Origin of the sequence: Streptococcus sp. HMSC065H07, from assembly GCF_001837325.1 — a bacterium.
GTDB lineage: Bacteria > Bacillota > Bacilli > Lactobacillales > Streptococcaceae > Streptococcus > Streptococcus salivarius_H.
Genome location: NZ_KV832030.1, coordinates 1 through 48,917 on the forward strand (window position 1 = coordinate 1; position 48,917 = coordinate 48,917).

The 48,917-nt window shown below is 40.1% G+C and carries 45 protein-coding genes, 5 tRNA genes and 1 pseudogene; 7 read left to right on the forward strand and 44 right to left on the reverse strand.

Features of this window, described 5'->3' with window-relative positions:
• Nucleotides 1-223 precede the first annotated feature (223 nt).
• From HMPREF2637_RS04460 to HMPREF2637_RS04550, 19 genes are all read right to left on the reverse strand, one after another.
• Nucleotides 224-697 (reverse strand): ECF transporter S component, encoded by a 474-nt coding sequence (locus HMPREF2637_RS04460; protein WP_064524527.1) that lies wholly within the window; start codon nt 695-697, stop codon nt 224-226.
• Entirely contained in the window at nt 687-1,448 is a 762-nt protein-coding gene (locus HMPREF2637_RS04465) for a bifunctional hydroxymethylpyrimidine kinase/phosphomethylpyrimidine kinase (RefSeq protein ID WP_064524524.1), read from the reverse strand. Before HMPREF2637_RS04465 ends, HMPREF2637_RS04460 begins: the two co-directional genes overlap by 11 nt.
• Nucleotides 1,441-2,187 (reverse strand): tRNA pseudouridine(38-40) synthase TruA, encoded by a 747-nt coding sequence (gene truA, locus HMPREF2637_RS04470; RefSeq protein ID WP_064524522.1) that lies wholly within the window; start codon nt 2,185-2,187, stop codon nt 1,441-1,443. The genes HMPREF2637_RS04465 and truA overlap by 8 nt, the downstream gene beginning before the upstream one ends.
• A gap of 105 nt (nt 2,188-2,292) precedes the next feature.
• Nucleotides 2,293-3,426, reverse strand: a complete 1,134-nt coding sequence (gene dnaJ / locus HMPREF2637_RS04475) for a molecular chaperone DnaJ (protein WP_002886399.1) — start codon at nt 3,424-3,426, stop codon at nt 2,293-2,295.
• A gap of 154 nt (nt 3,427-3,580) precedes the next feature.
• Nucleotides 3,581-4,213: a DJ-1/PfpI family protein gene (locus tag HMPREF2637_RS04480; RefSeq protein ID WP_060973126.1), complete on the reverse strand. Its 633-nt coding sequence runs from the start codon at nt 4,211-4,213 to the stop codon at nt 3,581-3,583.
• Between the two features lie 191 nt (nt 4,214-4,404).
• The gene (dnaK, locus tag HMPREF2637_RS04485) at nt 4,405-6,228 is read right to left on the reverse strand and encodes a molecular chaperone DnaK (RefSeq protein WP_002886397.1); all 1,824 of its coding nucleotides are present in this window, start codon (nt 6,226-6,228) and stop codon (nt 4,405-4,407) included.
• Nucleotides 6,229-6,312: 84 nt separating this feature from the next.
• On the reverse strand, nt 6,313-6,837 hold the full coding sequence (grpE, locus tag HMPREF2637_RS04490; RefSeq protein WP_064525640.1) for a nucleotide exchange factor GrpE: 525 nt from the start codon (nt 6,835-6,837) through the stop codon (nt 6,313-6,315).
• A gap of 38 nt (nt 6,838-6,875) precedes the next feature.
• Nucleotides 6,876-7,910: a heat-inducible transcriptional repressor HrcA gene (gene hrcA / locus HMPREF2637_RS04495; RefSeq protein WP_064524517.1), complete on the reverse strand. Its 1,035-nt coding sequence runs from the start codon at nt 7,908-7,910 to the stop codon at nt 6,876-6,878.
• 193 nt (nt 7,911-8,103) lie between these two features.
• Nucleotides 8,104-8,685, reverse strand: a complete 582-nt coding sequence (locus tag HMPREF2637_RS04500; protein WP_064524514.1) for a glycoside hydrolase family 73 protein — start codon at nt 8,683-8,685, stop codon at nt 8,104-8,106.
• Nucleotides 8,682-9,479: a M15 family metallopeptidase gene (locus tag HMPREF2637_RS04505; RefSeq protein ID WP_064524512.1), complete on the reverse strand. Its 798-nt coding sequence runs from the start codon at nt 9,477-9,479 to the stop codon at nt 8,682-8,684. The genes HMPREF2637_RS04500 and HMPREF2637_RS04505 overlap by 4 nt, the downstream gene beginning before the upstream one ends.
• A complete protein-coding gene (locus HMPREF2637_RS04510) occupies nt 9,466-10,170 on the reverse strand; it encodes a histidine phosphatase family protein (protein ID WP_002886392.1) in 705 nt (234 codons plus the stop codon). Before HMPREF2637_RS04510 ends, HMPREF2637_RS04505 begins: the two co-directional genes overlap by 14 nt.
• Before the next feature lie 116 nt (nt 10,171-10,286).
• Nucleotides 10,287-11,624, reverse strand: a complete 1,338-nt coding sequence (locus tag HMPREF2637_RS04515) for a PFL family protein (RefSeq protein WP_064524510.1) — start codon at nt 11,622-11,624, stop codon at nt 10,287-10,289.
• Nucleotides 11,625-11,641: 17 nt separating this feature from the next.
• On the reverse strand, nt 11,642-11,908 hold the full coding sequence (locus HMPREF2637_RS04520) for an ACT domain-containing protein (protein ID WP_021143456.1): 267 nt from the start codon (nt 11,906-11,908) through the stop codon (nt 11,642-11,644).
• A gap of 321 nt (nt 11,909-12,229) precedes the next feature.
• Entirely contained in the window at nt 12,230-13,447 is a 1,218-nt protein-coding gene (locus tag HMPREF2637_RS04525; RefSeq protein WP_064524509.1) for a CapA family protein, read from the reverse strand.
• A 165-nt stretch (nt 13,448-13,612) separates the two neighbouring features.
• Nucleotides 13,613-14,449, reverse strand: coding sequence for a class B sortase, LPKTxAVK-specific (gene srtB, locus HMPREF2637_RS04530; RefSeq protein WP_049545168.1), 837 nt, complete (start codon nt 14,447-14,449; stop codon nt 13,613-13,615).
• An 86-nt stretch (nt 14,450-14,535) separates the two neighbouring features.
• Nucleotides 14,536-14,955: an LPKTxAVK-anchored surface protein gene (locus HMPREF2637_RS04535; RefSeq protein ID WP_049545169.1), complete on the reverse strand. Its 420-nt coding sequence runs from the start codon at nt 14,953-14,955 to the stop codon at nt 14,536-14,538.
• 673 nt (nt 14,956-15,628) lie between these two features.
• Nucleotides 15,629-15,838, reverse strand: a complete 210-nt coding sequence (locus tag HMPREF2637_RS04540) for a helix-turn-helix transcriptional regulator (protein ID WP_002886384.1) — start codon at nt 15,836-15,838, stop codon at nt 15,629-15,631.
• Nucleotides 15,839-15,841: 3 nt separating this feature from the next.
• Nucleotides 15,842-16,423 carry a hypothetical protein gene (locus HMPREF2637_RS04545; RefSeq protein WP_064524507.1) on the reverse strand — a complete coding sequence of 194 codons (582 nt, stop codon included), beginning with the start codon at nt 16,421-16,423 and terminating at the stop codon, nt 15,842-15,844.
• A gap of 565 nt (nt 16,424-16,988) precedes the next feature.
• The gene (locus tag HMPREF2637_RS04550; protein ID WP_049545171.1) at nt 16,989-17,501 is read right to left on the reverse strand and encodes a GNAT family N-acetyltransferase; all 513 of its coding nucleotides are present in this window, start codon (nt 17,499-17,501) and stop codon (nt 16,989-16,991) included.
• A 152-nt stretch (nt 17,502-17,653) separates the two neighbouring features.
• Between HMPREF2637_RS04550 and HMPREF2637_RS04555 the strand changes: the two are divergent.
• Nucleotides 17,654-17,818, forward strand: a pseudogene (locus HMPREF2637_RS04555) (site-specific integrase); the annotation flags it as partial.
• 110 nt (nt 17,819-17,928) lie between these two features.
• On the opposite strand, the gene rpsI reads toward HMPREF2637_RS04555, so the two are convergent.
• From rpsI to pnp, 12 genes are all read right to left on the reverse strand, one after another.
• The gene (gene rpsI, locus HMPREF2637_RS04560; RefSeq protein WP_002888293.1) at nt 17,929-18,321 is read right to left on the reverse strand and encodes a 30S ribosomal protein S9; all 393 of its coding nucleotides are present in this window, start codon (nt 18,319-18,321) and stop codon (nt 17,929-17,931) included.
• 27 nt (nt 18,322-18,348) lie between these two features.
• Nucleotides 18,349-18,795: a 50S ribosomal protein L13 gene (gene rplM / locus HMPREF2637_RS04565; RefSeq protein WP_002886374.1), complete on the reverse strand. Its 447-nt coding sequence runs from the start codon at nt 18,793-18,795 to the stop codon at nt 18,349-18,351.
• A 173-nt stretch (nt 18,796-18,968) separates the two neighbouring features.
• Nucleotides 18,969-19,862, reverse strand: coding sequence for an RCC1 domain-containing protein (locus HMPREF2637_RS04570; protein WP_014633790.1), 894 nt, complete (start codon nt 19,860-19,862; stop codon nt 18,969-18,971).
• A 35-nt stretch (nt 19,863-19,897) separates the two neighbouring features.
• Nucleotides 19,898-20,758 (reverse strand): DegV family protein, encoded by an 861-nt coding sequence (locus HMPREF2637_RS04575; protein ID WP_064524504.1) that lies wholly within the window; start codon nt 20,756-20,758, stop codon nt 19,898-19,900.
• Nucleotides 20,759-20,766: 8 nt separating this feature from the next.
• Nucleotides 20,767-21,282, reverse strand: a complete 516-nt coding sequence (locus tag HMPREF2637_RS04580) for an NYN domain-containing protein (protein ID WP_002889631.1) — start codon at nt 21,280-21,282, stop codon at nt 20,767-20,769.
• A gap of 2 nt (nt 21,283-21,284) precedes the next feature.
• On the reverse strand, nt 21,285-22,028 hold the full coding sequence (gene rlmB / locus HMPREF2637_RS04585) for a 23S rRNA (guanosine(2251)-2'-O)-methyltransferase RlmB (protein WP_002886369.1): 744 nt from the start codon (nt 22,026-22,028) through the stop codon (nt 21,285-21,287).
• A 47-nt stretch (nt 22,029-22,075) separates the two neighbouring features.
• Complete coding sequence (locus tag HMPREF2637_RS04590; RefSeq protein ID WP_048675192.1) at nt 22,076-23,752, reverse strand: hypothetical protein; 1,677 nt, start codon at nt 23,750-23,752, stop codon at nt 22,076-22,078.
• Between the two features lie 290 nt (nt 23,753-24,042).
• Complete coding sequence (locus tag HMPREF2637_RS04595) at nt 24,043-24,444, reverse strand: Mini-ribonuclease 3 (RefSeq protein ID WP_002886359.1); 402 nt, start codon at nt 24,442-24,444, stop codon at nt 24,043-24,045.
• The gene (gene cysS, locus HMPREF2637_RS04600) at nt 24,437-25,780 is read right to left on the reverse strand and encodes a cysteine--tRNA ligase (protein WP_064524501.1); all 1,344 of its coding nucleotides are present in this window, start codon (nt 25,778-25,780) and stop codon (nt 24,437-24,439) included. The genes HMPREF2637_RS04595 and cysS overlap by 8 nt, the downstream gene beginning before the upstream one ends.
• Before the next feature lie 376 nt (nt 25,781-26,156).
• Complete coding sequence (gene cysE, locus HMPREF2637_RS04605; protein WP_014633706.1) at nt 26,157-26,777, reverse strand: serine O-acetyltransferase; 621 nt, start codon at nt 26,775-26,777, stop codon at nt 26,157-26,159.
• An 86-nt stretch (nt 26,778-26,863) separates the two neighbouring features.
• Nucleotides 26,864-27,634, reverse strand: coding sequence for an SseB family protein (locus tag HMPREF2637_RS04610; protein WP_064524499.1), 771 nt, complete (start codon nt 27,632-27,634; stop codon nt 26,864-26,866).
• Complete coding sequence (gene pnp / locus HMPREF2637_RS04615; RefSeq protein WP_064524498.1) at nt 27,631-29,868, reverse strand: polyribonucleotide nucleotidyltransferase; 2,238 nt, start codon at nt 29,866-29,868, stop codon at nt 27,631-27,633. Before pnp ends, HMPREF2637_RS04610 begins: the two co-directional genes overlap by 4 nt.
• 209 nt (nt 29,869-30,077) lie before the next feature.
• Here pnp and pbp3 (HMPREF2637_RS04620) point away from each other — a divergent pair, with 209 nt between their 5' ends.
• Both pbp3 (HMPREF2637_RS04620) and pbp3 (HMPREF2637_RS04625) read left to right on the forward strand, forming a co-directional pair.
• Nucleotides 30,078-31,325: a D-alanyl-D-alanine carboxypeptidase PBP3 gene (gene pbp3, locus HMPREF2637_RS04620; RefSeq protein WP_048675180.1), complete on the forward strand. Its 1,248-nt coding sequence runs from the start codon at nt 30,078-30,080 to the stop codon at nt 31,323-31,325.
• 144 nt (nt 31,326-31,469) lie between these two features.
• Complete coding sequence (gene pbp3, locus HMPREF2637_RS04625) at nt 31,470-32,726, forward strand: D-alanyl-D-alanine carboxypeptidase PBP3 (RefSeq protein ID WP_070839246.1); 1,257 nt, start codon at nt 31,470-31,472, stop codon at nt 32,724-32,726.
• Nucleotides 32,727-32,855: 129 nt separating this feature from the next.
• On the opposite strand, the gene HMPREF2637_RS04630 is transcribed toward pbp3 (HMPREF2637_RS04625), so the two are convergent.
• Together HMPREF2637_RS04630 and HMPREF2637_RS04635 are read right to left on the reverse strand one after the other, a co-directional pair.
• A complete protein-coding gene (locus HMPREF2637_RS04630) occupies nt 32,856-35,306 on the reverse strand; it encodes an ATP-dependent Clp protease ATP-binding subunit (RefSeq protein ID WP_064524496.1) in 2,451 nt (816 codons plus the stop codon).
• Nucleotides 35,307-35,762 (reverse strand): CtsR family transcriptional regulator, encoded by a 456-nt coding sequence (locus HMPREF2637_RS04635; RefSeq protein WP_064524495.1) that lies wholly within the window; start codon nt 35,760-35,762, stop codon nt 35,307-35,309.
• Nucleotides 35,763-36,003: 241 nt separating this feature from the next.
• Between HMPREF2637_RS04635 and HMPREF2637_RS04640 the strand changes: the two genes are divergently transcribed.
• Nucleotides 36,004-36,474 carry a COG2426 family protein gene (locus HMPREF2637_RS04640; RefSeq protein ID WP_064524494.1) on the forward strand — a complete coding sequence of 157 codons (471 nt, stop codon included), beginning with the start codon at nt 36,004-36,006 and terminating at the stop codon, nt 36,472-36,474.
• A gap of 107 nt (nt 36,475-36,581) precedes the next feature.
• On the opposite strand, the gene tsf is transcribed toward HMPREF2637_RS04640, so the two are convergent.
• Together tsf and rpsB are read right to left on the reverse strand one after the other, a co-directional pair.
• Complete coding sequence (gene tsf, locus HMPREF2637_RS04645) at nt 36,582-37,622, reverse strand: translation elongation factor Ts (protein ID WP_002886343.1); 1,041 nt, start codon at nt 37,620-37,622, stop codon at nt 36,582-36,584.
• Between the two features lie 110 nt (nt 37,623-37,732).
• Nucleotides 37,733-38,500, reverse strand: a complete 768-nt coding sequence (rpsB, locus tag HMPREF2637_RS04650; RefSeq protein ID WP_002886342.1) for a 30S ribosomal protein S2 — start codon at nt 38,498-38,500, stop codon at nt 37,733-37,735.
• A gap of 272 nt (nt 38,501-38,772) precedes the next feature.
• On the opposite strand from rpsB, the gene ahpC reads away from it, so the two are divergent.
• The 3 genes from ahpC (at nt 38,773) to HMPREF2637_RS04665 (ending at nt 41,128) form a co-directional block, all read left to right on the forward strand.
• The gene (ahpC, locus tag HMPREF2637_RS04655) at nt 38,773-39,333 is read left to right on the forward strand and encodes an alkyl hydroperoxide reductase subunit C (protein ID WP_064524492.1); all 561 of its coding nucleotides are present in this window, start codon (nt 38,773-38,775) and stop codon (nt 39,331-39,333) included.
• A gap of 16 nt (nt 39,334-39,349) precedes the next feature.
• On the forward strand, nt 39,350-40,882 hold the full coding sequence (gene ahpF, locus HMPREF2637_RS04660) for an alkyl hydroperoxide reductase subunit F (protein ID WP_004182171.1): 1,533 nt from the start codon (nt 39,350-39,352) through the stop codon (nt 40,880-40,882).
• Nucleotides 40,883-41,057: 175 nt separating this feature from the next.
• Nucleotides 41,058-41,128, forward strand: a tRNA-Cys gene (locus HMPREF2637_RS04665).
• Between the two features lie 87 nt (nt 41,129-41,215).
• Here the strand turns inward: HMPREF2637_RS04665 and HMPREF2637_RS04670 are convergent.
• The 9 genes from HMPREF2637_RS04670 to HMPREF2637_RS04710 all read right to left on the reverse strand — a co-directional run bounded on the left by HMPREF2637_RS04670 (nt 41,216) and on the right by HMPREF2637_RS04710 (nt 48,838).
• Nucleotides 41,216-41,761 (reverse strand): NAD(P)H-dependent oxidoreductase, encoded by a 546-nt coding sequence (locus HMPREF2637_RS04670; RefSeq protein ID WP_064524491.1) that lies wholly within the window; start codon nt 41,759-41,761, stop codon nt 41,216-41,218.
• Between the two features lie 87 nt (nt 41,762-41,848).
• Complete coding sequence (locus HMPREF2637_RS04675; protein ID WP_064524490.1) at nt 41,849-42,277, reverse strand: MarR family winged helix-turn-helix transcriptional regulator; 429 nt, start codon at nt 42,275-42,277, stop codon at nt 41,849-41,851.
• Nucleotides 42,278-42,409: 132 nt separating this feature from the next.
• Complete coding sequence (locus HMPREF2637_RS04680) at nt 42,410-42,640, reverse strand: GlsB/YeaQ/YmgE family stress response membrane protein (RefSeq protein ID WP_002889604.1); 231 nt, start codon at nt 42,638-42,640, stop codon at nt 42,410-42,412.
• A 19-nt stretch (nt 42,641-42,659) separates the two neighbouring features.
• Nucleotides 42,660-43,901, reverse strand: a complete 1,242-nt coding sequence (locus tag HMPREF2637_RS04685; RefSeq protein ID WP_064524489.1) for an aminopeptidase — start codon at nt 43,899-43,901, stop codon at nt 42,660-42,662.
• A 163-nt stretch (nt 43,902-44,064) separates the two neighbouring features.
• On the reverse strand, nt 44,065-48,459 hold the full coding sequence (locus tag HMPREF2637_RS04690; RefSeq protein ID WP_064524486.1) for a PolC-type DNA polymerase III: 4,395 nt from the start codon (nt 48,457-48,459) through the stop codon (nt 44,065-44,067).
• Nucleotides 48,460-48,510: 51 nt separating this feature from the next.
• Nucleotides 48,511-48,594, reverse strand: a tRNA-Leu gene (locus tag HMPREF2637_RS04695).
• Between the two features lie 9 nt (nt 48,595-48,603).
• Nucleotides 48,604-48,675 (reverse strand) — tRNA-Gln (locus HMPREF2637_RS04700).
• A gap of 8 nt (nt 48,676-48,683) precedes the next feature.
• Nucleotides 48,684-48,756 (reverse strand) — tRNA-His (locus HMPREF2637_RS04705).
• An 11-nt stretch (nt 48,757-48,767) separates the two neighbouring features.
• A tRNA-Trp gene (locus HMPREF2637_RS04710) sits at nt 48,768-48,838 on the reverse strand.
• Nucleotides 48,839-48,917 lie beyond the last annotated feature (79 nt).

A 48,917-nucleotide genomic window follows, 5' to 3' on the forward strand; every position in this document is an offset into this window, starting at 1 on the left:
TAGCAAATCTAGAATAACTTGTCAACACTTTTTTGAAGTTTTTTTACTTCTCGTGTTCGCCGCCCCTTCCGAAACAGCTTATTTATAATATCATCTCTGACTTATCTTGTCAATAACTTTTTTAAAGTTTTGGAACCTTTTCAAGTTTGTGGCAAGTCTGTTAAGACAACTTTTATATCTTAACACCCAATTTAGTTCTTGTCAATAGGGTTTAGTAATGTTATTAACCTTTTTTAGACTGAACTTTTTTGAATCCTTGATACAATACCCATCCAACAACTACACCAAAAGCATTCTGGCAGAAATTAGGAATCACTTCTGCGATTGAAGCTCCTGTTCCATACATAAATACTGAAGCAAGTGCATAACCACCCACCATCACAACTGCTGCAATCAGAAGACCTAGGATACGATAGTTCCCTTTAAAGCCAGCAAAATAACCTTGTGCACCATGGATTAACAAACTGATAAACATCCATTGCGGAGCAGATGATAGCAAATCTATCAGAAAAGCAGACAATCCGCCCACAATTGCCCCCTCTTTCTTCCCAAGATAAAAGGCTGTGAAGTAGATTCCTGCATCTACCAAAGTTAAAAGCCCTGTTGGAGTTGGAATTTTAGCTACGAATCCAAAGGTCACTGATAAAGCTGTTAAGATCGCTAATAATGTTAGCTCTTTTGTTTTCTTATTTTGCATATTGAACTACTCCAAATTCATTTGATTGTTTAATTGATTCATAAACAAAGGCTTTAGCATTTGCCACAGCTTCAGTTTCTGAACATCCTTTAACTAATTCACTAGCTATACTTGAAGCAAATGTACATCCTGCACCGGTATTGTTTTTATCCAACACAACTTCCTCAAACAATTTGTAATCTGCTCCATCATAAAAGACATCTATCGCTTTATTACCATCCAAGCGGTTTCCACCTTTGACAACGACAGTCTTAGCTCCTAATTCATTGAGATAGCTAGCCGCATGCTTCATATCATCAAGAGTCTTGACCTTTCTATCTATAAGCAGTTCGACTTCAGGTAAGTTCGGAGTGATAACCGTGATATAAGGGAAAATTTTAACCAATTCATCACGTAGTTGAGAAACTTCAACGTCATGAGTCTCCTTACATACTAAAACGGGATCCAAGACAATTGGAATATCAGAATGATTTTTAACAAAATCCAACGTTAATTCTGCGATCTCAACGTTAGGCAACAAACCAATTTTAATTGCTGAGAAGGGGACATCTTTTAGTGAATCAAGTTGTTGTTTAAAAACATTAGTATCAACCGGAATGACCTCAAAACCATTCTCAGTCATAGCTGTTAGACAGGTAAGAGCCACAAATCCATGCTGTTTATTTGTGGTAAATGTCGCTAAATCTGCATGAAGTCCGCCACCACTAAAAATATCATTCCCTGAAATCGCTAAAATCAACTCATTACTCATATCGTATCTCCTTTAAATACAAACCATTACCAGCTGTCGTTGGTCCTGCAAGATTACGGTCACGACTTTCTAACACTGTCTTAACTTGCGAAACAGGCATGCGACCATTGCCAATCTTCAACAAGGTGCCAACCATATTTCTAACTTGCTTATAGAGAAAACCATTACCAGAAAAAGTAAAGATATAAAATCCAGTTTTCTCATCGATAGATACACTAGCCTGGGTAATTGTGCGTACTTTATTTTCTACAGAAGTTCCTGAAGCTGTGAAGCCTGTAAAATCATGTGTACCGACCAAACCCTTAGCAGCCTCCTGCATAGGTGCTAAACTTAGAGGGTAGGGATAGTGGGTCGCATAATTACGCATCATGGGGTTCTTAGGTCGCCCTGCATCTACTAGGAACTCATAAGTTTTACTGTGCTTGTTGTATCGCGCATGGAATTCCTCCGATACAAGTTCGATACTAACAACATCAATATCATCTGGACATTGCGTATCTAAACCAAAACGTAACTTCTCTGGATCCCGCTCCTGAGGCAAATCGAAGTGGATAACTTGTCCATAGGCATGAACACCTGCATCTGTACGACCCGCTCCATGAACGGTGACAGGTGTACCGCTATTTAACCGTAAGAGAGTCTTTTCAAGTTCTTCTTGAATGGAACGTGCATTTGGTTGTCTTTGAAAACCTGAGAAAAGTGTACCATCATAGGAAATTGTCGCTTTGTATCTAACCATAGAATTATCATATCAGATTTTTTTAAGGATAAAAAGTAGGTCAATCGCCAACTGACCCCATACAGTTTTTGGCGTAAAGAAAAAGACGCATTAAGCGTCCTTCCTTTATAAATCTTCTAAGGCATCCTTTACTTTATTGAAGAAACCTTTTTTCTGTGGTGCGATTTTTTCATCACCACTTGCTTTGGCGAATGCAAGGAGAGCTTCTTTTTGAGCATCATTTAGCTTCGTAGGAGTTACAATCTTAACTGTAACGTGTTGGTCTCCTTGTGAACCTCCACGAAGACGTGGAGCACCCTTTCCTTTTAGACGGAAAGTTTTGCCTGTTTGAGTTCCTGCTGGGATGGTCATCTCAACATTTCCGTGAACCGTTGGTACTTCGACAGTGTCACCAAGAGCTGCTTGGACAAAGGAAATATTAAGTGTATAGTAAATCGTTGATCCATCACGCGTAAATTTATCGCTTGGATTAACATTGATGATTACAAAGAGGTCTCCATAAGGACCACCATTGAAACCAGCTTCACCTTGACCAGCAAGACGGATTTGTTGACCTGTTTCAACACCTGCTGGAATCTTGACAGATACTTTGTGGCTTTGTTTTTCATGTCCTGTTCCATGACAAGTTTGACATGGCTCTTTAATTTCTTGACCTGTTCCATGACAGACATCACAGGTTACTTGACGACGCATCATACCAAGTGGCGTTTGCGTATCAACATTGATAACCCCTTGACCATGACAGCGACCACAAGTTACAGGGCTTGTTCCAGGTTTTGCACCAGATCCTGAACATGTCTTACATGTCGCTTCACGATTATAGTGCACTTCTTTTTCGGCACCAAAAATCGCCTCTTCGAAGCTTAGGTTGACACGGTACTGAAGATCATCACCTTGACGTGGAGCATTAGGGTTACGAGTAGCACCACCACCAAAGAAGCTAGAGAAGATATCCTCAAAACCTCCAAAGCCTGCACCACCATCGAAGCCTCCAAAGCCTCCTTGACCACCAAAACCATTCGCACCATCTGGTCCGTATTGGTCATAGGCTGCACGTTTTTGGTCATCACTTAGAGTTTCGTAGGCCTCTTGGACCTCTTTATATTTTTCTTCCGCACCTGGTTCTTTATTAATGTCTGGGTGGTATTTCTTAGACATCTTACGATAGGCACGTTTGATTTCATCTTGAGAGGCATCCTTAGATACCCCAAGACGATCGTAATATTCGGTATTGTTCATACAAGATACTAAGAGCGAACAGAAAGCAACTGAAATTTAGGAAACCGACAAAAAATCCTGATTTCTTAGGAGGTTTATCTAATTTCCTAGCTTTCCGCTCGTGTTCAATTTCTCGAACACTCTTTGTTCCTTTCTATAATTTTTATGTAAATCTTTAGAGGATGTTTTCTATACTTCGCTTCACTTGATCAAACTCTTCATCTGATAGAGTAAATAACAAATCCTCTTCAGCGTACTCGTTTTTTTCTTTAAAATAGTTGCCCGTATTTTCTGCCAACCCTAGACTTAGAATCACTTTCCTTGCAAACTCTTGATGTGCGAATCCTATAGCCGTAATGATCTGTTTATCTTGCACAAGGACTTTCGGTTGGAAATTCTCACGAGGAAGAAATTCAAAATAGTCAAAGAAGTTTTGCCAAATTCCACCTGTAAATTTCGTGTCCTTCAACAAGCCTGCTTTGGCTAATAAAAGGGGGGCTGAAGAAATGGCTGCAATTAAGACATCTTGCTCACCAAGCTCCCTCAAAAACGATATCAATTTTTCATCCTGTAGAGCAGGTCCAATGTTAACCATTCCTGGCAAAATCACACAAGAATACTCTTCTATACGGATTTGATCCAATGTTTTGGTCGGTTGACAGGGTAAGCCATCCTCAGAGACCACCATCGAATGATCTGAAGCGGCATAATCAATCGTGACACCAAAAGACAAAGCTAAAGTACTTGTTAAAGCGGTTATCTCATAAAGAGAAAAATTAGGATAAATGATACAAAGTACTTTTTTCATACGCAACATCCTCTATTTTACCGAAAAACAGAGGCTGGGTTGCAACCTCTGGATTTCTTACTATCATTTACCAATTAGTCAGAATTGAGCACGCCCTAACCTCTTGGTGAAAAAGATAAATCTTCCTAGAAACTAAAGTTTCTGCGTCGAATCTCCTATTTTCACTATGAGGTTTTAACGAGCTTTGCATCTTATTTTTCAGTAAACTCTCCGTCTACGACATCGTCGCCTGAGTTATCTGCTGTTTGTGCACCTTCTGCTCCTGCTTGAGCTTGTTGTGCTGCTGCAGCTTGTTCGTAAAGTTTAACCGCAAGAGCTTGAGCTTTTTCGTTAAGAGCTTCCAATTTAGCTTTCATGTCATCAAGATTGCCTGATTCTTGAGCTTTCTTAAGGTCATCAAGGGCTGATTGAGCAGCATCACGTTCTGTGTCGAAGCCTTTACCTTCTGTTTCTTTGATTGTCTTTTCAGTTGCAAAGATAGCTTGGTCAACTTCGTTACGAAGATCTACTTCTTCTTTACGTTTTGCATCTGCTTCAGCATTTGCTTCAGCATCTTTCATCATCTTTTCAATTTCTTCGTCTGTCAAACCAGAGTTAGATTGGATGACAATTGTTTGTTCTTTTTGAGTTCCAAGATCTTTAGCTTTAACAGATACGATACCGTTCTTATCAATATCGAAAGTAACTTCGATTTGTGGGATACCCCGAGGTGCAGCTGGGATATCAGTCAATTGGAAACGTCCAAGAGTCTTGTTATCTGCTGCCATTGGGCGTTCCCCTTGAAGAACGTGGATATCAACGGCTGGTTGGTTGTCTGCTGCAGTTGAGAAGACTTGTGACTTAGATGTTGGAATTGTAGTGTTGCGGTCGATGAGTTTTGTGAACACTCCACCCATTGTTTCGATACCAAGTGACAATGGAGTTACATCAAGAAGGACAACGTCTTTGACATCACCAGTAATAACACCACCTTGGATAGCAGCACCCATAGCAACTACTTCATCAGGGTTAACTGATTTATTTGGTTCTTTACCAGTTTCAGCTTTAACAGCTTCTACAACGGCAGGAATACGAGTTGAACCACCGACAAGGATGACTTCGTCAATATCTGACAAGCTCAAACCTGCATCTGAAAGGGCTTGACGAACTGGAGTTTTCGTACGTTCTACAAGATCACGAGTCAAATCATCGAATTTCGCACGAGTCAATGTCATTTCCAAGTGAAGAGGTCCAGCCTCACCAGCAGTGATGAATGGCAAGCTGATTTGTGTTGAAGTAACACCAGAAAGGTCTTTCTTAGCTTTTTCAGCTGCGTCTTTCAAACGTTGAAGAGCCATCTTGTCTGTTGACAAGTCGATTCCATTTTCTTTCTTGAATTCTTCAACCATGTGGTCGATGATTTTTTGGTCGAAGTCATCACCACCGAGTTTGTTATCCCCTGCAGTTGCCAATACGTCAAAGACACCGTCACCAAGTTCAAGGATAGATACGTCGAATGTACCTCCACCAAGGTCGAATACCAAGATTTTTTCTTCTTTATCAGTCTTATCCAAACCGTAAGCAAGGGCTGCTGCTGTTGGTTCGTTGACGATACGTTCTACTTCAAGACCAGCGATTTTACCAGCATCTTTTGTTGCTTGACGTTGCGCATCGTTGAAGTAAGCAGGAACTGTGATAACTGCTTTAGTTACTTTTTCACCAAGGTAATCTTCAGCATAACCTTTCAAATATTGAAGAATCATAGCTGAAATCTCTTGCGGTGTGTATTCTTTACCGTTTGCAGAAACTTTTTCAGAAGTACCCATCTTAGATTTGATAGAGATGATTGTATCTGGGTTTGTTACTGCTTGACGTTTTGCAGCGTCACCAACGATGATTTCACCATTTTTGAATGACACAACAGATGGAGTTGTGCGGTTACCTTCTGGGTTTGCGATAATTTTTGATTCAGTTCCTTCAAGAACTGCTACTGCTGAGTTTGTTGTACCTAAGTCAATACCAATGATTTTAGACATATGTTTTTCCCCTTTTTACTTAATTTCTATTTTGCTTTTTTATCTTTCATTCATAGTTTTCTGTCATTTCGGACAAGTTTTCAATTAATTATATACAACTACCATAGCTGGGCGTAAGACGCGTTCGTGGAGTTTATACCCTTTTTGGAAAACTTGTGCAATCGTATCTGCTGGATGTTCATCATCTGCAGGCATTGTTTGAATAGCCATGTGGAAGTTATGATCGAAATCACCATCTGCTGGAATTTCTTCAATCCCTTCCTCTTTAAGAGCATGCACTAAACTTTCTTGCACCATTTCCAAACCTTTTTTGACATCATCAGTCAAGCCCTCAACGGCAAGAGCGCGTTCAAGGTTATCAAGTGATGGCAAAATTGCTTTTGCCAAATCTTGGCTACGATACTTTTGCAATTGTTGACGTTCTTCATTAGAACGGCGCTGAATGTTTTGCATTTCTGCATGGGCACGAAGGTATTTGTTTTCAAATTCTTCGGCACGCGCTTGGGCTTCTTCAAGTTCAGAAGGTTCGCTTACTTCCTCTACAACTTCTTCAGTTGTCCCCGTAGCTTCCTCTTCTTTCACTTCTTCTTTTTTAATATCTTCAGTCAAGGCATACACCTCTTTCTATACTTTTTAAATGTTATATCTTAGCTAACTTCATAATGGTTACTATTGAGGTAACGGTAATAATCCGTCAACTTCATAACCAAAACTCTACTAATAACATTGACCAAACTAACCATGCGACGATAATCCATTTCAACTGGGCCAATCACATGCATGAGCGCCATCCCACGATAAGGAATCAGGAATTTATGACTCATAACTGTGACATTTGCAAGCGCTTCTTCAGTTGATTCTGCAACCGAAATCTTGGTCACTTCATCATCGGAGATAGCTGATCGAAGCTCAAGTGCCACATGTTGTGGATTGTCCAAAAATTGATAGGTTTTTAAGTCGGCATAGGTCAGTGATGCAACCTTACCTTCGATGAAAATCAATTCCTTAAAAAGTTGTGAAAAGATATAATCAAACAAATCTAGAACATTATCTGTTATCTTGAAATACTTTTGCACAATCTGAGGAATCTCAGTTCTCAATCGGTAATGGATATCTAAGACAGTGTTTCCCAAAAAACGTTCTTGAACAAGCTTATGAAGAATTTCCAAATCACTAGACAAGAAATTCTTTGGAATAGCAAACTGAACTGTCACAGGCTTAGATTCATCTAGAGTAAGAACCGCTAAAGCGTCGTGATTGGATAGATGAACAATGTCAAATCCAGTCAGACGTTGTCGTGTCGGTTCCACATCTTGAATCACTGCTGTGCATCCTGTCATTTCTGCCAGCAGCTTTGCCGCTGCATCCAAGATATCTTCAAGTTTAAAAGCTTCAAAGTCAAAAGCTTTAACCACTTGATAAACATCTTGTTCATCAATCGTATCAAGATTCAAAGAATTAGCGACAAAATACTGGAAACCTGCTCGGCTTGGCATACGTCCACTAGAAGTATGAGCCTTTTCAAGATATCCCATTTTCTCTAGCTTGGCCATGTCATTACGAATGGTCGCTGAACTTGAATCAATTGAATCTTGTAATGCTTTAGAACCAACTGGTTCATGTGTACGAGTGAACATCTCAACTATCAAATTCAAAATAGTGTTTTGCCTTTGCGTAATCACGATGTCACCTCATTTCTATTTATTAGCACTCTTACGCACCGACTGCTAACTTATAATTCTATTATACACCTAAACTTGAACATGTCAACCCAAAAAACCAAAAAAATTAGCACTCTTTTTGCAAGAGTGCTAAAAATACATCTTAAGACCTAGAAAATCAAAAAAAGAGCACCTCAGAGGTACTCTAATCTTATCAATCATATTTTGACAAATGATAGGTCTCGATAATAGAGATGAGGTGTTTGGCGTAATCTGGATCACTGCTAAAACCTGCAGCTTGTAGTTTTTCTGCCGCAACTTTATAACTCGTCGTTCCTGCCACCTCTTTATAGGTTGACTCGCCCCACGTTCCTTGACGAAGCTCTTCTAAATAAGTCATCATAGAACTTGACCAATCCTTAAAAACTGCAAAATCTACCTTTTGGTATTGCCATTTACCTTTACTGTAGATACTATCCTTTAAGCGAATACGTTCTTGACCAGGTTGAGCGACTAGACTGTATAAGTTATGGTATTTGACCGACAAAAGGCTACTACCATAATTCGACTCATATGCTGCTTGACTAAGGAGAATAGACGCAGGCACACCATAGTTTTTAGACATCTTTTGCGCTGTTGGAGCTAAGGTCTCAATAAATTCTTGTTGCGTGTAAGCAACCTTTACCGAGCGAGCGTTATCATCTGTTGACGCATGAAGAATTAAAGGTAAGAGAATACCTAAAGCGAAAACAGCAACTAAGGTTATGAAGGCTTTTAGTTTAAAACGTCGTCTCACTTAGCTTTCTCCTTTAATAATGCCAAATATTCTTCCAAGGTTAAGTTATGCTTGGTCATATACTCTGCTGATTCTTTACCAACATAACGGAAATGCCAGTCCTCATAACCTACACCCGTTGACGATGTTTTACCATCTGGGAAACGAAGAACAAAGCCATATTTAGGCGCCAACTCTTTGACTTTAGCTACAGTATCAGGATCCGCTTCATTTAAGCTATCTACAGTACTCATGTCAATCGCAAGACCCGTCTGGTGTTCACTCGCTCCTGGTGGTTGTGAATAAGTTTGAACTTTTTTCTCAGCTTGAGCTTCTGTCAAACTTGGATCAGCAGCCATTTCCTGCTGAACATAGCTGTTATAAAGTTCTGTCTGATAAGCAACACTACGGTAACCCGAAATCAAGTGATAACTTGGATCAATTTCTTGAGCAGCCGCTAAAAACTCCTTAACAGCCTTAGCGATTCTCGCATCTACAGAAACACCGTCGACATCAGTAATCTCAGGGTTAAGTTCCTTAGACTTATGATCTCGATTTACCAAAAGCAATTCCCAGTCTTTAGGTGATACATCGGGCAGACCCTTGGTATCCTTGCTTTGAGTCGCATTGGCAGCTTGTTTGCTGCTTTTTGTCACTGATGATTCATTGGTTTGTTGAACCGTATGACTAACACCAAATACTGAATAAAGTCCTGCTACAACCAAAAGCATTGCAATCAAGACACTACTGATAACCAAAAACCAGTTGGTTTGCTTTTTCGCCTGACGGCGACTTGGATAGTTATTTTTTACCATTTTCTTTTTCTATTATCTCTCGCCCAACCTGACGATAAGTCATATCGCCAAGTGCTTCTAATGTAAATTTACCATTTTCATAAGCAACAACAGTAACCGAACCGTTGTCCAATGAAGGATGCTCGACAGAAGGATCAATTAACCAAGCAAAGGTTGCAATGGTCATGCCGTGACTAACGACGATAGCATTACCGCCACCAGACCTTTCAAGATCTTCTGCAATAGCTGTGAATCCCTCTAAAATACGTTTTCTGAGTACTTCCCAAGGCTCTGCCCAACCAGCTGTATCCACATCAAGGATACCTTGTGCAAGCTCAGGATAAGTTACCTCATGCAAATCTTTACCTTGAAAAGCATCTGTTCTCGGTAGCACACCGTAGAAAAGTTCACCGTCATAGCCACCATCTAAACTACCAAAACACCACTCACGAATACGTTTGTCACGTTTATAAGGAATAGTTTCCAAACCAGTCTCACGTAAAATGATATCCATGGTTTGAATCGTTCGACCTGAATCACTAGAATATGCAGCCTTGAAAGGGATACCTGCTGCTTTCAGACCTACCCCCAATTCACGAATACCTTCTTCACCGAACGGGGTCAAAGGGCTATCAGACCAACCTTGTGCACGACCAATGGTGTTAAACATCGTTTTGCCGTGTCTCGCAATATACAACTTAACCTTACTCATAGCACCCCTTCTTTCCGTCATTTTTTGAATTCATTATAGCACAAATCCCCTCGACTATCTAGCCAACGAGACCATCAGAAAATGCCTTACCAATTGGCAAAGCATTTATCATCCGCTTAGTTTTTAAAGCTGTGAACAGGAGCTGGGATTTGACCACCACGCGCAATGAAGTCAGCCGATGAAGCCTTGTTTACCTTCATTACTGGTGCATAACCAAGAAGACCTCCAAGTTCCAACATGTCACCTTCCTTACCATAAGGAATGATACGAACAGCTGTTGTTTTCTGGTTAATGACACCGATAGCCGCTTCATCAGCAATCATGGCCGCGATTGTTGTATCTGGCGTATCAGCAGGAATAGCAATCATGTCTAAACCAACAGAACAGATAGCTGTCATAGCTTCCAATTTTTCAAGGTTGATATGACCAGATTTAACAGCCGCAATCATCCCCTCATCTTCAGAAACTGGAATAAAGGCACCTGACAAACCACCAACTTGATTACATGCCATGATACCACCTTTTTTAACTTGGTCATTAAGAAGAGCTAGAGCTACAGTAGTACCATGTGTACCAACAACTTCAAGACCCATCGCTTCAAGGACACGGGCTACTGAATCACCAACTGCTGGTGTTGGCGCAAGAGACAAATCTACAATACCGAACTCGACACCAAGACGTTCACTGGCCATTTGACCAACCAACTGACCAACACGTGTGATTTTGAAGGCAGTCTTCTTAACTGTTTCAGCTAAAACATCGAAACTTTCGCCTGGAACTTTCTCAACTGCACGTTGCACAACACCAGGACCTGAAACCCCAACATTGATTACAACATCAGCCTCACCAACACCGTGGAAGGCACCTGCCATAAATGGATTATCTTCAACCGCATTGGCAAAGACAACCAATTTACCTGGACCCATTGGATCTGCCTGAGAAGCCTCTTTGATGATACGTCCCATGTCACGTACTGCTGTCATGTTAATACCGGTCTTTGTTGAACCAATGTTGACAGACGAACAGACAAAATCAGTCTCAGCAAGCGCACGTGGAATAGAATTGATAAGAATCTCATCACCTTTTTGGTAACCCTTTTGAACGAGCGCAGAGAAACCACCAATAAAGTTAACGCCGATTTCCTTAGCTGCTCGGTCAAGCGCCTTCGCAAAAGGTACATAGTCTGTAGCATCTGTTGCCGCACCGATGATTGAAATCGGAGTAACAGATACACGTTTATTAACAATCGGAATACCAAGTTCAGCCGCAATCTCGTCGCCAACAGTTACCAAATCCTTAGCCTTAGATACAATCTTGTTATATACTTTTTCCGCTGCCTTATCGATATCTGAATCGATACAGTCTAGGAGTGAGATTCCCATGGTAATGGTACGAACATCAAAATTCTGTTCCTCAATCATGGCAATGGTTTCTGTAACCTGTTTAATATCCATTTTAAACTACTCCTATCTTACAAGTTGTGCATAGCATCAAAGATCGCTGAGCTTTGGATGTTAATTTTGACGTTCAATGATTCACCAAAAGCTTCTAATTCAGCACGTAGGTGTGTAAAATCTTTCTTATCTTCCGATGATACAACCGCCATCATGGTAAAGAATTCATCAAGGACTGTTTGAGTAATATCATCAATATTCAAACCAAGTTCTGCCACCTTAGTCGCAACACCCGCAACAATACCTGCCTTGTCCTTACCTACAACTGTAATAATTGCTTTCATGAGAAGCCTCCATCATTTTATTTTGTATAATTTTAGCATATTTTGATTAAAAATGCTATTTTTTATAAAAATTGCCTCTTTTTTCTTAAAAAAGACGAATGTTTCAACAACATTTAATCATTATCGTTTATAAAAACATCCTCTCTTTGACCTAACTACTTGTGGATAAACTTGTTCACAACCTAAATAATTTCTTTCTATTAAATCCTTGAAAAATCAATATTCAACATAGTTAACAGACTTATCCACACCTGTGGATAAGTCTGTGGGTAACTTGTCGATAAACAAAAAATACCGCCAAATTTAGGCGATATCTTAGCTTTATTTCCATTTTAAATTAACATGGGCATTCATTTCTTTATAGGCAGTATCGATACGTTCTTTGGTCTCTTCATCTAGTTTATTTCTATATTTACCACCTTTAATGAAATCCTCTAAAATATAAGTTTGGTAAGTATACAAAGGATACCCCTCTGGCGAAGTTGTTCCTTTAGGCGTACGGTTAACCCAAGTCGGATGTGCTTGAGCTGTCTTAATCGTGGTTTGACCATTCTTTTTCTCAAGAGTGACATCCATTAAGACACCCCTCTCTGTCCACTCTGCACTATCCACACCATCCATAGTCTCTATGCGCTGGTTAGAGATGAAATTCCCCATTGAGTAAATAATGAGTTTTTGCTGTCCATCCTTTTTAACCACCTCAGAAGGCTCAACCACATGAGGATGACCTCCAAAGATAATATCGGCACCCCAATCAATCATCTTATGATAGAGTTTGACCTGTTCATCTGTCGGTTCCAAACGATATTCAACACCCATCTGAGGCATGATAACCGTGATATCTGCTTCTTTTTCTGCACGCTGAATCTCAGCTTTCATACGTTTTTCATCCAAATTCGATAAGTGGTCTGCAACCTCTTTATCCGTCAAGTTCGACTCTAGGCCATTGTAACCATAAGCATAGGAAAGTATTGCAACCTTGATACCATTAATATTCTTGATGAGGAGTGGTGCCTTATCACGCACCGGCTTTTCATAAACACCAACAGGATCAATGCCCACCTCTTTAAAAGCATCAGCTGTTGTAAAAGCTCCCTCTAAACCAGAATCCAAGATATGATTATGAGCCAAATCCATAACATCATAGCCAGCATCCTTAATAGCTGCGGTCACTGACTGAGGAGCATTAAACAGAGGATAACCCGACAAGGGATAGTCAGGATTGATCGTTCCCTCAAAATCACCCAAAACCAAATCAGCCTGTTTTAACCACGGCTTCACATAAGTAAAATTCTCCGTAAAATCATAGCTACCGTCTGCCTGTAGGGCACTCATATAGAGACCGTCATGATAGAGCAAGTCCCCATTGGCCATGATACGTGCTGTCTGTACCTGGTTCGAGGCATTCTTTTGCTGTTCATTCTTACTATGAACAATTAAAATCTCAAGAAAAAGCAAACCTAAGACAAGAGCAATTAACCCCATCAAAATCTTATTAGTCATCGCATTGTCACGCTTTTTAGCCTGGCTCTGTTTCATAATACTCTCCTTTTTCATACTTCTAGTGTACCAAAAAAACTTATCCATTGATGATAAAAAAGATTAATAAACGGTTACATCTCAATTCCACGACGATTGAAAAGATCAGTTTTCTTAGACAAGATAAAAACTCTACTTCAGTATGAAGTAGAGTTTTGTTAATGATTAGCGTGTTGGTGTGTATTCCAAATCTTTACCGTGTTTAGCTACAAAATCAGACATTTCAGAGTCTGGAATTTGACGTAAGTAGAGATTGGCACGAATTGTTTCGTCTTCCTCACGACAAGTCGAAAGAACAAGGTATTTATCTGAAGCACTAACCTTCAAATCCTTGTTTTTAACACTTGCTTGATCATAGATAATATCCAACTGTTGTTTAAAGTCTTTATCGCTTTCAAATGATGTACGATAGAAAGCTGTGTCTTCAGGCACAATTACCATAGCAAGTGCTTCGTAATAGTACTTACGTTGAGGTGTCTCAATAACAACATATTTGTGTTTGTCAAAGAATGACTGATCACTATAGTAGTTAACGTCGTTGAACATACGACTATCAGCAACCTTACTTCCTCGAGCATGACCGAAGAGCCAAGTCAAACGATCGCTGAAATCTTTCTTATTGTCTGTATCCATGAAGACAGTTCCCAAATATGGAACGTTTCCTCCATCGAATGTTTTATCTAAATAGGTTGAATTGTCCGTTGTTTGAACAACCGGCTCATCCAATTTAGTCCCTGGTGCATAGACATAAGCGATAGTATCAGGGTTTGTTGCCTCAAGACCATCAAATTTATTTTTGAGGTAGGCTTTCTCCTCATCTGAAACTTTATAAGTGTTTGCTTTTTTAGTCGTTAAAACACTCTTAACACCATTAGAGGATGATGCTGTTGGAGACATAAACTGGAAGCCAAGGAAGACAGCCAAAGCAGCAATGACTAAGGCCGAAATCCCAGCAATCAGTTTTTTACGAGATCCAGTAGATTTACGGTTATGATTACTCATGAAATGTCAAATCCTTTTCTTTATCCATAGAAAAATATCACCGAAGCACTAGCCCCAGTGATATTCTTTTTAGCAATAGCAGTTAATTATTTAACAGCTGCTGTGTTTGGAAGAGCTTTAGCGTCAGCTTTTGCTGCTGCTGGAGCTTTTTGTTCTGCAGCTTTAACAGCTTTAGCTTCTTCTTTAGCGTCTTTGTTAGCGTTAGCTTTATCAGTAACTACAAATTCGTCTTTGATGATGTTTCCGTTAGCATCACGTTTTGGTTCGATGTGTTCACCAGCATCTTCAAATTTTTGTTTAGTTGAATCTGCGTCAACGTTGTTAAGACCATCTTTAGCAGCTTGAGTAAGACCATCAGTCTCGTTTGAGAAGAAGTCTTTACCAGTTACTTCTGTTTTGTTATCAAGGTTTCCTGTGTGAACGTTACCTTCGTTGTTAGCGAATGCAGGAGCTGCTGCGGCGAATACTGCAAGAACTGCAGCTGATGTAAGCAATACTTTTTTCATAATTGTTTCTCCTCTAATGGATTATTATATATTTAGTATCAGGACCTCCCTGACATCTATAGATTATAACACTATTTAGAGATATGTCAACAATTTTTAAAAACTTTTTTAAATTTTTAATATATCCTACAATTCCTACAAACAAAGGGTTTTTGAAGCGTGTTACCAAATAGTAATAATTAATCATTTTTAATTTTAATGTTATTTTAGGTAATTTATTATGTCCTCTACTAAGTTTAAATACAAATTTAAATCATATATAAAAGCATAATTTGTAAAATATACATTCGTTATCATAAAAAACAATGGCTAGAAGAGTCCTATAAAATGACCAAATCTAAGTTATTTGAGGTATAGAACAATATCAACTTTCAAATTATCGCACCTACTTATTTTCTGGTATTTTTGGATGATAAATACATAATATACAAGACCTCAAAATTGAATAGATTAGAGAAACATTAGCGTTTTTGAAAGCATTTTGGCCTAAAAAGTTCTATTATTGGGTTAAAATGCTTGAAAAATAAACTATTATCTTATTTTTGAAAGCGTTTTAACTAAGGTGAAGTCAAGAAAATTCCTTTGAAAACACTCCCTCTTACCAATACCTCACTTCAGAATAACGAGTTCCCAAAAAACTGATACACAAATCAATTGGATTGTTTTACTTCTCTTATTTCAGACGAAATAGTTCTTCCACTTGTTTATTAAAGACTTGTGCTATTTTTAAAGCCATTTCCAACGAAGGGTTGTAGCGATTATTTTCTAAATGAACAATCGTTTCTCTCCGTATTCCTACTTGATCTGCTAAATCTTGTTGAGTCATCCCATAAGCTTCCCTTACTTCTTTCAAGTTAGTCTTTATTTTACTTTCTTTCGCCATATTTCATCCCCTTTTTTCAGTGATAAAGTAAGTAATGGCAAATAATAAGAGTAAAAAAGCCACCAAAATATAAAGAAATCCAGCATTCAAAACAAAAACTTTACAGACGGCTATCAAGGTTGCAATTCCCAATAATATAAAGATTGCTATTGTAAACAAAATGGAAGAGGACTTTGCAATATTTCTATAAAATCGTTCATCGGGTTCTTCATTAATTCTCTTGAATAAGAAGTAAAACATTAATAACAACTGAACACTTAATCCAATTCCTAACATTATATTCTTAATCAAAGAACCAGGAGTTAGAAGCCAAACTCCAATAGTATAAATCGAGGACGAGAGAAATACAAGCACTGTATATAATTTTGCAGTAATCCCAAACATATTTTTCTCTTTCTTTTGATAGGTTGATTTTGAGAGGACCGATAGCATCGTACAAGCCAAATACGTAGGAAGCCAAGACATCGTCATAATAGCACCTTTTGCTAGAATCGGTAGGTGATTCCCAAGCAATAAAACTAAACATACAACAATAAGCATGCTAGCGATATAAAGGATTATCTTTAAGTTCTTCGACATTGTCATTTTCGTCACCTCTTTTCGTCGTGTTATAAATACATCACACCTTATCTGTTATAAATATATCACATTGTTGTAAGAATTTCAAGATGAAGACAAAACTCTAGTAAGATTTTGAACAATTTTTCAGAAATCTATACAAAAAAGCACCCCTAGGGCAAACCTGTGAGTACGTTGAAACGTTGATATAATCGTATTGATTAACGTTTTGAGTGCAGTGGTTGCCATCCAATCAAATGTCACTTCGCTTATTTTCTTGGGGCAACTATGCATAGCATATCTCTATGCGACTAAAGTCGCTAGAGCTAGCCTAATTGTGTACCGCCAGTTCTCATACAAAAAAACACCTTGCAAGTTGCAAAGTATTTTCGTTTGTATTGTGCTTCCCAGCAACGAATTAACGTTTTGAGAATTGTGAAGCTTTACGAGTTTTCTTAAGACCTGGTTTATGAAGCTCTAGTGGAGGAGTTAGAGTAGATGTTGCACTTATTCTTGCAATTTATCATATAAAAAAGTAGACGAATGTCTACTAGAAATGTTGAGGTTTGGCAAACGGCTGGTAATGATGATGCTATAGATTCCTTATCTCAAATACTGCCGTATTAATCCACTCGTTATTCATTTGAAAGTCATTTTCTATGATTTTACTAAAGGTAAAACCATTTTTTAAAAGCACTCTCTGAGAAGCCAGATTGTACGTTGCCGTCCCCGCGATAATCTTATGTAAACCATAAGTAGTAAAGGCCTTTTCTAAAACGAGTTTAACCGCTTCGCTGGCATATCCTAAATTAGTAACATTTTCTCCAATCCTATATCCAAGTTCTGCTGTTTTTCTATCCTTCCCTAAAACACTTAAATTGATTCTTCCAACCATAACACCTTGTGCATCTCTAATAAGATGCATGTAGACATCATGATTCTCTTGTTCCCTTAACAATTCCCTTGTAATTTCTTTAAAACTTTCTGAATCAAAATAGTGAGCTGGTCTAGGAGGTAAACTTCGCTCAAAATACTCTCTATTTTCTTTTTCAAAAGAATAAACATCTATGCTATTTTCTTCAGACATCAACTCTAAACTTATCATTGTAAACCATCTCCTATCATTCTCTAAACTCAAATTCACTCATGTTCACACAAAGTGACATTTACAAAATTTAAAGAGATATCTTAATTTTTTCATATCGTATCTGCATTATAACATAACATACTATGAAGAAAAATAATATCCATCAAGGGCCTCATAAATTCCAACATCTTGCTAAACAAGCAGGTTTTTCTCTTGAGGCCATTTCAGAAGCACTTACTCATAGTGACAAAGAAATTACAAAGACTTATGTTAATACTAAAGATGTAGTAAATCAAACTGTTGGTGAAATTGCATTTAGGAATCTTAAAAATTAGGTCAGGGAAATTTCAGGGAAATTCTCAGGGAAACTATAGATTTTTTGATAAAAAAAGACACCCAAGAGATAACTCTTGAATGTCTTGAAACGTTGATATAATCGTATTGATTAACGTTTTGAGAATTGTGAAGCTTTACGAGCTTTCTTAAGACCTGGTTTCTTACGTTCAACCATACGTGCATCACGAGTAAGAAGTCCAGCGCGTTTCAATGAATCGCGGAAATCTGGATCTACTTGAAGAAGTGCACGAGCGATACCGTGACGGATCGCACCTGATTGACCAGCGTATCCACCACCTACAACGTTAACGTGTACGTCGTATGAACCTTCAGTTGAAGTAACTGCAAAAGGTTGGTTGATAACGAGACGAAGGTCTGCGTGTGGGATGTATTCTTCTACATCTTTTTTGTTAACTGTGATTTTACCAGTACCTGGAACCAAACGTACGCGTGCAACGGCGTTTTTACGGCGTCCTGTACCTGCATATTGTGCTTGTGCCATTATATTAGTGCTCCTTTCCTCTTAGAATTAGATAAGTCCTGAGATATCAAGTACTTCTGGTTGTTGTGCAGCGTGAGTGTGCTCACCGCCAACGAAGACTTTCAATTTCATACCTTGTGCGCGTCCAAGAGTGTTGTGTGGAAGCATACCTTTAACTGATTTTTCGATCAAACGAACAGCATTTTTAGAACGAAGTTCACCTGCTGAGATTTGTTTCAATCCACCTGGATACATTGAGTGAGTGTAGTAGATCTTATCAGTTGCTTTTTTACCAGTCAATTTAACTTTTTCAGCATTGATAACGATTACGAAGTCACCTGTATCAGTGTGTGGTGTGAAAGTTGGTTTGTTTTTTCCGCGAAGTACGCTAGCAACTACTGCAGAAAGACGTCCAAGTGGCACATCAGTTGCGTCAACGACATACCATTTACGTTCAACTTGGCCTGGTTTAGCCATAAATGTTGTTTTGTTCATGATTTCTCCTATATATAGTTCGATTTTTGTTTACGAGTGATGGGTGTTCCTTCCCATCGAAAAGTATTTGGAAGGTTCCGGGGCCTTTCAAATGGGGTAAACAATACCGTTTAACATAATATCAAAAAAACACGTCCAAGGCAAGTCATTTGGAGGTGTTTTTTTGAATAAAGTTATTTCTTATTGAAATTTTTCACATCACTTTGTGACATTACATTATCTCCGGTAGCATATACGGTACCATCTGAGGAAAGAGCAACAATATGGTGAAATCCAGCACTGACTTGGATAATATTTGTCCATCCAGAAATATCATATTTTACACTACCACTATTCCTATGAGCTTCTACTACTGATCCGTCTCGTTTCAATCCTATTACATTAAACGCACCTGCACTTACCTGAGAAATATTATCCCATCCTTTCACTTGATCCAAAATTGAATTATAATCTGCAGAATGAGAATTCTTAACATCAGTCGCAACCACACTTCCATCAGATTTAACTCCAACAGAAAAATTGTGACCCGCACTTACCTGTACAATATCACTCCATTCAGAAACATCTAACGCCCCTGACGTAGAGGTGCCTGCAGAAACCACTGTTCCATCTTCTCTCAATCCGAGTATTGTTCCTTGTCCAACACTTATTTGTTTAATACTATCCCAAGATTCTACTTCTGAAAATTTTTCTTCAAATAATACTGAATTTACAACTACCGTTCCATCTTCTCTCAATCCAGCAATTAGGTCATCAGAAGTATCAGTATTTGTATCAATTTCTTTAATATTAGTCCAACCCATACTTGAGTTAGAGAAAGTCGACGATCTGGTTACTGTTCCATCTTTTAGTAAGGCTACATAACCATCACGTCCAACAGCAGCAATTTTCTGTACATTCGAAATATTTCCTTCTCCATAGCTACCAAATGGTTTTGTATATTCGAATTTACCATTTTCTCTTAGAACAAATGTCTTATTAAAGCCTGCATCTACTTGTTTAATTTTACTTGTCGCATATGCTGGCATACCCACAAAAAGACTTACCATCATCAAGGAGAGCAACACAATCTTTTTATTTTTTATAATAACACACCTCTTTTCTATCTAGCTTCTTTACCAATCGTAAAGACGGCCAAAGTATCTGGTCCGACGTGGGTAGAAATAACTGGCCCAAGTGGCATAATGAGAACTTGCTCAATGCCGTCAACTGCTAATAATTGTTCTTTTAGATTCTTCGCTGCTTCAATATCATTGGCATAAGCAACAATTGCTGTGCTATGTCCAATATCCTGGGTAGCTTGTAGGACCATTTCTTTAATAGCTTTTTTGCGTCCACGTATTTTGGCCAGAGGAACCAACTTACCTGAAGCGTCCAGCCAAAGAAGAGGCTTGATATTAATCAAACTACCAATAATGGCTGAGCTCTTAGAAAGGCGCCCCCCACGCATGAGATGGTAGAGATCATCAACTAAGAAATAGGTCCGTAAACGTGGCAGAATGTCCTCAATCATGGCTTTCGTTTCAGATAAGCTCTTACCTTGGTCACGAGCTTCTGCCGCCAAGATAGAGAGATAACCTTCCCCACCTGCTGCTGCCAGGGTATCTACAATCTCAATGACAGCTTCTGGGTACTCATCCAAAATCATGTCACGCGCTATAACAGCACTTTGATAAGTACCTGAAAGCACTGATGAGAAGGCAATATAGAGAAGAGCATCACCATTTTTAGCATGACGACGAAAAACCTCTTCAAATTGACCAACATTCACCTGGCTTGTGGTTGGCTGACTGCCTTCTTGCATACGTTCTAAGAGACGGTCACTCGTTAAACGGTTAGGGCCAACGGTCTCATAGGCAATATCATCAAGCGTGATGGTCAAACCAACGAGCTCTACCTTATTCTCCTGAGCCCAATTTTCATCTAGATCTGCTGTGGAATCTGTCAAAATGTTAAATGTCATAAATCCCTCTATTCTATTTCATTTAAAAGGTCCTGTAATTTCCCTAATTGTGCATCGTCCCAAGGACGTAGTTTTGGTGTCTTTAAGTCAATATGTGCCGACATCTTGTCTAAGTCAGACTTAACAGTATTGACACGCTCTTCCAACTCACGCGCCGAAACACGCAAAGCTCCTTGTGAAAAGATAGCCCACTGTTCATTTAAGTCACTAGTTGCTACTTCAACTAAATTTTGAACAGTATTCATCTCAGCCGCTGCGCGCTCAATATAGCTATCTGCTGTCTCATCTTCCTCAGTAAAAATAACACTGATACGATACTGATCATAACGCTGACGGCTCCCTGGAACAAACTGAGCATCAAACACACAGATAATATCAATATGTTCAAAGTTAGCATAATGATTGAGCTTACGAAGCAATGTTTCACGAGCTTCATCAAGCTGATTGGTCTTAAAAAGTTGACGGGTTTCTTGCCAAAAGGCAATCATATTATAACCATCAACTAGAAGTATTCTTTTTTTCATAGTTACAATCGGTTTCGATAAACTTCATACATGAGAACTGCAGCTGCCACACTGGCATTAAGGCTCTGCACATGACCACTCATAGGAATAGTAATCATCTCATCCACTTGTTTCTTGATGTTAGCAGAGATTCCCTTACCTTCATTACCAATGATAAGGGCAACCTTTCCAGCTGTGTTCCATTTATGAGATGGGGTGCCATCCATATCTGTTCCAAATACCCAGAAGCCTGCTTCTTTAAGTTTATCAAGAGTTTGGCTAAGATTGGTCACTCGGGCAATGGGAATATGTTCCACTGCCCCTGTTGATGTCTTGGCAACGACAGGTGTTACCCCCACAGCACGATGCTTAGGAATAATAACTCCTGTCACCTGAGTAGCATCAGCTGTACGTAGGATAGAACCAAAGTTATGAGGATCGTTAAGTCCATCTAAAATGAGGACTAGAGGATTCTCCTCTTGTTCAGCCTTGTCCATAATAACTGAGAGCTCAGAATAAGCGAACTCTGACACACGAAGAACAAAACCTTGATGCACAGCTCCACCTGTCATATCAGACAAGGTTTTCTTAGGTGTCCAAGAGATGGAAACCTTCTTTTCAGCTGCCAAAGCCTTAATGGCATCAACATTTTTCCCTCGAAGATCATCTTGAATATAGAGTTTATTTCCAGTATTTGCTTCCAGACTCTCTGTTACGGCATGCACACCATAAACAATGTCTAGACTTGATTCTTTAGTTGTTTTCATAAGCTAATTCTATCATAAAAAAAGCCCTCTTACGAGGGCAAAGCATGTTAAATAAATGTAATTGCTGCTAGGTAAAGCACTAGAAGAACGAGAACAACAGTTGCAGCAGCCAAAGCTTGCTTACCAATTGTATCTGGATCTGAGATTGATTCTGCAATCTTTCTCGCAGCTTGAGTAATGGTTTTACCTGCTGCTTGGAAGATATCAATTGAACCTGTGCTTGTTGAACTATTTCCAGAAATCGCTGAAGACCAACCACTCAAAACCTCAGCAATTTGTTCTGCCAATTGCTGTGTTAGTGCTCTAGTTGTCTCAGCCAACTCATTAACAGCCGTAGCTTGTATATGATTGGCGGTTTCAGTGTAGCTATTTGCACTGGTATTATAAGTAACCGGTACAGTCGTTGTTGTCGTTGTTGATGAATACTGATTCCTACGGTAACTATCCGGTGTCACTGGACGCTCACCTTCATTAAAGACGCTAAAAGTCTGTGTCAGGTAATGAATATTATTATTCGTATCAATCAACTCAAAGGTCATTTTATGAATACCAGTCGTTTGCTCTGCCAAATGGTAGGCACTCAAACCAGCATTGACCTCATCCAAAGTTCCTTCAACAAAGTAGCTATGATGAATTTGTTTGCCATCAAGGACTAGATTAAGGCCCTTAATCTTCTTACCTTCCATCTTGTTAACATCAAAGTTGACGTTAAAGATTTCACCACGTGCTAAATAAAGAATATCTGTATTCCCTGTAACAGCAGGTTGATCTTCAAGAAGCGCTCCAGTACTGTCTCGTTTTGGAACAACGGTATATACTTCAGAAGTGATTGGAGTCGCTAAGATTTCTGAGATGAGTCCATCCGTAAAGGTTACCTCTGACGAATAGGTCAAACTCTCACTTTGCAACATAGAAACCACTTCAGAAGTTTTAAAGACCTCAGAAGTTGATGATGAATCTTTCCAGCCAACCGTAAGGACAGTTAAGCTATCTTCTGAATTATTATTTAACTGACTCGTTTCTGGAGCCGTAGATGCAAGAGAGCTTGCAGTACTTGCAGACTCAGAAGCGACTTCAGAAGTTGCAATAGCTTGGCTAGTAGGAGTCGCACTTACAGATGTCGTATGAGAATCCAGTGAAGAATACTCTGATTTTTCAATAACTGCATGTGTATTTCCAGCAAGTTCAGATGTGTATAGTGTGCTTTCACTCTTATACATTGAAGTTACAGCTTGAGACTCTGCAGTCGCTGTAGCCTCACGAGACTTATCATAAGTAAGCACAATATTTGGTTTTGCTTGTTCAGAATCAGATGTTGAGTTTGCATCTCCTCGTTCAGACGCCGCTACTGATCGATCCTCACCAAAAGCTTGGGCACGAGCCTCTTCTGAATGAGGTGTCGTCGTAGAAACGCTAGTCTCCACGATATCAACTTGAGAATGTACCTCAAGAAGCCCCTCATCTGTCTCACTTGAAGAGACAACCATCAGTGACGTTGAGGTCACTACTGAACTTACTTGACTCGCTGGCTCTGCCTTAGCTCCTACTGAAGAAAGATCAGCCTGAGGAGCAACTGGAGCTGGTGCCTCACTATTAACATAATTTATTTTAGCTTCATCAGGTTTTACCTGAACCTCATCTGCTTTACCTGTTTGAAGCGTAAAGCTAGATAAAATCAAAGCAGCAAAAGTTGTATAGAAAACTTTTTTCTTAGCTATTTCCATTCACCTCCTCATTTTTTTATGGCCTCATTTACTAATATTATAGACTTTTTTTTTACTTTCTGTCAAATTAGTTTTATTAAAAAAACGCTATAATATCGGGGTTTTACACGTGTCAGACATCCCTTAATTTTCTCATTTTTAAGATGCTAAATATTAGTTTCATCTTATTTTTCATTGTCAAGACGCTGAATTACTTTGATTCTCAAATAATCTAAATGTTGAAACTCCGGCTAACTGTTACAATTTTTATAGCCTTTAAATAACAAAAAATCCTGCTCTCGGCAGAATTTTTAGATTTCTTTTTCAACTTCGTCAATACACCAAGCAATCAGTTCCTCTAAGCGAGCAATATCCTCTGTCATATGAAGATAGCCCATGACTGCTTCGAAGCCTGTTGACATTTTATAGGTAATAACATCTGTATTTTTAGCCTTGGTGTGACTATTCGCATTACGACCTCGTTTATAGATGTCTAGCTCTTTTTCAGTCAAAAGCTCTTGCTCTAGCATTTTTTCAATGAGACTAGCCTGGGCCTTAGCTGAAACATAACGTGTAGCTAGACGGTGCAGTTGATTTGGCTTGGTCTGACCTTGAAAAATCAGGTGACGGCGAATGTACAAGGAATAAACAGCATCTCCCTCAAAGGCGAGAGCAATGCCGTTAATAAGGTTGACATCAAGATGTTTAGTCACGTGTCCACCTCACGCCCTCCTTGGTATCAAGAAGTTTGATACCTTGAGCAGCCAACTCATCGCGAATACGGTCTGCTGTCGCAAAGTCCTTGTTAGCACGCGCCGCTTGACGTTCTTCAATGAGTTTTTCGATGTCTTCATCAAGGACTTCTTCTTCGAAAACAATACCGAAGACTTGGAGCATTTTTTCAAAAGCATCCTTAACGGTTTGATCATAATTGCCTGAATTAATCCATTTGGCCATGTCAAACAAAACAGTCACTCCATTTGCCGTATTAAAGTCATCATCCATAGCTTCTTGGAAGGCGTCAAGATAAGTTTGCAACTCAGCTTGATTCACCTGTTCTGTCAACGGAAGACTGTGGGTATTTTTCAAATACTTAAGATTAACTTCAGCATCATGGATAGCTTTTTCTGTAAAGTTAATTGGCTTACGGTACTGTTGTGTCGCTAGGAAGAAGCGAAGCACTTGACCATCAACCGTTTGAAGCATATCGTGAACGGTCACGAAGTTACCCAAGGATTTTGACATTTTTTCATTATCCACATTGACAAAACCATTATGCATCCAGTAGTTAGCGAAGGTCTTGCCAGTTTTGGCTTCTGATTGGGCAATTTCATTGGTATGGTGTGGAAACTCAAGGTCTGCCCCTCCACCATGAATATCGATAGTATCTCCAAGGATTTCAGTCGCCATAACAGAGCATTCGATGTGCCAACCAGGACGACCAGGTCCCCATGGGCTATCCCAAGAAACTTCTCCCTCTTTAGCAGCTTTCCAAAGGGCAAAATCTAGAGGATTTTCCTTACGTTCTGTTTCAGCATCCGTACGTCCGCTTGCACCAATTTCAAGATCTTCCAAGGTCTTGTTAGCCAATTTAGCATAGTTGTTTGACTTAGCTACTCGGAAGTAAACATCACCTTCAGAGACATAAGCGAATCCTTTGTCAACCAAGGTTGACACAAATGCAATGATTTCATCCATGTAGTTAATAACACGTGGATTTTGTGTCGCTGGTTTGATGCCAAGCTGTGCAGTATCTTCCATAAAAGCCGCGATAAACTTGTCCGACAATTCTTTAGTTGAAATGCCAGCTTCATTGGCTGCCTTGATGATCTTATCATCTACATCCGTAAAGTTAGAAATATAGTTGACTGTGTAGCCACAATACTCAAAATAACGACGAATAGTATCAAAAGCTACTGCTGAACGGGCATTTCCGATATGAATATAATTGTAAACTGTTGGTCCGCAGACATACATATTGACAACATTTTCTGTCAAAGGTACAAAATCACGGAGCGAACGCGTCATCGTATCATAAATTTTAATCACTAGAGATTCCTTTCAATTAACTGGAAACTATTTTTTATCCTTGATATGGTTTAGGTATAAACACAAGAGTATCACAAGAATGATAATCCATATAGCCGCAACTAGCTGACCTTGAGCCAAGAGAGACATAGCTGAAAGGAAACTCCCAACTATATAGAAGACCAAAAAAGGATTGTTTTTGAATAAATTTTTCATAACTCAAGTATTACTTGTGACGTTGCTTAAAAACAAGACCAGCCCATAAAAGAGCAATGCAAAACCACAAGGCTGCCATGCTATAGTCTGCTCTATGTAAAGCAATGTAAACAAGGGCAAGAGGGCCCACGACCGTCAATCGAGTCACCTTTGAACTAAAGAGTTTCATCGTTTCCTTTCCTTATAGCCGTGATGAGTGGAAGCTAGCTGCTTTTAGAAGGTCTTCTAGTTTTTCGCTATAGTATTCACGACCTTCTTCAATATCGTGGATAACTTCTTCGTCCTTTTGACCATGAACACGCACAACCTTAGCAGGAACACCAACGACTGTAACATCTTCTGGGACATCCGCAACAACCACAGCTGCCGCACCGACCTTAGAATTCTTTCCAATCTCAATAGGGCCTATGACCTGAGCATGGGCTGAAACCAAGGCACCCTCACGAACGGTTGGGTGACGTTTTCCGACATCTTTACCAGTACCACCTAAAGTGACACCGTGGTAAAGCATAGCACCCTTCTCCACAACAGCTGTCTCACCAATGACAAGTCCTGAGCCATGGTCAATGAAAACACCTTCAGCAATCTGAGCTCCTGGGTGAATCTCGATTTGAGTCCAGAAGCGCCAAAACTGACTATGCATACGCGCTAAAAGTCGACAATGGTGGCGCCAGAGAAAATGTGAGATACGATGAGCAGCCAAGGCTTTTAATCCAGGGTAGGTTAAAAGAACCTCCAGACTCGTCCGAGCTGCTGGGTCATTTTTCTTTACTATATCAATACTTTCTTTCCACCAACCCATTTAGGTCACTCCTTACATCATTATTGCTATTATTGTTTGTTGTGGCCCTATTATTTCTTTAAAGTGGAGAGCTGTGAACACTAAGTCTACTCGCTATCCCCTTCAAAATAAGACCAGTCGACTAACTCAGGCTGCTCATCAAACGGATTGATGACAATACCTTGAACCTTATCCAACTCATTTTCACCTGTTGAAGGCTGGTAAATTTCTGACAGTGGCCATTGTAAAATCGTCCCTTTAGCCTTACGGAAAGCTAGGCCAAAAGTTTCGTTACCGTACCATTTTGCAAAGCTCGTTAAGTTCGTAAACACAGGCACATAACTCTGTCCCTCTGCATTCGACATGGTCGCAAAGAAACGGTCATCCTGACCATCTTCCTCGCGTTTGTGAATGAAGGCTGGAACAAGATAAATCTTATCTTTGGAATCTGCCTTTTGATTTTCCTCACCCAAAAGATTATTTAAGGTCTGAGTGAAATAGTTGATAAACTGGATAAGTTCACTGCTTGCAAAAAGAGTGGTATTTGAGAAATCACCATCCTCTTTTAAATTGAAAGCAAGACCAAAAAGCTCTGCCTGAACCAGTTGTGTTAGGATATCTAAGCTTGAACGTTCTATCCAAGTCTGTTCTCGAGCACTCTCTTGAGTAGCTTTGAAAGATTGTAAGTCCTGTTCACTAGTGAAGACAGGAACAACCTTCTTGCCTTCCACTTCAACTGCGTAGAGGTCTTGGGCAGTCAAGACGGGAGTACGTTGTAGGTGATTAACCAAAGCCAGACTGGTCAAAAAGTGGTCTGGTTCCTTTAAAAATTCTTTTAGAGTTTCATCAAAAGCTTGCAATTCTTGATTTTCTGTCATTCTTCTATCTGTTCTTTCGTTTCTGATTTATCAGGATTTTTCGGTGCTTCACCATTTTCATTATGGTGGCGTGGTTTGTGATGAGAACGACGGCGGTGACGATGCTCTCCTTTATTTTCCCCGTCCTCAATCTTTTCAGGCTTAGGGAGCAAGGTCTTGATTGAGACATCGATACGTCCTTTTTCATCGATTTTGATAACTTTAACAGTTACCATATCCCCAACCTTAACCACATCTTCGACACGCTCAGTGCGTTCCCAAGCTAGTTCTGAGATGTGGACAAGAGCATCTGTCTTATTAAAGAGGTGGACAAAGGCACCGAACTTTTCAATACGCACAACTGGTACAGTGTAAACCTCTCCAACCTTAGCTTCACGTACAAGATCGGAGATGATAGCTTTAGCACGGTTAATGGCATCCTGATCACTAGAGAAAATCTGAACAAGACCTTCTTCATCGATATCAATAGTGACACCAGTCTCAGCGATAATCTTGTCAATTGTTTCGCCACCTTTACCAATGACGACCTTGATTTTATCAACAGGAATCTCAATACTGTCGATCTTAGGCGCTGTTGGAGCCAACTCTGGACGTGGCTCAGCGATTGCTGACTCAATAACATCAAGAATCTCAAAACGAGCTACCTTGGCTTGAGCCAAAGCTTCTTCGAGAATGGCTGGTGTAATTCCTGAAATCTTAATATCCATCTGAAGAGCTGTAATTCCTTGACGTGTACCAGCCACCTTAAAGTCCATATCACCAAAATGATCTTCTAAACCTTGAATGTCGGTTAAAACAGTGTAGTTAGTTCCATCTGAAATAAGACCCATGGCAATTCCCGCAACAGGTGCCTTAATTGGCACACCACCAGCCATAAGAGCCAAAGTGCCTGCACAAATAGATGCCTGTGAGGAAGAACCATTTGACTCCAAGACTTCGGCTACCAAACGGATAGCATATGGAAATTCTTCGATACTTGGGAGAACTTGAGCAAGAGCACGTTCTCCTAAAGCTCCGTGACCAATTTCACGACGGCCTGGTGCACCGTAACGCCCCGTTTCACCCACCGAATACTGAGGGAAATTGTAGTGGTGAAGAAAACGCTTCTTATACTCTGGATCCAAACCATCAACAAGTTGTGTTGCACTCATAGGAGCCAAGGTTAAGACTGATAAGGCCTGGGTTTGCCCACGCGTGAAGAGACCTGACCCATGAACCTTTGGCAGAAAATCAATTTCAGCATCCAAAGGACGAATTTCATCCACACGACGACCATCAGGACGAACCTTATCCTCGGTAATGAGACGGCGCACTTCAGCATGTTCCATCTGCTCAAGAATTTCTGCCACATCACGTAGAATGGTTTCCTTATCTTCATCTTCTGCAAAGCGTTCTTGATAAGAAGCGAGGACCTCTTCTTTAACAGCCTGGGTTGCTGCTTCACGCGCAAGTTTTTCTTCCACCTGAACAGCCTTAGCTAACTGATCATAATAAGCTGCTTCAATTTCAGACTTCAAATCAGCATCGACTTGGAGTAGTTCAACCTCGGCCTTTTCCTTACCAACAGCTGCAACAATATAATTTTGGAAATCAACCAACTCTTGAATAGCTTCATGTCCCTTCAAAAGTGCTTGCAACATGATGTCCTCTGACAATTCCTTGGCACCTGATTCGACCATATTGATGGCTTCCTTAGTACCTGCCACTGTCAAGTCTAACTGTGAAACTTCTTTATCTGATGCACTTGGGTTGATGATGAAATCTTCTGCTGCATAAGCCACTTGAACCCCAGCAATCGGACCATTGAATGGAATATCAGAAATAGAAAGAGCTAAAGAGCTGCCAAACATAGCTGCCATCGGAGCACTAGCATTCTCATCATAAGAGAGGACGGTGTTAATGACTTGAACTTCATTTCGGAAGCCTTCCGCAAACATAGGACGAATAGGACGGTCAATAAGGCGAGCAGTCAACGTGGCATCTGTTGAAGGACGACCCTCACGCTTGTTAAAGCCACCCGGGAACTTACCAGCTGCATACATTTTTTCCTCATAATTAACCTGTAAAGGAAAGAAATCTGCAGTTGCCATCTTTTTAGACATAACAGCTGTTGATAATACCGTTGTATCTCCATAACGCACGACGACAGCACCATTAGCCTGCTTGGCTACCTGCCCAACTTCAACGACAAGCGGGCGTCCTGCAAAGGTCATCTCAAAAGTTTGTTTAGCCATGTTTGATCCCTCTTTTTATCCATGACCAGCCCTTATAAAAACGAACCGGTCAACTTTATGTCATTCATTTGATATAACTTTCATTTTACCATAATATAGTCAAAAATGGCAGAGCTCCGACATAAGTTAGCAGCTAAGATTCCCTTTCTCTCAGATATTTAAGTCGTTTTGTGATATAATAAACACTTATGAGAGACAAAGGAATGACTATGAAAAAATTACAACACATCATTATGATTGCCTTAATCTTACTAGGCCTAGTAACACCTGCTCTAGCACAAGAACAGACAGATGACTTCAATGTTTCCGCTAAACATGCGATTGCTATCGAAGCAACTACAGGAAAAGTCCTCTATGAAAAGGACGCCACTACCCCTGATGGTGTGGCTTCAATGACTAAAATCCTAACAGCCTACATGGTCTATAAAGCAGTTGACCAAGGAAAAATTACCTGGGACACTGAAGTAGATATTTCAGACTATCCTTTCAACTTAACCGTTGACTCAGAAGTTTCAAATGTCCCACTGGATTCCCGAAAATACACTGTTAAACAACTCCTAGATGCCACCCTCATTTCTAGCGCTAACAGTGCTGCTATTGCTCTGGCTGAAAAAATCTCAGGATCAGAGAGTGCCTTTGTTGACACTATGACAGCCCAACTTAAAGAATGGGGCATTACAGATGCTAAATTATTTAACGCTTCTGGTCTAAATAATAAATATCTTGGGGATAACCGCTATCCTGGCTCAAAACCAGATGACGAGAATACGATGAGCGCCCTAGACGTTGCAATTATTGCGGACCACCTCATCAAAGACTATCCTCAGGTACTTGAAATCACCAAGCAAACCGAAACTGACTTCGAAGGTGACAACAAATTAACGACGCACAACTACATGTTGGAGGGGCAAGACAACTACCGTGAAGGCGTTGATGGACTCAAGACTGGAACAACCGAGCTTGCAGGGGCATCCTTTGTAGCCCACTCCAATGAAAATGGCATGAGTTTGATTACCGTTGTTATGAATGCGGACAATGGCGGAGAGGATGAAGCTGCTCGATTCACAGCCACAAATGAGTTGCTAGATTATGTGACTCAAAACTGGGAAATCAAAACCCTCAACACCAAAGGACAAATCATCAAGAAAAATGATATTAAGGTAGCCGATGGAGACCGTCAAACCATCTCTGCTAAGCTCGAGTCAGACCTTACAGTCATTCAAAAAATAAACAGCAAAAATGATGCTGTTAAAATCAAAGCAAAAACCATAACAGCACCTATCAAAAAAGGTGACACTATTGGAACAGCAACCTTTGATGATAAGAATCTCGTAGGAACAGGTTACATCTCTGATCCGCCTCAAATTTCGGTAACAGCCAACCAATCTATCAAGAAAAGTTTCTTCTTAAAAGTTTGGTGGAACCATATCGTTAATTTCTTTACAGGAAATAAGTAAACACAAAACTACCTTTTAGATATCAAAAGGTAGTTTTATCTTGCCTTCAAAATTAGTCCTGTTAGTAAATGCCCCTTCTCTACACCTTATGTTCCTCTCAAAATGTGGTATAATAAATATCCAAAACACATGAAGGAACAAACCATGAAAAAACTGATTACGCTTATGATGACCTTCTTACTCTGTCTGGGAAGCGTAGCCCCTGCTTTTGCAGCAGATAAGAAAAAAGGATATGATGCCGCAGCCAAACATGCCATCGCTGTTGAAGCTACTACTGGCAAAATTTTATACGAAAAAGATGCAACCATCTCTACGGGGATTGGCTCTATTACCAAGCTTCTAACAGCCTATATGGTTTATAAAGCGGTAGATCAGGGAGACCTCAAATGGAACAGCAAAGTTGACATTTCTGACTACCCATTTGAACTAACTGTCAGTGCCGGAGTATCTAATATTCCACTAGACGCCCGCAAATACACTGTCAAACAACTTCTTGACGCAACTCTTATTTCCAGTGCCAATAGTGCATCGATTGCTCTAGCCGAGGAAATCGGAGGAACCGAAAGTAAGTTTGTCGACATGATGAAAGCCCAACTTAAAGATTGGGGTATCACTGATGCCAAGATTGTCAATGCCTCTGGTCTCAATAATTCTTACTTAGGTGACAATATCTATCCAGGCTCTAAATCAGACGAAGAAAATACCATGAGTGCTAAAGATGTTGCTATCATTGCACAACACGTGGTGAAAGAATATCCTGAAATCCTCGATATCACTAAAAAAACTGAGGCTGATTTTGATGGTGTTAACAAACTTAAAACCTTCAACTATATGCTTAAGGGACAACCTAGTTACCGTAAAGGGGTGGATGGCCTAAAAACGGGAACCACTGATTTAGCCGGTGCTTCCTTCGTGGCCCACTCAGATGAAAGTGGTATGAGCATTATTACAGTCATTTTGAATGCTGATAATACCGATACTGATGACTACGCCCGTTTTACTGCAACCAATGACCTACTTAATTACGTGGTCTATCATTGGGAAAGCAAGACCATTGCCAAAAAAGGGCAAGCTATCGGTAAAAGTCAAGCCCATGTCCTTGATGGTAAATCTAAGCAAGTCACTGCTGTCGCTAAGTCTGACTTTAATATCATCCAAAAAATAGATGCTAACAATAGTAAACACATTAAAGTCACTACAAATCAAGTCCAAGCCCCCGTCAACTCAAGTAACAAGGTTGGAACGGCTACCTTTGAAGATAAGTCACTTGTAGGAGAAGGTTACTTGCCTAACCAAGGTATGCCTAGCATGGAGCTGGTTGCTGGTAAAGAAGTTAAGAAAAGCTTCTTCCTCAAGGTCTGGTGGAATCACTTTGTCAACTTTGTCAACGAAAAACTCTAATCATTACAGTCGAGCTTTGCTCGGCTTTTTCTTTTACCCCAACTTTACAGAAAGATTGACTCTATCTTGACTCCTATTGACACAACAAAAAGACAAACTACACCTGTAATCTGTCTTTTTGTTTGATTTTTACACTACTGTAAAGGTTAATTTATCTTTCGAGCAGCCGATCTTAAGGGTTTGTCCACTAACTACTTGGCCACCTAGTAAGAGCTCAGATAACTTATCCTCCACCTGAGTTTGAATCGTGCGACGTAATGGACGAGCACCCATCTCAACATCATAGCCATCTTTAGCTAAATGTTTGAGGGCAGCTGGTTGGAATTTCAAGTCAATCCCTTTTTCAGCCAAAGCTGATACCAACGGTTTTACCATAATCTTGACAATCTCACGAAGCTGCTCTTCCTCTAAACTATGGAAGACAACCTTTTCATCAATACGGTTGATAAACTCTGGGCGGTAGGCCTTCTTAAGTTCTTCCATGATACGTGACTGCATAGCTTGGTGATTATGAGAAATGTCTTGGACTCCAAAACCAACAGTCTTATCATCACGAAGAGCAGTAGCTCCCAAATTCGAAGTCATAATGATAATGGTATTTGAGAAGTCAACTTTACGACCTCGACTATCCGTCAAGACACCGTCATCCAAAACCTGTAAGAGAATATTGAAAATATCTGGGTGAGCCTTTTCCACCTCGTCAAAGAGAAGAACTGAGTAAGGCTTATTACGAACTTTTTCTGTTAACTCACCGCCCTCATCGTATCCAACATAACCTGGAGGAGCACCGTTAAGTCGGCTAGCCGCAAATTTTTCCATGTATTCTGACATGTCAAAGCGAAGCAAAGCTGACTCATCATCAAAGAGAACTTCCGCCAATGCCTTGGCCAATTCTGTCTTACCAACACCAGTAGGTCCAAGGAACATGAAGGAACCAATAGGACGTTTTCCAGTACGAATACCTGACTGGTTACGACGAATAGCACGACTAATCGCTGAAACTGCTTCGTCTTGACCAATAACACGTTTGTGAAGCTCTGCCTCCAGATTCAAGTAACGCTTGCTATCTGCCTGAGTCATCTTCTCAACAGGAATACCTGATAGACGACTAAGGGTTTGCATAATCTGATCCTCATCTACCAAGGCAGGTTTTGGTAATTTTGCTTTTTGGCTAGCCTTATATTGTTTAACAGCAGACTTCATATCACCAGATAGAAGCGCTTCATCCAAAGGCGTTATCTCACGTTTGGCTTCTTTTTTAATACGACCTTGAACAGTTGCACTCGCTTCATCTAAAAGGTCAATGGCAGAGTCAGGCAAGTTTTTACTCGTCAAATAACGATGCGCCGCCTTGACCGCTGTCTCAACCGCTTCATCAGTAATCGTTACACGATGATAGTCTTCATAAGACGAACGTAGGCCTTTTAGAATATCAATCGCCTCGGCTACACTTGGCTCCTCAATTGTAATCTTAGCAAAACGACGAGAAAGAGCTGCATCTTTTTCAATATGCTTTTGATACTCTGCTTGAGTGGTAGCTCCAACCATATGAAGAGTTCCACGAGCTAGAGCAGGTTTCAAAATATTTGCCGCATCCAAGGTACTATCAATACCTGAACCAGAACCAATAATCGTATGCAGTTCGTCAATAAAGAGAATGATTTTTCCATCAGCTTCAATCTCATCAATGATTTGATTCATACGCTCTTCGAAATCACCACGGAAACGTGTTCCTGCAACAACGCTCATCATATCAAGCTCTAAGATACGCATATCAGCCAATTCAAAAGGTACCTCGCCTGAAGCAATACGTTGCGCTAAACCAAGAGCAAGTGCAGTCTTACCGACACCAGCTTCACCTACCAAGACAGGATTATTCTTCGTTTTACGACTCAAAACCTGAATCATGCGTGAAATTTCTTCATCGCGTCCAATAACGGGATCAAGATTTCCTGACTCTGCTACTGCAGTTAAGTCTTTGGTATAATCCGCCAGTTCACCAGTAGATGATTGAGGAGGCTGCATCATATTGGCAAAATTCCCAGCTGCTTTTGATTTCTTAGGTTTACGAAGATCGTGAATTGCCTTCAAATCTTGCTTACTAAGACCAGCATAACGCTCCAAAGAACGTCGTAAATCTATGATGCGAGGTTTATCGCTATCGTCTTTATATTGAAAACCAGCAACTTCAAGGAGGCGACAAACCATTAAATCCTTATGAAGGAGGAAGGCCATCAGTACGTGTTCAGACCCTACCTCTACAGCACCTGTCACACTAGCAATTCCCTGCGCCTCTTGCAACATAGCCTCTAGCGCATGTGACTGTGCACGTAAATCGATAATATCTGATTCAGACAAGTCTTTTGGACTCTTCTCCATAGCCAATACAGCAGCTGTCTCAATCTCTTCCGAATGAATACGGTCCTCAAAATCAGTAAATGTTAAGTAGGCTACAGATCCCGGAACCTCAACCATAGCCAGAAGCACATGCCAAGTCTCCAAGAAAGGACTTCCAAAACGCTCCGCTTCAAGCTGAGCACGATGGAAAATGGCCTGCATTTTTCTTGAATATGTCGTCATCTAATTTCCTTTTCTATCCAATCTAAGTAATAGCGAGCGTAGAATACGCGAACGAATAGTAGCCGCATCTTCGCCTAAAACATCATCACTAGCAGTCGCTAAAATCAAATTTCCCTCACGCTCAGTGATAATCTTTTCATCAAAAAGCAACTGAATGAGGTCTGTAAAGACTTGCTCGCTGAGCTGATCTGCCAAATTTTGCAGCAAATCATTAATCATATGGTGTTTGTCGGAGAATCTAACTTTGACAATGCGAATATAGCCGCCACCACCACGTTTACTCTCAACAATATACCCACGACTCTCTGTAAAACGAGTCTTGATAACATAGTTAATCTGACTTGGTACAACTTGAAAAGCATCGGCCAAGTTCGAGCGTTGAATCTCAGCAGTTCCAGACTGGCCCAGCAATTCTTTAATATATTCTTCTATACTATCTGATGTATTTCTTGCCATCTTAATTCCTCCAATCTAATTTGACTATAACTGACTATTATTATACCAAAAATGTTAGCACATGGGAAACTATACTCTCGAAAAGCTTTTTAAAGTTGTCATTAGAGATTATATAAGATACAATAAATAAGACTAAAAATAGTAGGTACCTCAGTTTTTACTGAAATATCCTGAACACCTTGATAAAACTCACTCTCCTTGAATTTTATCTCTCATTCTATTTCCTTATGAAAGGTTACTCATGAAATACATCATTTCATTCTTAATCTCTATGATTCCCCTTGTTGAACTTCGCGGAGCAGTTCCTGTCGCTATCGCCTCAGGTATTCCTTGGTGGCAGGCCCTCGTTCTTTGTGTGATTGGGAACATGCTTCCAGTTCCAATTATTTTCTTCTTCGCCCGCCGTGTTCTCGAGTGGGGTGCTGACAAACCTCTTATCGGTGGCTTCTTTACCTGGTGTCTAAAAAAAGGTCACAGCGGTGGTCAAAAACTTGAAAAAGCTGCTGGAGACAAGGGTGTCTTCTGGGCCCTTCTGCTCTTTGTAGGAATCCCACTTCCAGGAACAGGAGCTTGGACTGGTACGCTCGCCGCATCTATCCTAGACTGGGACTTTAAGCGCAGTGTTCTAGCTGTTATGCTCGGAGTCATCCTTGCAGGTATCATTATGGGAACTCTCTCTCTTCTATTTGGAGTAAACACCCTTGCTCATTAATAGAAATGTTTAGACGTCTGGGGTATGCTCAGACGTTTTCTAATTACAACAAAAAGAAGTTACGATTCATTCACGTAACTTCTTTTCTTTTTATCTAGCAACTAGAATTAGTTGTTAAGGGCTGCTGCCATTGTAGCTGCAACTTCTGATTCAAAGTCGTTAGATGCTTTTTCAATACCTTCACCAACTTCAAAGCGAACGAATTCTACTACTGAAGCGTTTACTGATTCAAGGTAAGCTTCAACTGTTTTGCTGTCGTCCATGATGTAAACTTGAGCAAGAAGAGTGTAAGCTTGGTCAACTTTAGTGTTGTCAAGCAAGAAGCGGTCCATTTTACCTGGGATGATTTTATCCCAGATTTTTTCTGGTTTACCTTCAGCAGCCAACTCAGCTTTGATATCTTCTTCAGCTTGAGCAAGAACAGCATCAGTCAATTGAGCTTTAGAACCATATTTAAGGTGTGGAAGAGCTGGTTTGTTAACCATAGCACGGCTTTCGTTATCTTGATCGATAGCGTGGTTAAGTTGTGCCAATTCATCTTTAACAAATTGTTCGTCCAATTCAGTGTATGAAAGAACAGTTGGTTTCATCGCTGCAATGTGCATTGAGATTTGTTTTGCAAGAGCATCGTCTCCACCTTCGATAACTGAAACAACACCGATACGTCCACCGTTGTGTTGGTAAGCTCCGAAGTGTTGTGCATCAGTTTTCTCAACAACTGCAAAACGACGGAATGAAATCTTTTCACCGATAGTAGCTGTAGCAGTTACGTATGCAGCTTCAAGAGTTTCACCTGAAGGCATAGTCAATGCAAGTGCTTCTTCATTGTTAGCTGGTTTACCTTCAGCAATTACTTTAGCTGTTTCGTTTACCAACTCAACGAATTGAGCGTTCTTCGCAACGAAGTCAGTTTCAGCGTTAACTTCAACAACTGCTGCAACGTTACCGTTAACGTAAACACCAGTCAAACCTTCAGCTGCAACACGGTCAGCTTTCTTAGCTGCTTTAGCCATACCTTTTTCGCGAAGCAATTCAATCGCTTTTTCGATATCACCTTCAACTTCAACCAATGCTTTTTTAGCGTCCATGACACCAGCACCAGATTTTTCACGCAATTCTTTAACAAGTTTAGCTGTAATTTCTGCCATTTTGTTTTTCTCCAAATTTATTTTATCAAACTAAGGGGCAGGGCTGAGCCCCGCCCCTTAGGTGTTTGTCGTATCTTTAGTGGGCATTGAGCCCAAACCAATCTTAAAGATTAGTTGTTGTCACCTTCGACAACTTCAACGATTTCTTCGATTGAATCAGCTGCAGCTGCTTCTTGGAAATCTGCAGAAGCATCTTCACCTTGGTTACCTTCGATGATAGCATCAGCCATTTTTGAAGTGATCAATTTAACGGCACGGATAGCGTCATCGTTAGCTGGGATGATTACATCGATCTCATCTGGATCAGCGTTTGTATCAACCATCGCTACAACTGGGATACCAAGTTTTTTAGCTTCTTTAACAGCGATTTGTTCTTTGTGTGGGTCAACGATGTAGATTACATCTGGAATGCGAGGCATATCTTCGATACCACCCAAGAATTTTTCAAGACGTGCACGTTGTTTGTTAAGAAGTGCAACTTCTTTCTTAGGAAGAACTTCGAAAGTTCCATCAGCTTCCATTTGTTTGATTTCTTTCAAACGAGCGATACGTTTTTGGATAGTATCCCAGTTTGTAAGAGTACCACCCAACCAACGGTGGTTGATGTAGTATTGACCAGCACGAGTTGCTTCTTCAGCTACTGCTTCAGCTGCTTGTTTTTTAGTACCAACGAACAAGATTACTGCATCGTTAGCTGCTGCTTCACGAACGAATTCGTAAGCTGTATCAGCCATTTTTACAGTTTGTTGCAAGTCGATAACGTGGATTCCGTTACGTTCTGTGAAGATGTACTTAGCCATCTTAGGATTCCAGCGACGAGTTTGGTGACCGAAGTGAACACCAGCCTCAAGAAGTTGTTTCATTGAAATTACTGCCATGAGTATTTCTCCTTAAAAATTGTTTTTTCCTCTTCTAAGCTTTAGACTTGCAGTCCCACCCTGCGGCAACAAGACCACAATCGGCTTAGAATGAGTATTTGTCACTTTACGCAACTATAGTATTTTATCAAAAAAAGTGACATTTGACAAGCTCTAAAATCAGGCTAATCATTAGAAAAAATCCACCCGCATTAAAATTGCAATCGTTTTCTTTGAGGTTGATAAGTATTTCGTTTATAATTAGGCTATCAAAAATAGAGGAGGACATTATTTTGTCATTAGTCGGAAAAGAAATTATTGAATTTTCAGCACAAGCTTATCACAACGGGGAATTCATTACTGTTACAGATGAAGATGTTAAGGGAAAATGGGCTGTTTTCTGCTTCTACCCTGCAGATTTCTCATTTGTCTGCCCAACTGAACTCGGTGACCTTCAAGAACAATATGAAGCTCTTAAATCTCTTGGTGTAGAGGTTTACTCTGTCTCTACTGACACTCACTTTGTTCACAAAGCTTGGCATGATGACTCAAATGTTGTTGGAACTATTACTTACCCTATGATTGGAGATCCTTCACACCACATCTCACAAGGCTTTGATGTTCTTGGGGAAGATGGTCTCGCACAACGTGGTACATTTATCATTGATCCAGATGGCGTTATCCAAATGATGGAAATTAACGCTGATGGTATTGGACGTGATGCAAGCACTCTTATTGATAAAGTTCGTGCTGCTCAATATATTCGCCAACATCCAGGTGAAGTTTGTCCAGCCAAATGGAAAGAAGGAGCTGAAACACTTACTCCTAGCTTAGATCTTGTAGGTAAAATTTAACAACCAGGGGGTATCCATGGTCTTAGATAAAGAAATCAAGACGCAATTAGCACAATATTTAAATTTACTAGAATCTGATATTGTATTACAAACAGACTTAGGGGATGACGATAATTCTCGAAAAGTAAAAGAATTTCTTGACGAGATTGCCGCTATGTCTGACCGCATTAGTCTTGAATCAACACATTTAAAACGTCAACCTAGTTTTGGTATTGCACAAAAAGGGCAAAAAAGTCGTGTTATTTTCTCAGGCTTACCAATGGGCCACGAATTCACATCTTTCATTTTAGCTCTCTTGCAAGTTTCTGGTCGTCCACCTAAAGTTGATGAGGACACTATCGAACGTATCAAGAAGATTGATAAACCCATCGATTTAGAAACTTATGTTTCATTAACATGTCACAATTGTCCGGACGTTGTTCAAGCCTTTAATATAATGGCTGTTTTGAACCCAAATATCACTCACACCATGATTGAAGGTGGTATGTATCAGGATGAGGTCAAAGCCAAAGGTATCATGTCTGTTCCTACGGTTTACAAAGACCAAGAAGAATTTACATCTGGTCGTGCAACCATTGAACAGCTTGTAGAAAAATTAGACGGACCACTTGATGCTGATGCTTTCGCTGATAAAGGTGTCTATGATGTTTTGGTTATTGGTGGTGGTCCTGCTGGAAACAGTGCGGCCATCTATGCTGCCCGTAAAGGTTTAAAAACTGGTCTTTTAGCAGAAACCTTTGGTGGACAAGTTATCGAGACAGTCGGCATTGAGAACATGATTGGTACGCTATATACAGAAGGTCCTAAGTTAATGGCCCAAGTTGAGGAGCATACGAAATCTTATGATGTTGATATCATCAAAAGTCAATTAGCTACTGGCATTGAGAAGAAAGAACTTATTGAAGTGACACTGGCTAACGGTGCCGTTTTAAAATCCAAAACTGCTATCCTAGCTCTCGGAGCCAAATGGCGTAATATCAACGTTCCTGGCGAGGAAGAATTCCGCAATAAAGGGGTTACTTACTGTCCACACTGCGATGGTCCACTATTTGAAGGGAAGAATGTTGCAGTTATTGGTGGTGGTAACTCAGGTTTGGAAGCGGCTTTAGATTTAGCTGGTATCACTAAACATGTTACGGTCTTAGAGTTCTTACCTGAATTAAAGGCAGATCAAGTCTTACAAGAAAGAGCTGCTAAAACTGATAATCTAACCATTCTTAAGAACGTTGCAACCAAAGAAATTGTTGGTCAAGATCATGTAACTGGTTTGAATTACGTTGAGCGTGATACAAACGCAGAAAAACATCTTGATCTTGAAGGTGTCTTTGTTCAAATTGGTCTTGTACCAAGTACTGCTTGGCTCAAAGATAGTGGCATTGAACTCAATGAGCGCCAAGAAATTATCGTTGATAAATTTGGTTCAACAAATATCCCTGGTATTTTTGCTGCAGGTGACTGTACAGATAGCGCCTACAAGCAAATCATTATCTCCATGGGGTCTGGTGCTACAGCTGCTATTGGAGCCTTTGATTACTTGATTAGACAATAATCAACACTAACATGTTAGTAATCAATCTACAACAGTTATAATTAATATGAAGAGGTTGAATGTCTTTCAGCCTCTTTATATTTCTTGTAAATAGGCAGTTTGAACAATCAACCAGCCAATTTGATGAAAGAGACTTGACGAATCTTTGTTTTTTCGATAGAATGGTATCTGTTATGGCGGTATAGCCAAGTGGTAAGGCACGGCTCTGCAAAAGCTTGATCGTCGGTTCAAATCCGTCTACCGCCTTCATAATACGAGGACACCTTAGGGTGTCTTTTTTCATTGTTGCATATAAAAATACCCAAAGCTAGATACCTCGGGTATTCGTTATTCTTATTTAATCGCTTCAACCAAAGCCTCTGCTTGAGTCTGAAGGCTTTCAAGAACTTCTGCTGTTGCTACGAATTTTCCATCCACCCAGGCTGTATCATTTACACGTGTCGCTGTAAAATCACCAACCACTTGGGTACGGATAAATGGTAACAATTCTTTGTAGACATCAAAAAGTTGATTGTGACCACCATTAGCAACTGATGATACGGTTACAATCTTATCTTGAAGAGCTGATGGTCCTGAAGGATCTGATAGGTCAAGGGCGCGGCTCAACCAGTCAAGCAAATTTTTCACTGGCCCAGGAATTGAGAAATTATAAACCGGTGAGAAAATCCAGATTGCATCTGCTGCCAAGACCTGCTCTCGAACTTCTGCCAAAACTGGAAGAACTGGACTTTCTAAATCCTGATTAAAAACAGGTACTTGACTATAGTCAAGATAAGAAACATTAGCTTTACCAGCTAGCATTTTCTCAGCTTCTTCTGCTAATTGGTGGTTAAATGATCCCTTGCGAAGAGACCCAACGATAAATAGAATGTTTTTCATAATACACTTCCTTTGTATTTCTAACAATTGATATTTACTACTATATAGTAATATATAGGATTCCATTAGAAATATAAAGAAATATGCTCAGACATTCTTAAATTTTTTCAGGAGCTCTACCAACTGTTCCTGTTCTTCAGGTGTTAGAACGGAAAAAGTCTCCTCAATAGCTCGCTGATGTGGCGGGATTGCTGCTTGAATAATACGACGGCCCTCATCCGTCAAATCAACCTCGAAAGCACGCTTATCTGTTTGGCAAGCTTCTCGTGTCAACCAGCCCTTTTTCTCCATATTTTTAATGACGACAGTCATATTCCCGGAGGTGGCAAGCATGCGGTCAATTAATTCGCCAATCTTCATACGTCCTTTGGAATTAAGCACGTCCATGACACCAAATTGAGTTGGTGTCAAATTAAATTCTTTAAAGGTCTCAGAAACCTTGGCATCGATGGTACGAAAAGCCTTACGCATAACTACCATACTTTTTACAGCCATGTTTTTATCTAAGTCACTCATTTCTAGTCCTTTCCAAATAGATGCTGTTTTTATTACTCTACCACAGTTTTTCTAAAAGTGGTATATGAAAATGAAAAAATAAGAAAAAAGAGTCCTTAGATATCTAACCAATACCTCAGAACTCTTTCATTTCTAACTATTACGATTCCAAAAAAGGGCTAATAAGATAACAGCACCTAGTACTGATGGAACGATAGCAGTATCTGCTAGCATCGGTCCCCAATTTCCAAAAAGAAGCTGACCAACAAAAGCACCTAGCCATCCAACAAAGGTCTTACCAATACAGCCCATACGTTCACCCCTATTTGATATAGCAGAGGCAATAAGGCCAATGAGAAAACCAACTATCATACTTCCAATCATGATAAATTCTCCATCATACTTAGATTACCCAATCCCCATTTCGGAAGATCGGTACACGACTACCATCTTGGCGGATACCATCAATATCCATTTGATTTGAACCAATCATAAAGTCTACGTGTACATCAGAACGATTAAGTCCAGCTTCCTTAAGCTCCTCTTCTGTCATGTCTGCTCCACCCTTAACACTGGTAGCATAGGCTGCTCCAATAGCTAGGTGGTTGGACGCATTCTCATCAAAAAGAGTATTAAAGAAGGTGATTCCTGACTGTGAGATAGGACTTGGATCTGGTACCAAGGCACATTCACCTAGAGCACGCGCCCCATTATTGTTGAAGACGAGATTCTTCATCACTTCGTCACCTTGGTCCGCTGTGATATCTACAATTTCACCGTTTTTAAAGGTTACCTTGATTCCCTCGATAATATTACCATTGTAACTTAGAGGCTTTGTACTTGAGACATAACCATCTGCACGACGAAAATCAGGTGCCGTAAAGACCTCTTCTGTTGGCATATTAGGAAGGAAGCCTTCACCTTGTGCATTGATGGCACCTGCAGACTCCCAAACATGGTTTTTAGGCAATCCTAGAGTCAAATCTGTTCCAGGTGCTTGGTAGTGCAAAGCTGAGAATTGTGCCTCATTGAGTAGGCGTGCTTTAGCATCCAAACGGTCAGCATGTTCCTTCCAGGCACGTACAGGGTCCTCTTCATAGACACGACACGTCTTGAAAATTTGATCCCAAAGTAAATCTACAGCTTCCTCATCACTCGAAGCATCAGGAAAGACTTTCTTAGCCCATTCTTTACCAGCTGCAGCAGCTACCGTCCAACTAACCTTATTAGACTGAGTTGCCACCTGCATAGGTTTAAAGGCCACTCCAGTAGCCTTAGCATGAGCAGATAAACGTTCAGGAGCTACACCATTAAGGGCGCCCGGATCTGATGAACGAACACCTAAACGACTTGCTTTCTTGGCTAACAAATATTCCATTTCAGCTTTTTTATAGGCAGGAACCTCTTCGATGCGGTCCATATCAGCATGCAAGAAGCGCTCGCGATTAATAATATCATCTGACCATTGAACAATTACCTCAGCTGCTCCTAGAGCATAGGCTTCTTTAACTAAGAGGTGTGCTAGCTCTGCTTGTTCTACATCAATGCTCAAGGCCACTGTGTGACCAGGTTGTACATTAATCCCATTAGCAACCAGTAATTTAGCATATTTCTCAAGATTTTCTTTAAAATTTGGTAAAACCATAATTAACTCCTTGAAACTATAATTTTCTATCAGTATACCATAAGACGAAGAAAAAGGTTTCCTCTCAGCTTTGGCTTTTTAGCATCACATGCAGACCCCTAAACAAAAAGAGAACAGAGACTGACTCCATTCTCTCAAAGTTGATGACGATTCTCTTTAGCTATTAAAAGAAATCGTCAAAAAGACTTAATTGATTATCTTCTGGCATATTTCCTAGGATTCCCATTTCATCCAATTTTTCAACCAAGGTTGATGATAGGCCTCCTCGTTTACGCAATTCTGTCTTGGAAAGGAATTCACCTTCTTCACGTGCAGCAACCACTTGCTTAGCAACGTTCTCACCCAAACCTTCAAGTGCAATAAACGGTGGAATCAAAGTATCTCCTTCAATCAGAAATTCAGTTGCCTGACTCTTATAAAGATCCAACTGACCAAAGGTAAAGCCACGTTCTAACATTTCATTGACAATTTCAAGCGTTGTAAATAAGTCATTTTCAACATTAGTCGCTTCATTTCGTTGGCGCTTCTCCTTAATATCTTCCATTCGAGCTTTAACAGCATCAAGACCCGCAGACATCGTCTTAAGCTCAAATGCTTTAGCTCGAATTGAGAAATAGGCACAATAGTAATAAATAGGATGGTGCACTTTGAAATAAGCTACACGCAGGGCCATCATAACGTAGGCTGCCGCATGGGCTTTAGGGAACATGTACTTGATTTTACCACAAGATTCAATGTACCAGTCTGGAACATTATTTTCACGCATGGCTTGAATATAGCCATTTCGCTCTTCTTCAGAAATTTTCAACCACATTCCCTTACGCACACGTTCCATAATGGTGAAGGCCATCTTAGGATCTAATCCCGCATGCATTAGGTATACCATGATATCATCACGACAACCGATAACTGTTTTCAGAGTGGCGATACCTTCCTTAATCAAATCTTGTGCATTACCTAACCAAACGTCTGTTCCGTGGGACAAACCAGATAACTGTAAGAGTTCCGCAAAGGTCGTCGGATGCGTCTCGTCGACCATACCACGAACAAAGTTAGTCCCAAACTCAGGGATTCCCAACATTCCCGTTGGTGTCCCAATCTGTTCAGGTGTTACCCCTAAAATATCAGTCCCTGAAAAAAGTTTCATTACATCTGGATCATCTGCTCGAATATCTTTTGGATCAATTCCTGATAAATCCTGCAACTTACGAATCATAGTCGGATCATCATGTCCCAGAATATCAAGCTTCAACACGTTCTCATCAATATCGTGGAAGTTAAAGTGAGTCGTCTGCCAGGCAGCCGTTACATCATCTGCCGGATATTGAACAGGTGTGAAATCATAGACATCCATATAATTTGGAATAACAACGATACCACCCGGGTGCTGACCTGTGTTTCGCTTAACACCAGCAGCCCCCATGGCTAAACGGTCGACCTCGGCATCTCGGTAAAACTTATTGTAGTCACGTTCGTAACCTTTGACAAAACCATAAGCCGTCCGATCTGCAACAGTACCTACTGTTCCAGCACGAAAAGCATATTGCTCTCCAAAAATATCACGAACATCCAAGTGGGCTGATGGTTGATCATCACCGGAAAAGTTCAAATCGATATCCGGAACCTTATCCCCATCAAAACCTAGGAAAGTCTCGAAAGGAATATCCTGACCATCTTTTTTATACTCCGTTCCACATTCCGAACACTCCTTATCAGGCAAATCGAAGCCAGATCCATAAGAACCATCTGTAATGAACTCTGAGTGTTGACATTTAGGACATAAATAGTGTGGCGGCATCGGATTAACCTCAGTAATTCCAATCATCGTCGCAACAAAACTAGAACCGACAGATCCACGCGAACCAACTAGGTACCCACGTTCATTTGAACGGTTAACCAGCATCTGCGAAGCCAGGTAAATTACGGCAAAACCATTACCAAGAATTGAGGACAACTCTTTCTCAATTCGCAGATCAATAATATCAGGCAAAGGATTACCATAGAGCTCAAACGCTCTAGCATATGTCATCTCCGCAACCTGTTCTTCCGCACGATCAATGAAAGGTGTGTACAAGTCTTTTTTGACAACCTCGACCTCTTCAATTTGTTCTGCCATAGCCTGCGTATTAGTTACAACAATTTCATAGGCTAAGTCTTTTCCCAAAAAGGCAAAGTCATCTAGCATCTCATTCGTTGTTCTAAAATGCGCTTCAGGTAAAGGAGCAGGTTTTGCATTTTCTCCCTTACCGATTGGCCTATTAATCATTGCTCCTTGTCCCAAAGCACGAACAATGATTTCACGATAAATCGCATCCTCAGGATTGATATAATGTACATTTCCTGTAGCAAGCACAGGCTTGTCCAGACGATTAGCAACTTCAATCAGATCTCGAATCAGTTGTTCTATAGCCACCTCATCCTTAATTAAGTCCTTCGCAATCAATGGTGCATAAATCGCTGGTGGCATAACTTCAATAAAGTCATAATATTTAGCAACTTCAACTGCCTTTTCAATACCATGAGACAGAAGCGTATCAAAAACCTCACCATCAGCACAAGCAGAACCTACAATGATTCCCTCACGATACTCATCTAAGACCGTACGAGGAATACGTGCTACCCCCTCAAAGTATGAGACATTTGATAAACTTACCAACTTAAAGATATTCTTCAAGCCAGTTTGATTCTGAACATACAGCGTCGCATGTTTAACACGAGACTTTTTATACGAATCTTCAGAAACCAAATCCGTGTTCAACTGTTCCAAATTAGTCAAACCGTGCTTATCAAACACATCTTTTATGAAGATAAACAACAAACGGCCCGTTGCTTCCGCATCATAATTGGCCATATGGTGGTGATCCAAAGCCACACCAAACCGCTTCGTCAAAGGACCCAAACCATGACGCTTATACTCAGGATAAAGATTTCGTGCAAATTCTAAAGTATCAATAACTGGTTGTGAAATTGTTGGTAACTGATGTCTTTCATAATTGGCATTCATAAAACCAACGTCAAAGGTCGCATTATGGGCTACTAGCACAGTTCCTTGACAGAATTCTTGAAACTCCTGTAAAACCTGGACTAAAGGTTTAGCACCTTTTACATGATTATCAGTAATACCTGTCAACTCAGTAGTAAAAGCAGAAAGAGGATGCCCTGGGTCTATAAATTCATCAAACTGCTCAATAATATTACCTTTATGCATTTTTGATGCGGCAATCTGAATCAAATCATTATGAACAGCAGACAAGCCCGTTGTCTCTACGTCAAATACAACATAAGTTGCTTCTTTTAAATCCAAATTCTGGGAATTATAAACAATAGGAACTTTATCCTCAACAAGATTGGCTTCAAGACCAAAAATAGCTTTAATACCAGCTTTCTTAGCCCTATGGTAGCCATGAGGAAAACTCTGAACATTAGCGTGATCAGTTATAGCAACAGCTGGATGCCCCCAAGAAGCAGCAGTATCAATAAGCTCTTCCACAGTTGGCATGGCATCCATAGTCGACATGTTAGTATGTGCATGAAATTCCACACGCTTTTGTCCCTCAGGCATCAAATCCTTGCGAGGTGTGTGCGAAATCTCTTTGATATCTTGTACATTCATTGTCAGACTATGAGTGAAAGGATTATTCTCAATACGACCGCGAACTCTTACCCAGTTACCTTTTTTTATCATATCGAACTTAGCAAGCTCATTACTATCTTTAACCCAGCGCTGCATTGCAAAACTAGAGGTATAATCAGTTACCTTGAAATTAATAATAATTCGACCCGTCTTAGTTTCACGTTGCTCTACATCAAAAATATATCCTTCAAAAACAACACGATTCTCTTCAGAATTAATATCAACCATTGGCGTTATTTCAGCCTTATCAAAACTAGCTTGACGTTGACTTTGTTTCTCAGCAAAATTTTGGACCAGTTCGTTCACAGGTTTCGGTGCTGGAGCACTCTCAAGAATTGATTGAAGAGCCTGTCTTGCCTGAGATTCAGCTTGTTCTTGTAAAGAAACCTTGTTTGTTTCGTAAGCCTCTTCTATCGAAGATGACGCTTCCTTATCTTCAAGAACAGAAATTGATACATCAGATAAACCAACTTGAGAAAGAGATTTAGAAATCAAAGAAATAAATCTATCCTGTAAATTTTCTTTAATAATATGCGCTGGAGCCTTAACACAAATACTATTATTTGAAATTTCAACCTTTAGATTTGAGAATAAAGAATAAATAGAAAAGTGAGAAAATTTTAAACTATCTAAGGCATATGAAAAATAGTCTCCAAGTAAAGAATCATCACAAGAAGTAGAAAGTAAACGAATCTCAAAAGAAGCTTTGGCACCTAAAGAATCGAAGGAAGAATGAAGTAAACTATCAAAAAGCACAAAAGACTCATAAGAAAGAACACTACGAAAAGAAAAAACAAAAAACCACTGCCGTTTTGATTTAAATAGTTTTACTGTTTCGATAGAACCATCTTTAATTTCTTTAAAAGCATCGTGTTCCTCAGGAAAACGAATTTGTTTTAAGAGAAGCTGAAATTTATCAGACATAAAAATTAAACTCCTATAGACAAAAAAACACTCCTAAAGGAGTGTAACTTATACCGGCGGCCGGGGTCGAACCGGCACGTCCTTGCGGACACTGGATTTTGAGTCCAGCGCGTCTGCCAATTCCGCCACGCCGGCAAAGTATAACTGGGGTAGCTGGATTCGAACCAACGCATGAGGGAGTCAAAGTCCCTTGCCTTACCGCTTGGCTATACCCCAAAAATATAGGCGAATGAGGGGAATCGAACCCCCGAATGTCAGAGCCACAATCTGATGTGTTAACCACTTCACCACATTCGCCACCTTACTAACACGGGCAGTAGGAATTGAACCCACACTGAAGGTTTTGGAGACCTTAGTTCTACCTTTAAACTATGCCCGTTACTATGGAAGGGGAGGGATTCGAACCCCCGAACCCGAAGGAGCGGATTTACAGTCCGCCGCGTTTAGCCTCTTCGCTA

Excerpts from the sequence above, each read along its gene's own strand:
- HMPREF2637_RS04460 (WP_064524527.1), bottom strand. The coding sequence starts at position 697 with ATGCAAAATAAGAAAACAAAAGAGCTAACATTATTAGCGATCTTAACA.
- HMPREF2637_RS04465 (WP_064524524.1), bottom strand. The coding sequence starts at position 1,448 with ATGAGTAATGAGTTGATTTTAGCGATTTCAGGGAATGATATTTTTAGT.
- truA (WP_064524522.1), bottom strand. The coding sequence starts at position 2,187 with ATGGTTAGATACAAAGCGACAATTTCCTATGATGGTACACTTTTCTCA.
- dnaJ (WP_002886399.1), bottom strand. The coding sequence starts at position 3,426 with ATGAACAATACCGAATATTACGATCGTCTTGGGGTATCTAAGGATGCC.
- HMPREF2637_RS04480 (WP_060973126.1), bottom strand. The coding sequence starts at position 4,213 with ATGAAAAAAGTACTTTGTATCATTTATCCTAATTTTTCTCTTTATGAG.
- dnaK (WP_002886397.1), bottom strand. The coding sequence starts at position 6,228 with ATGTCTAAAATCATTGGTATTGACTTAGGTACAACAAACTCAGCAGTA.
- HMPREF2637_RS04505 (WP_064524512.1), bottom strand. The coding sequence starts at position 9,479 with ATGGTAAAAAATAACTATCCAAGTCGCCGTCAGGCGAAAAAGCAAACC.
- HMPREF2637_RS04510 (WP_002886392.1), bottom strand. The coding sequence starts at position 10,170 with ATGAGTAAGGTTAAGTTGTATATTGCGAGACACGGCAAAACGATGTTT.
- HMPREF2637_RS04515 (WP_064524510.1), bottom strand. The coding sequence starts at position 11,624 with ATGGATATTAAACAGGTTACAGAAACCATTGCCATGATTGAGGAACAG.
- HMPREF2637_RS04520 (WP_021143456.1), bottom strand. The coding sequence starts at position 11,908 with ATGAAAGCAATTATTACAGTTGTAGGTAAGGACAAGGCAGGTATTGTT.
- HMPREF2637_RS04525 (WP_064524509.1), bottom strand. The coding sequence starts at position 13,447 with ATGAAACAGAGCCAGGCTAAAAAGCGTGACAATGCGATGACTAATAAG.
- srtB (WP_049545168.1), bottom strand. The coding sequence starts at position 14,449 with ATGAGTAATCATAACCGTAAATCTACTGGATCTCGTAAAAAACTGATT.
- HMPREF2637_RS04535 (WP_049545169.1), bottom strand. The coding sequence starts at position 14,955 with ATGAAAAAAGTATTGCTTACATCAGCTGCAGTTCTTGCAGTATTCGCC.
- HMPREF2637_RS04540 (WP_002886384.1), bottom strand. The coding sequence starts at position 15,838 with ATGGCGAAAGAAAGTAAAATAAAGACTAACTTGAAAGAAGTAAGGGAA.
- HMPREF2637_RS04545 (WP_064524507.1), bottom strand. The coding sequence starts at position 16,423 with ATGACAATGTCGAAGAACTTAAAGATAATCCTTTATATCGCTAGCATG.
- HMPREF2637_RS04550 (WP_049545171.1), bottom strand. The coding sequence starts at position 17,501 with ATGATAAGTTTAGAGTTGATGTCTGAAGAAAATAGCATAGATGTTTAT.
- rpsI (WP_002888293.1), bottom strand. The coding sequence starts at position 18,321 with ATGGCACAAGCACAATATGCAGGTACAGGACGCCGTAAAAACGCCGTT.
- rplM (WP_002886374.1), bottom strand. The coding sequence starts at position 18,795 with ATGAACAAAACAACATTTATGGCTAAACCAGGCCAAGTTGAACGTAAA.
- HMPREF2637_RS04575 (WP_064524504.1), bottom strand. The coding sequence starts at position 20,758 with ATGACATTTAACATTTTGACAGATTCCACAGCAGATCTAGATGAAAAT.
- HMPREF2637_RS04580 (WP_002889631.1), bottom strand. The coding sequence starts at position 21,282 with ATGAAAAAAAGAATACTTCTAGTTGATGGTTATAATATGATTGCCTTT.
- rlmB (WP_002886369.1), bottom strand. The coding sequence starts at position 22,028 with ATGAAAACAACTAAAGAATCAAGTCTAGACATTGTTTATGGTGTGCAT.
- HMPREF2637_RS04590 (WP_048675192.1), bottom strand. The coding sequence starts at position 23,752 with ATGGAAATAGCTAAGAAAAAAGTTTTCTATACAACTTTTGCTGCTTTG.
- cysE (WP_014633706.1), bottom strand. The coding sequence starts at position 26,777 with ATGGGTTGGTGGAAAGAAAGTATTGATATAGTAAAGAAAAATGACCCA.
- HMPREF2637_RS04610 (WP_064524499.1), bottom strand. The coding sequence starts at position 27,634 with ATGACAGAAAATCAAGAATTGCAAGCTTTTGATGAAACTCTAAAAGAA.
- pnp (WP_064524498.1), bottom strand. The coding sequence starts at position 29,868 with ATGGCTAAACAAACTTTTGAGATGACCTTTGCAGGACGCCCGCTTGTC.
- pbp3 (WP_048675180.1), top strand. The coding sequence starts at position 30,078 with ATGAAAAAATTACAACACATCATTATGATTGCCTTAATCTTACTAGGC.
- pbp3 (WP_070839246.1), top strand. The coding sequence starts at position 31,470 with ATGAAAAAACTGATTACGCTTATGATGACCTTCTTACTCTGTCTGGGA.
- HMPREF2637_RS04630 (WP_064524496.1), bottom strand. The coding sequence starts at position 35,306 with ATGACGACATATTCAAGAAAAATGCAGGCCATTTTCCATCGTGCTCAG.
- HMPREF2637_RS04635 (WP_064524495.1), bottom strand. The coding sequence starts at position 35,762 with ATGGCAAGAAATACATCAGATAGTATAGAAGAATATATTAAAGAATTG.
- HMPREF2637_RS04640 (WP_064524494.1), top strand. The coding sequence starts at position 36,004 with ATGAAATACATCATTTCATTCTTAATCTCTATGATTCCCCTTGTTGAA.
- tsf (WP_002886343.1), bottom strand. The coding sequence starts at position 37,622 with ATGGCAGAAATTACAGCTAAACTTGTTAAAGAATTGCGTGAAAAATCT.
- rpsB (WP_002886342.1), bottom strand. The coding sequence starts at position 38,500 with ATGGCAGTAATTTCAATGAAACAACTTCTTGAGGCTGGTGTTCACTTC.
- ahpF (WP_004182171.1), top strand. The coding sequence starts at position 39,350 with ATGGTCTTAGATAAAGAAATCAAGACGCAATTAGCACAATATTTAAAT.
- HMPREF2637_RS04670 (WP_064524491.1), bottom strand. The coding sequence starts at position 41,761 with ATGAAAAACATTCTATTTATCGTTGGGTCTCTTCGCAAGGGATCATTT.
- HMPREF2637_RS04675 (WP_064524490.1), bottom strand. The coding sequence starts at position 42,277 with ATGAGTGACTTAGATAAAAACATGGCTGTAAAAAGTATGGTAGTTATG.
- HMPREF2637_RS04680 (WP_002889604.1), bottom strand. The coding sequence starts at position 42,640 with ATGATTGGAAGTATGATAGTTGGTTTTCTCATTGGCCTTATTGCCTCT.
- HMPREF2637_RS04685 (WP_064524489.1), bottom strand. The coding sequence starts at position 43,901 with ATGGTTTTACCAAATTTTAAAGAAAATCTTGAGAAATATGCTAAATTA.
- HMPREF2637_RS04690 (WP_064524486.1), bottom strand. The coding sequence starts at position 48,459 with ATGTCTGATAAATTTCAGCTTCTCTTAAAACAAATTCGTTTTCCTGAG.